The organism is Streptomyces sp. NBC_00005 (genome assembly GCF_045160215.1).
In the GTDB taxonomy this organism is placed as follows: domain Bacteria; phylum Actinomycetota; class Actinomycetes; order Streptomycetales; family Streptomycetaceae; genus Streptomyces.
Window position 1 is genome coordinate 1130018 of the sequence record NZ_CP108316.1, and the last position, 55523, is coordinate 1185540.

General features: G+C 71.1%; 53 protein-coding genes and 2 pseudogenes (2 of these 55 running past the window's edge). 25 read left to right on the top strand and 30 right to left on the bottom strand.

Features of this window, described 5'->3' with window-relative positions; translation table 11 throughout:
• On the bottom strand, nucleotides 1–804 hold the start of the coding sequence (locus OG303_RS05600) for a glycoside hydrolase family 2 TIM barrel-domain containing protein (RefSeq protein WP_405865336.1). The gene continues 2292 nt to the left of window position 1, outside the view; 804 of the gene's 3096 nt are visible here — the first part of the coding sequence; it begins with the start codon at nucleotides 802–804; its stop codon lies beyond the left edge, outside the window.
• Between the two features lie 256 nt (nucleotides 805–1060).
• Between OG303_RS05600 and OG303_RS05605 the strand changes: the two genes are divergently transcribed.
• A complete protein-coding gene (locus tag OG303_RS05605) occupies nucleotides 1061–3448 on the top strand; it encodes a SpoIIE family protein phosphatase (RefSeq protein ID WP_405865338.1) in 2388 nt (795 codons plus the stop codon).
• Between the two features lie 12 nt (nucleotides 3449–3460).
• Here OG303_RS05605 and OG303_RS05610 read toward each other — a convergent pair whose 3' ends face one another.
• A complete protein-coding gene (locus OG303_RS05610; protein ID WP_405865339.1) occupies nucleotides 3461–4030 on the bottom strand; it encodes an RNA polymerase sigma factor in 570 nt (189 codons plus the stop codon).
• Nucleotides 4031–4049: 19 nt separating this feature from the next.
• On the opposite strand from OG303_RS05610, the gene OG303_RS05615 reads away from it, so the two are divergent.
• From OG303_RS05615 to OG303_RS05625, 3 genes are all read left to right on the top strand, one after another.
• A complete protein-coding gene (locus OG303_RS05615; protein WP_405865341.1) occupies nucleotides 4050–5411 on the top strand; it encodes a serine/threonine-protein kinase in 1362 nt (453 codons plus the stop codon).
• Between the two features lie 127 nt (nucleotides 5412–5538).
• Entirely contained in the window at nucleotides 5539–6222 is a 684-nt protein-coding gene (locus OG303_RS05620; RefSeq protein WP_405865343.1) for a DUF4232 domain-containing protein, read from the top strand.
• Nucleotides 6223–6313: 91 nt separating this feature from the next.
• A complete protein-coding gene (locus tag OG303_RS05625) occupies nucleotides 6314–7567 on the top strand; it encodes an arsenic transporter (protein ID WP_405877101.1) in 1254 nt (417 codons plus the stop codon).
• A gap of 36 nt (nucleotides 7568–7603) precedes the next feature.
• Here the strand turns inward: OG303_RS05625 and OG303_RS05630 are convergent, their stop codons facing one another.
• Both OG303_RS05630 and OG303_RS05635 read right to left on the bottom strand, forming a co-directional pair.
• Nucleotides 7604–9415, bottom strand: coding sequence for an RICIN domain-containing protein (locus OG303_RS05630; protein ID WP_405865345.1), 1812 nt, complete (start codon nucleotides 9413–9415; stop codon nucleotides 7604–7606).
• 432 nt (nucleotides 9416–9847) lie between these two features.
• A complete protein-coding gene (locus tag OG303_RS05635; protein ID WP_405865347.1) occupies nucleotides 9848–10750 on the bottom strand; it encodes a helix-turn-helix domain-containing protein in 903 nt (300 codons plus the stop codon).
• Between the two features lie 63 nt (nucleotides 10751–10813).
• On the opposite strand from OG303_RS05635, the gene OG303_RS05640 reads away from it, so the two are divergent.
• Nucleotides 10814–11632, top strand: a complete 819-nt coding sequence (locus OG303_RS05640; protein WP_405865349.1) for a phytanoyl-CoA dioxygenase family protein — start codon at nucleotides 10814–10816, stop codon at nucleotides 11630–11632.
• A gap of 81 nt (nucleotides 11633–11713) precedes the next feature.
• Here the strand turns inward: OG303_RS05640 and OG303_RS05645 are convergent, their stop codons facing one another.
• The gene (locus OG303_RS05645) at nucleotides 11714–12682 is read right to left on the bottom strand and encodes an aldo/keto reductase (RefSeq protein WP_405865351.1); all 969 of its coding nucleotides are present in this window, start codon (nucleotides 12680–12682) and stop codon (nucleotides 11714–11716) included.
• A gap of 76 nt (nucleotides 12683–12758) precedes the next feature.
• Between OG303_RS05645 and OG303_RS05650 the strand changes: the two genes are divergently transcribed.
• Entirely contained in the window at nucleotides 12759–13055 is a 297-nt protein-coding gene (locus OG303_RS05650) for a hypothetical protein (RefSeq protein ID WP_405865353.1), read from the top strand.
• A 97-nt stretch (nucleotides 13056–13152) separates the two neighbouring features.
• On the opposite strand, the gene OG303_RS05655 is transcribed toward OG303_RS05650, so the two are convergent.
• On the bottom strand, nucleotides 13153–13686 hold the full coding sequence (locus tag OG303_RS05655) for a flavoprotein (protein ID WP_405865355.1): 534 nt from the start codon (nucleotides 13684–13686) through the stop codon (nucleotides 13153–13155).
• Nucleotides 13687–13695: 9 nt separating this feature from the next.
• Nucleotides 13696–14154: a nuclear transport factor 2 family protein gene (locus OG303_RS05660; protein WP_405877103.1), complete on the bottom strand. Its 459-nt coding sequence runs from the start codon at nucleotides 14152–14154 to the stop codon at nucleotides 13696–13698.
• 121 nt (nucleotides 14155–14275) lie between these two features.
• Here OG303_RS05660 and OG303_RS05665 point away from each other — a divergent pair, with 121 nt between their 5' ends.
• Nucleotides 14276–14827 (top strand): TetR/AcrR family transcriptional regulator, encoded by a 552-nt coding sequence (locus OG303_RS05665; protein ID WP_405865357.1) that lies wholly within the window; start codon nucleotides 14276–14278, stop codon nucleotides 14825–14827.
• Nucleotides 14828–14844: 17 nt separating this feature from the next.
• On the opposite strand, the gene OG303_RS05670 is transcribed toward OG303_RS05665, so the two are convergent.
• Nucleotides 14845–15039 carry a ferredoxin gene (locus OG303_RS05670; protein ID WP_405865358.1) on the bottom strand — a complete coding sequence of 65 codons (195 nt, stop codon included), beginning with the start codon at nucleotides 15037–15039 and terminating at the stop codon, nucleotides 14845–14847.
• Between the two features lie 13 nt (nucleotides 15040–15052).
• Complete coding sequence (locus tag OG303_RS05675) at nucleotides 15053–16252, bottom strand: cytochrome P450 (RefSeq protein WP_405865360.1); 1200 nt, start codon at nucleotides 16250–16252, stop codon at nucleotides 15053–15055.
• A gap of 550 nt (nucleotides 16253–16802) precedes the next feature.
• Between OG303_RS05675 and OG303_RS05680 the strand changes: the two genes are divergently transcribed.
• Nucleotides 16803–17255, top strand: coding sequence for a nitroreductase family deazaflavin-dependent oxidoreductase (locus tag OG303_RS05680; protein WP_405865362.1), 453 nt, complete (start codon nucleotides 16803–16805; stop codon nucleotides 17253–17255).
• 124 nt (nucleotides 17256–17379) lie between these two features.
• Here the strand turns inward: OG303_RS05680 and OG303_RS05685 are convergent.
• Nucleotides 17380–17949, bottom strand: a pseudogene (locus tag OG303_RS05685) (cation diffusion facilitator family transporter); the annotation flags it as partial.
• Between the two features lie 86 nt (nucleotides 17950–18035).
• Between OG303_RS05685 and OG303_RS05690 the strand changes: the two are divergent.
• Nucleotides 18036–19049, top strand: a complete 1014-nt coding sequence (locus OG303_RS05690) for a glutathione S-transferase family protein (RefSeq protein ID WP_405865364.1) — start codon at nucleotides 18036–18038, stop codon at nucleotides 19047–19049.
• An 18-nt stretch (nucleotides 19050–19067) separates the two neighbouring features.
• On the top strand, nucleotides 19068–19376 hold the full coding sequence (locus tag OG303_RS05695; RefSeq protein WP_405865366.1) for a DUF4235 domain-containing protein: 309 nt from the start codon (nucleotides 19068–19070) through the stop codon (nucleotides 19374–19376).
• 93 nt (nucleotides 19377–19469) lie between these two features.
• Here OG303_RS05695 and OG303_RS05700 read toward each other — a convergent pair whose 3' ends face one another.
• From OG303_RS05700 to OG303_RS05710, 3 genes are all read right to left on the bottom strand, one after another.
• The gene (locus OG303_RS05700) at nucleotides 19470–19862 is read right to left on the bottom strand and encodes a VOC family protein (protein WP_405865367.1); all 393 of its coding nucleotides are present in this window, start codon (nucleotides 19860–19862) and stop codon (nucleotides 19470–19472) included.
• 78 nt (nucleotides 19863–19940) lie between these two features.
• Nucleotides 19941–20405 carry a pyridoxamine 5'-phosphate oxidase family protein gene (locus tag OG303_RS05705; protein ID WP_405865369.1) on the bottom strand — a complete coding sequence of 155 codons (465 nt, stop codon included), beginning with the start codon at nucleotides 20403–20405 and terminating at the stop codon, nucleotides 19941–19943.
• 53 nt (nucleotides 20406–20458) lie between these two features.
• Nucleotides 20459–21178, bottom strand: coding sequence for a TetR/AcrR family transcriptional regulator (locus OG303_RS05710; RefSeq protein ID WP_405865371.1), 720 nt, complete (start codon nucleotides 21176–21178; stop codon nucleotides 20459–20461).
• A 125-nt stretch (nucleotides 21179–21303) separates the two neighbouring features.
• Here OG303_RS05710 and OG303_RS05715 point away from each other — a divergent pair, with 125 nt between their 5' ends.
• From OG303_RS05715 to OG303_RS05725, 3 genes are all read left to right on the top strand, one after another.
• On the top strand, nucleotides 21304–22806 hold the full coding sequence (locus tag OG303_RS05715; RefSeq protein WP_405865373.1) for an APC family permease: 1503 nt from the start codon (nucleotides 21304–21306) through the stop codon (nucleotides 22804–22806).
• A gap of 10 nt (nucleotides 22807–22816) precedes the next feature.
• Nucleotides 22817–24451 (top strand): amidohydrolase, encoded by a 1635-nt coding sequence (locus tag OG303_RS05720; RefSeq protein WP_405865375.1) that lies wholly within the window; start codon nucleotides 22817–22819, stop codon nucleotides 24449–24451.
• An 824-nt stretch (nucleotides 24452–25275) separates the two neighbouring features.
• Entirely contained in the window at nucleotides 25276–27006 is a 1731-nt protein-coding gene (locus OG303_RS05725) for a hypothetical protein (RefSeq protein ID WP_405865377.1), read from the top strand.
• Nucleotides 27007–27130: 124 nt separating this feature from the next.
• Here OG303_RS05725 and OG303_RS05730 read toward each other — a convergent pair whose 3' ends face one another.
• Genes OG303_RS05730 through OG303_RS05750 form a run of 5 tightly spaced genes read right to left on the bottom strand, consistent with a single transcriptional unit; the run spans nucleotide 27131 to nucleotide 31478 of the window.
• Nucleotides 27131–28378 carry a cytochrome P450 gene (locus tag OG303_RS05730; RefSeq protein ID WP_405865379.1) on the bottom strand — a complete coding sequence of 416 codons (1248 nt, stop codon included), beginning with the start codon at nucleotides 28376–28378 and terminating at the stop codon, nucleotides 27131–27133.
• Nucleotides 28375–28980, bottom strand: a complete 606-nt coding sequence (locus tag OG303_RS05735; protein WP_405865381.1) for a GTP-binding protein — start codon at nucleotides 28978–28980, stop codon at nucleotides 28375–28377. The genes OG303_RS05730 and OG303_RS05735 overlap by 4 nt, the downstream gene beginning before the upstream one ends.
• Nucleotides 28961–29332 (bottom strand): DUF742 domain-containing protein, encoded by a 372-nt coding sequence (locus tag OG303_RS05740; protein WP_405865383.1) that lies wholly within the window; start codon nucleotides 29330–29332, stop codon nucleotides 28961–28963. Before OG303_RS05740 ends, OG303_RS05735 begins: the two co-directional genes overlap by 20 nt.
• A complete protein-coding gene (locus OG303_RS05745) occupies nucleotides 29329–29739 on the bottom strand; it encodes a roadblock/LC7 domain-containing protein (protein ID WP_030043913.1) in 411 nt (136 codons plus the stop codon). The genes OG303_RS05740 and OG303_RS05745 overlap by 4 nt, the downstream gene beginning before the upstream one ends.
• A 5-nt stretch (nucleotides 29740–29744) precedes the next feature.
• The gene (locus OG303_RS05750; protein ID WP_405865385.1) at nucleotides 29745–31478 is read right to left on the bottom strand and encodes an ATP-binding protein; all 1734 of its coding nucleotides are present in this window, start codon (nucleotides 31476–31478) and stop codon (nucleotides 29745–29747) included.
• Nucleotides 31479–31879: 401 nt separating this feature from the next.
• Here OG303_RS05750 and OG303_RS05755 point away from each other — a divergent pair, with 401 nt between their 5' ends.
• The 3 genes from OG303_RS05755 (at nucleotide 31880) to OG303_RS05765 (ending at nucleotide 33025) form a co-directional block, all read left to right on the top strand.
• Entirely contained in the window at nucleotides 31880–32002 is a 123-nt protein-coding gene (locus tag OG303_RS05755; RefSeq protein ID WP_405865387.1) for a hypothetical protein, read from the top strand.
• A 100-nt stretch (nucleotides 32003–32102) separates the two neighbouring features.
• Nucleotides 32103–32465 carry a DUF1304 domain-containing protein gene (locus OG303_RS05760; protein ID WP_405865389.1) on the top strand — a complete coding sequence of 121 codons (363 nt, stop codon included), beginning with the start codon at nucleotides 32103–32105 and terminating at the stop codon, nucleotides 32463–32465.
• Complete coding sequence (locus tag OG303_RS05765; protein ID WP_405865391.1) at nucleotides 32462–33025, top strand: TetR/AcrR family transcriptional regulator; 564 nt, start codon at nucleotides 32462–32464, stop codon at nucleotides 33023–33025. Before OG303_RS05760 ends, OG303_RS05765 begins: the two co-directional genes overlap by 4 nt.
• A gap of 4 nt (nucleotides 33026–33029) precedes the next feature.
• Here OG303_RS05765 and OG303_RS05770 read toward each other — a convergent pair whose 3' ends face one another.
• Entirely contained in the window at nucleotides 33030–33884 is an 855-nt protein-coding gene (locus tag OG303_RS05770) for a hypothetical protein (protein ID WP_405865392.1), read from the bottom strand.
• Nucleotides 33885–33952: 68 nt separating this feature from the next.
• Complete coding sequence (locus OG303_RS05775; RefSeq protein WP_405865394.1) at nucleotides 33953–34912, bottom strand: GlxA family transcriptional regulator; 960 nt, start codon at nucleotides 34910–34912, stop codon at nucleotides 33953–33955.
• 71 nt (nucleotides 34913–34983) lie between these two features.
• Here OG303_RS05775 and OG303_RS05780 point away from each other — a divergent pair, with 71 nt between their 5' ends.
• Complete coding sequence (locus OG303_RS05780; protein ID WP_405865396.1) at nucleotides 34984–35934, top strand: NADP-dependent oxidoreductase; 951 nt, start codon at nucleotides 34984–34986, stop codon at nucleotides 35932–35934.
• 7 nt (nucleotides 35935–35941) lie between these two features.
• Here the strand turns inward: OG303_RS05780 and OG303_RS05785 are convergent, their stop codons facing one another.
• Together OG303_RS05785 and OG303_RS05790 are read right to left on the bottom strand one after the other, a co-directional pair.
• Complete coding sequence (locus OG303_RS05785) at nucleotides 35942–37048, bottom strand: NAD(P)-dependent alcohol dehydrogenase (protein WP_405865398.1); 1107 nt, start codon at nucleotides 37046–37048, stop codon at nucleotides 35942–35944.
• A gap of 78 nt (nucleotides 37049–37126) precedes the next feature.
• Nucleotides 37127–38581, bottom strand: coding sequence for an aldehyde dehydrogenase family protein (locus tag OG303_RS05790; RefSeq protein WP_405865400.1), 1455 nt, complete (start codon nucleotides 38579–38581; stop codon nucleotides 37127–37129).
• Nucleotides 38582–38684: 103 nt separating this feature from the next.
• Between OG303_RS05790 and OG303_RS05795 the strand changes: the two genes are divergently transcribed.
• Both OG303_RS05795 and OG303_RS05800 read left to right on the top strand, forming a co-directional pair.
• Nucleotides 38685–39122, top strand: a complete 438-nt coding sequence (locus OG303_RS05795) for a MarR family winged helix-turn-helix transcriptional regulator (protein WP_405865402.1) — start codon at nucleotides 38685–38687, stop codon at nucleotides 39120–39122.
• Nucleotides 39123–39364: 242 nt separating this feature from the next.
• A complete protein-coding gene (locus OG303_RS05800; protein ID WP_405865404.1) occupies nucleotides 39365–39745 on the top strand; it encodes an anti-sigma factor antagonist in 381 nt (126 codons plus the stop codon).
• Between the two features lie 50 nt (nucleotides 39746–39795).
• Here OG303_RS05800 and tuf read toward each other — a convergent pair whose 3' ends face one another.
• Both tuf and OG303_RS05810 read right to left on the bottom strand, forming a co-directional pair.
• Nucleotides 39796–40989: an elongation factor Tu gene (gene tuf, locus OG303_RS05805; protein WP_405865406.1), complete on the bottom strand. Its 1194-nt coding sequence runs from the start codon at nucleotides 40987–40989 to the stop codon at nucleotides 39796–39798.
• 69 nt (nucleotides 40990–41058) lie between these two features.
• Nucleotides 41059–42012: a ribose-phosphate diphosphokinase gene (locus OG303_RS05810; protein ID WP_405865408.1), complete on the bottom strand. Its 954-nt coding sequence runs from the start codon at nucleotides 42010–42012 to the stop codon at nucleotides 41059–41061.
• 196 nt (nucleotides 42013–42208) lie between these two features.
• Between OG303_RS05810 and otr(A) the strand changes: the two genes are divergently transcribed.
• Nucleotides 42209–44074, top strand: coding sequence for a tetracycline resistance ribosomal protection protein Otr(A) (otr(A), locus tag OG303_RS05815; protein ID WP_405865409.1), 1866 nt, complete (start codon nucleotides 42209–42211; stop codon nucleotides 44072–44074).
• Between the two features lie 266 nt (nucleotides 44075–44340).
• Here the strand turns inward: otr(A) and OG303_RS05820 are convergent, their stop codons facing one another.
• Nucleotides 44341–45531, bottom strand: a complete 1191-nt coding sequence (locus OG303_RS05820) for a cytochrome P450 (protein WP_405865411.1) — start codon at nucleotides 45529–45531, stop codon at nucleotides 44341–44343.
• A gap of 143 nt (nucleotides 45532–45674) precedes the next feature.
• Here OG303_RS05820 and OG303_RS05825 point away from each other — a divergent pair, with 143 nt between their 5' ends.
• The 3 genes from OG303_RS05825 to OG303_RS05835 all read left to right on the top strand — a co-directional run bounded on the left by OG303_RS05825 (nucleotide 45675) and on the right by OG303_RS05835 (nucleotide 48527).
• A complete protein-coding gene (locus OG303_RS05825; RefSeq protein ID WP_405865413.1) occupies nucleotides 45675–46337 on the top strand; it encodes a DUF4230 domain-containing protein in 663 nt (220 codons plus the stop codon).
• A 152-nt stretch (nucleotides 46338–46489) separates the two neighbouring features.
• The gene (locus OG303_RS05830) at nucleotides 46490–47158 is read left to right on the top strand and encodes a VanZ family protein (protein WP_405865415.1); all 669 of its coding nucleotides are present in this window, start codon (nucleotides 46490–46492) and stop codon (nucleotides 47156–47158) included.
• A gap of 139 nt (nucleotides 47159–47297) precedes the next feature.
• Nucleotides 47298–48527 carry a ricin-type beta-trefoil lectin domain protein gene (locus OG303_RS05835; RefSeq protein WP_405865416.1) on the top strand — a complete coding sequence of 410 codons (1230 nt, stop codon included), beginning with the start codon at nucleotides 47298–47300 and terminating at the stop codon, nucleotides 48525–48527.
• Between the two features lie 12 nt (nucleotides 48528–48539).
• Here the strand turns inward: OG303_RS05835 and OG303_RS05840 are convergent, their stop codons facing one another.
• Nucleotides 48540–48782 carry a hypothetical protein gene (locus OG303_RS05840; protein ID WP_405865418.1) on the bottom strand — a complete coding sequence of 81 codons (243 nt, stop codon included), beginning with the start codon at nucleotides 48780–48782 and terminating at the stop codon, nucleotides 48540–48542.
• Between the two features lie 110 nt (nucleotides 48783–48892).
• Here OG303_RS05840 and OG303_RS05845 point away from each other — a divergent pair, with 110 nt between their 5' ends.
• Together OG303_RS05845 and OG303_RS05850 are read left to right on the top strand one after the other, a co-directional pair.
• Nucleotides 48893–49930 carry a PHP domain-containing protein gene (locus tag OG303_RS05845; RefSeq protein ID WP_405865420.1) on the top strand — a complete coding sequence of 346 codons (1038 nt, stop codon included), beginning with the start codon at nucleotides 48893–48895 and terminating at the stop codon, nucleotides 49928–49930.
• Between the two features lie 399 nt (nucleotides 49931–50329).
• Entirely contained in the window at nucleotides 50330–51289 is a 960-nt protein-coding gene (locus OG303_RS05850; RefSeq protein ID WP_405865422.1) for an SDR family NAD(P)-dependent oxidoreductase, read from the top strand.
• A 25-nt stretch (nucleotides 51290–51314) separates the two neighbouring features.
• On the opposite strand, the pseudogene OG303_RS05855 reads toward OG303_RS05850, so the two are convergent.
• The 4 genes and pseudogenes from OG303_RS05855 to OG303_RS05870 form a co-directional block, all read right to left on the bottom strand.
• Nucleotides 51315–51401, bottom strand: a pseudogene (locus tag OG303_RS05855) (dipeptidase); the annotation flags it as partial.
• An 18-nt stretch (nucleotides 51402–51419) separates the two neighbouring features.
• The gene (locus OG303_RS05860) at nucleotides 51420–52712 is read right to left on the bottom strand and encodes an ROK family protein (protein WP_405865424.1); all 1293 of its coding nucleotides are present in this window, start codon (nucleotides 52710–52712) and stop codon (nucleotides 51420–51422) included.
• 91 nt (nucleotides 52713–52803) lie between these two features.
• Nucleotides 52804–53778 (bottom strand): phosphotransferase family protein, encoded by a 975-nt coding sequence (locus OG303_RS05865; RefSeq protein WP_405865425.1) that lies wholly within the window; start codon nucleotides 53776–53778, stop codon nucleotides 52804–52806.
• A gap of 24 nt (nucleotides 53779–53802) precedes the next feature.
• Nucleotides 53803–55523, bottom strand: the 3' portion of a protein-coding gene (locus tag OG303_RS05870) for a cytochrome P450 (RefSeq protein WP_405865427.1). 1474 nt of this gene lie beyond the right edge of the window; only the last 1721 of its 3195 coding nucleotides appear in the window; its start codon lies off the right edge, out of view; it ends in the stop codon at nucleotides 53803–53805.

Here is a 55523-nt window from a genome sequence, read left to right on the forward strand (position 1 = left end):
CGTGACGTCGACCGTGGTGGCCTTGCGGGTTACCGTCCGGCCGTCGGGGTCCTTGACCGTCGAGCGGATCTCTACCTGGCTCGCGGCGCCGGACTCGTTCACCACCGAGGTGCGCACCCGTACGACGGCCCGCTCCCCGGTGATGTCCGGCGTGGTGACGTAGGTGCCCCAGCGCTCCACGTGCACCGGCTCGGTGACGACGAGGCGGGCCTCGCGGTAGATGCCGCTGCCCGAGTACCAGCGGCTGCTGGGCAGTTGGTTCTGCACCTTGACGGCGATCACGTTCTCGGTGGCGCCGTCGGTGTGCAGCAGGTCGGTGAGGTCGAGGGCGAAGCCGGTGTAGCCGTAGGGGTGCCGGCCGGCCTGCGTTCCGTTGCAGTAGACGTACGAGTCCATGTAGACGCCGTCGAACTCCACCGCGATCCGCCGGCCGGCGAAGCCGGGCGGCAGGGTGAAGGCCAGGCGGTACCAGCCGAGGCCGCCGGGGAAGAAGCCGGTGCCGCTGGTCGTGCCGTGTTCGGTGGTGGGGGTCTGCTCGATGCTCCAGTCGTGCGGAACGGCGACCTCCCGCCAGGCCGAGTCGTCGTAGCCGGGGTCGGCGGCCTGTGCGTACGCGCCGGTCGGATCGGTGATCCCACCCGGATTGACCAGCGCGAAGCGCCAGCCGTCGCGCAGGGCGACCGTGCGGCGGCCGGATCCGGCCGCGGCCGCCTCGGCGGCCCGTGCCACCGGGGTGCCGAGAAGCGCTCCTGCCGCCGGGGCGGCTGCGGAAGCGATCAGGACCGATCTTCGAGTCACTGTCATGGCGGCTCCCCCTCATCAGGGCCCAGAAGTACTCACAATTGATCGTGAACAAACAGATTCTGACGAGGTGCCACTCAGGTCCGTCAAGAGTGCGGAGGTCCGCTTCTGGCTCGGGCGTCACATCGGCCGGATCTGGACCTTGACCGCCCGGGACCCGGGCAACCGGACCAGCCGTCCGCCGACGGGCGCGACGCACTAGGCTGGAACACAAGTGACGCGCCTGCTCACTGAGAGTGTGCACAAGGAAGTGGCGACGATGAACCCGGAGTATCCGCTCGACGAGGCCGCCACGGCGCGGGCCGTCGTCGCCGAGGACGGGACTCTGGTCGAGTGGAACGAGGGCGCCCGCCGGCTGCTGGGCTATGCGCCGCACGAGATCGTCGGCCGCCCGGCCGCGGATTTCCTGGTCGATGGCGGTGAGGTCGTCTCGGTCCCGCCGGAGGGACTCCGTCGCAGCGGCACTCTCGCGCTGCGCCACCGCGACGGCCACGCCGTGTCCGTCTGGCTGCTCGCCCACTACCATCCGTCGCTGGACTCCCGGCCCGCGCACTGGCTCCTGGTCACCCCGCTGGAGGACCGGGAACCACCCGGGCCGGACGATCCGCTGGCGCAGGTGGGTCTGATGCAGTCCCCGTGCGCGATCGCCGTCTACGACACCCGGCTGCGGCTGCGCAGGACGAATCAAGCCATGGCCGAGGTGCTCGGCCTGCCCGAGGAGCGGGTTCGCGGCCTGAGACACTCCGAGATCGGCGGCAGACCGCAGAGCGAGGACGTCGAGCGGCACATGCACGAGGTTCTCACCAGCGGTCACGGACAGGACGTGCGGGCGTATGTGCCGGTCGGCAGCGAGGGCCGGATGAACGCCTGGCTGGCGCGAGTGGCACCGATCACCGATGACAAGGATCAGGTGCACGGCGTCTGCGTGGCCGTCCACGACTTCACCGAGCAGTACCTGGCGCGGGAGCGGCTGCAGATCGTCAACGAGGCGAGCGTCCGCATCGGCACCACCCTCGACGTGACCCGTACGGCACAGGAGCTGGCGGACGTCTGCGTCCCGGCGCTCGCCGACCTGGTCAGTATCGACCTGCTGGATCCGCCGGCCCACGGGGCCGAGCCCGTTCCCGGCAGGCTGACCGCACCGGTGAGCCTGCGCCGCTTCGCCCACCGCTCGGTGCACACGGGCACCCCCGAGGCCGTCCTGAAGCCGGGGCAGGTGGACGTGTATCCCGACACGTCGCCCCAGGGCGCCTGCCTGGTCGCGGGCCGGACGGTCGTCGCCTCACGCTCGTCCGGCGACCTCGAGCAGTGGCTCACCTGGGACGAGAAGCGCGCCGAACGGGTCAGGCAGTACGGCATCCACTCGACGATGTCGGTACCGATCCAGGCCCGCGGCGCGACCCTCGGTGTGGCGGTCCTCACCCGCTTCAAGCACCCCCAGCCGTTCACGTCCGACGATGTGCTGCTGGCCGAGGAGATCACCGCCCGGGCCGGCATCTGCATCGACAACGCCCGCCGCTTCTCCCGCGAGCGGGAGACCGCCCTCGCCCTGCAGCGCAGCCTGCTGCCCCGCTCGCTGCCGCGCACGGCCGCCGTGGACGCGGCCTCCCGCTATCTTCCGGCGGCGCGGGCCGGGGTGGGCGGCGACTGGTTCGACGTGATCCCGCTGTCCGGGATGCGGGTCGCCATGGTCGTCGGGGACGTCGTCGGCCACGGCATCCAGGCCTCGGCCACCATGGGCCGGCTGCGCACCGCGGTGCGCACCCTCGCCGACATCGACCTGGCCCCCGACGAGCTCCTCACCCACCTCGACGACCTGGTCGTACGGCTGTCCGCCGAGGCCGGCAACGACGGCAGCCCCGGCGAGGTCGGCGCCACCTGCCTCTACGCGGTGTACGACCCGGTGTCGCGGAGCTGCACGATGGCCCGGGCCGGGCATCCGCCGCCGGTCGTGGTCCCGCCGGGCGGTGCGCCCGAGCCGGTCGAGCTGCCGGCCGGGCCGCCGCTGGGCCTGGGCGGGCTGCCGTTCGAGTCCGCCGAGCTCGAACTGCGCGAAGGCAGTGTGCTGTCGTTCTTCACGGACGGGCTGATCGAGTCCCGGGAGCGGGACGTGGACGCCAGTCACCAGCTGCTGTGCGAGGCCCTGGCGACGTACTCGGACTCGCTGGACGAGGCCTGCGACCGGGTCCTGCACACCCTGCTGCCGCCCGGCGGCGCCTCCGACGACGTGGCCCTGCTGCTGGCCCGCACCCGGGGGCTGCCCGCCTCCCAGGTCTCCACCTGGCACATTCCCGCGGACCCGGCGCTCGTCGCCCCGATCCGCAAGCAGGTCGTGGAGCAGCTGGACACGTGGGGTCTGCAGGACGCCGCGTTCACGGCCGAGCTGGTGGTGAGCGAGCTCGTCACCAACGCGATCCGGTACGGCGCGCACCCCATCCGGCTGCGTCTGATCCACGACGAGGCCACGCTGATCTGCGAGGTGTCCGACACCAACCACACGGCTCCGCACCTGCGCCGCGCGAAGACGTGGGACGAGGGCGGCCGCGGTCTGCTCCTGGTCGCGCAGCTCACCGAGCGCTGGGGCACCCGGCACACGCCGGAGGGCAAGACGATCTGGTCGGAGATCGGGCTGCTCGACGAGGTGTAGGAGCCCGGGTTCTCAGGGCCCTTCGGCCAGCCAGGGCCTGACCTGTCTGCGTGCCTCGTGCAGCCGTGACTTGAACGTGCCGAGCGGGATGCCGGCGCGCTCGGCCGCCTCGGCGTACTCGAGCTGGCAGATGTCGCGGTACACCAGCGGCTCGACCAACCGGGGATGCTCGCGCTCCAGCCGGTCCAGTGCCTCCAGCAGGTCGAGGCGGGATCCGGCGATGACGCTCGTCGTGCGCGGGTCGGCGTGCCGGTCCGCGTCGATCGGGGCCGGCTGTTCGGCCGAGCGCCGCTTGAGCTCGCGGTACTTCTGGCGGCAGCAGTTGGCGACGACCGTGTAGAGCCAGGTGCTGAAGCGGCTGCGGCCCTCGAAGGTGCCGATCTTGCGGGCGACCTGGAGCAGGACGTCCTGCGCGGCCTCCTCCGCGTCCTCGCGGCAGGGCAGGAACCGGCCGCAGCGCCGGACGACTTCGGGCCTGATCACCTGGAGCAACTCCTCCAGTGCCGCCGGGTCGCCCGCCGCGGCGCCGCGGGCCAGCTCCTCGGTCGGCGCGACCAGGGGTTCTCCTCGGGATCGATCCACGGCCAGGCATGATAGTCGTATGCACTCCGTCGAGCGGATCGGGCGCTACCGCCTCGAACGGCGCCTGGGCACGGGCGCGTTCGGCACGGTGTGGCTCGCGCACGACGACGAGCTGGAAGCGCCGGTGGCGGTCAAGGTCCTCGCCGACAACTGGTCCCACCGGCTCGATGTCCGCGAGCGGTTCCTGGCCGAGGCGCGGATGCTGCGCCGGGCGGGTTCGGACCGGGTGGTGCAGGTCTACGACATCGGTGAACTTCCGGACGGCAGGCCGTACTTCGTGATGGAGTACGCCGACGGCGGCACCCTCGACGACCTGCTGACCGCGGGTCCGCTGCCCGTGTCCGAGGCGCTGCGCCTGACGGCGCTGGCCGCCCGCGGAGCGGCCGCACTGCACGCGGCGGGGATCGTGCACCGGGACATCAAGCCGACCAATGTGCTGCTGTGCTCCTCCCCCGACGGCGTGTCGCGGGTACTGCTCGCCGACCTGGGGCTGGCCAAGAGCCTGGCGCAGGCGTCCGGTCTCACGCAGGCCGCCGGTTCGGCGGGATACCGGCCGCCCGAGCAGGCCGTGCCCGGCGCGGGCATCGACGCCCGGGCCGACGTCTACAGCCTGGGCGCGGTGGGCTACCACCTGGTCACCGGCACGGTTCCGGGCGAGCCCGGCAGGGTCGTACGGCCCGACCGGCTGCGTCCGGATCTGGCCCCCGCGGTCCGGCGGGCCCTGATGCGGGCGCTGGCACCGGACCGCAGGCGCCGCTGGCCCGACGCCCAGGCCTTCGCGGACGAACTGGAGCGGCTCGCCTCGTCCGGCCACCGGCCCCGAAGGCCCCGCACGGCCCTCGCCCTGACCGGCGCCGTGGCCGTGGTCGCGGCCCTCGGCGTGACCGCGGCGCTGGTGAACCGGGAGTCCCCGGCCGCGGAGGTGCGGGTCACGGACACGACCGGCCGGGTCGTCGCCGAGGTCCCCGCCGACTGGGGCCGCCAGCTGCGCGACTCCGGCTGGGACCCGCAGGCTCTGGGCCTGCCGTCCGGTCACGAACCGGGGTTCGCCGTCGCGGACCGCCTGACCACGTGGCAGGACCTGAAGGCCGACGTCAACGGGGTGCTCGTGGGCCTGAGCGCGCACGGCGATCTCACTGCCGCGGTGAACGCCCTCACTCACCCCGGCTGCCACGACGACGGCAGTCGCGCCTACTCCGGCACCGCCATGCACGGCAGGGTCCGCACCTGGAGCGACTGTCCGGGCGGCGGGTCGGTCACGGAGGCCGCGCTCGCACCGGTGGGCGGCAGCGCGCAGACTCGGATCTATGTGCAGATCCGGCAGAGTGGCCGAGCCTCGGCGACCGACCGCATCCTCGGCTCCGTACGCCTCGCGAGCTGACGCGGAACACTCGGGCCGCGCGCGAACTTTTCCGTCCCGGCGGGCATCGGACATGTATGACGGGGCACAGAGCGCCGTACGCACACGCCAGGACGGGTGCGTGGAATCTCCGGGAGTGTTGAGGAACATGGCGAAGAAGTCCCCCTCCGTTCACCGGGCGGCCCTGCTCACGAGCGCGGTCGCGGTGCTGGGTCTGCTGACGGCCTGCGGCGGCAGCGGCGACGGTGCAGCGGCCGGCTCTCCGAAGACGCTGCCCGGTACGGCCGCGCCCGCCACCGGCGGCCGCAGCACCGACGCGGCGAGTGCGTCCGCCTCCGCGTCGGACGGCGCTCCCGGCAAGGCCACCGCCACCGCGTCCCAGGCGGAGTCCACGACCGCCGCGGACACCACCGGTGGCCGTTGTCACACCTCCGAGCTGCGGGCGAGCGTCGGGCGGAACGACCCCGGTGCCGGGCAGGAGAACTTCCCGGTCGTCCTGACCAACAAGTCCTCCCGCACCTGCACGGTGCGCGGCTACCCGGGCGCCGCGTTCGTCGACGCGTCGGGCAGGCAGCTGGGCCCGGACCCGAAGCGCTCCTCGGGCTCGCCCACGACGGTGACGCTGGCGCCGGGCAAGAGCGCCTGGGCGGGGATGACCTTCTCCAACCCCGAGGTCAGCGGTGCCCACCCGGCCACCCCGGCCTCACTGCTCGTGACTCCGCCGGACGAGCGTGACCACCTCACGGTGACGTGGAAGGGCGGTCCGGTGCCCGTGTCCGGCAACGCCTCCTCGGTGTTTCTGACCGTGTTCAGCCCCGGCACCGGCCCCTGAGCGACAGGGCCCCGGCGGACCTCTTACTTCGACCTGTTTTCATGGAGGGTCCCGCCCTGAACCGCTCTGCTCCGCCCTGAAGGACCCCGCTCTGAACACCCCGCTCGCCGAAACACTGTCCGTCGCCCTGCTCGTCGCCGTCCTCGCATCGGCCGTACTGCGCCCGAAAGGCCTGCCGGAGGCCGTGCTCGCCGTCCCGGCCGCGGGGATCGTGATCGCCACCGGCGCGATCTCCCTGGACCACACCAGGGAGGAGGTCGCCAGCCTCGGACCGGTCGTCGGCTTCCTCGCCGCGGTGCTGGTGCTGGCCCACTTCTGTGACGTCGAGGGGCTCTTCCATGCGTGCGGGGCGTGGATGGCCCGGCGGGCGGCGGGCTCTCCCGGGCGGCTGCTGGCGGCGGTCTTCGTGCTGGCCTCGGCGATCACGGCCGTGCTCAGCCTGGATGCCACCGTGGTGCTGCTGACGCCGGTGGTGCTCGCCACCGCCACCCGGGCGGGCGTTCGGGCCAGGCCGCACCTTTATGCGTGCGCGCACCTGTCCAACACCGCCTCGCTGCTCCTGCCCGTCTCCAACCTGACCAACCTGCTGGCGTTCGAGGCGAGCGGGCTGAGCTTCACCCGGTTCGCGGCACTGATGACGCTGCCGTGGCTGGTCGCGATCGGCGCCGAGTACCTGGTCTTCCGGCGCTTCTTCGCCGACGACCTGACCGTGTCCGACCACTCCCCCGAACCCGGCAAGGCGCCCGAGCTGCCCGTGTTCGCCCTGGTCACCGTGGGGTGCACGCTGGCCGGATTCGTCGTGGCCTCGGCGGTCGGCATCGATCCGGCCTGGGTGGCCGCGGCAGGTGCGCTGGTGCTGGCCGGCCGTGCACTCGTACGGCGGCAGGCGACGCCCCTGTCCGTGGTGCGGGCCTCGTCACCGGCGTTCCTGGCGTTCGTCCTCGCGCTCGGCATCGTGGTGCGGGCGGTGGTCGACAACGGGCTCGCCGACGCCCTCGACCACGTGCTGCCCGGCGGCTCCGGGCTGCTCGCACTGCTGGGCATCGCCGCGCTGGCCGCCGTACTGGCGAACCTGATCAACAACCTGCCCGCGGTGCTGGTCCTGCTGCCGCTGACCGCGGCGGCCGGGCCCGGTGCGGTGCTGGCGGTGCTGCTCGGAGTGAACATCGGACCGAACCTGACGTACGCGGGATCGCTGGCGACGCTGCTGTGGCGGCGCATTCTGCACCGGCACGGCCAGGAGGTGGAGCTCGGGGAGTTCACCCGGCTCGGGCTGCTCGCCACCCCGGCCGCGCTCGTCCCGGCCGTGGTGGCGCTGTGGCTGTCGCTGCAGGTCGTCGGCTGAGAGCCTGCGTTCGGACACGGGCTCCGATCCGGTCGGTCAGTGGTGGCCGCCGCCGTATCCGGAGCCGTTGCCATAACCGGAACCCGAGCCGTATCCGCCCCAGCCGCAGTAGTACGGGTTGTAGTAGCAGTAGGAGCTCGTGGGGTACGAACTCGTCGGAGTCGGCTTCGCGGTCGTCGGAGTCGCGGACGGCTTCGGGGTGGGGCTCGGTGTCTTCGAGGCCTTGGGGGTGGCCGAGGGCGTCGGGACGGGGCTGCTGTCGGCGTCCCAGTTGACCACCTCCATCTGGAGGTCGGCCTTCGACGTGTCGAACACCCAGCGCTGGGCGGCGCTGTCGTCACGCGTCTTGACGACCAGCGCGCCCGACCCGTCGGTGGCGGCGGGCGTCAGCGCCAGGTCCTGGTCCCAGCGCGGCACCAGAGTGCCCTGCAGGGTGAAGTCGTAACGGATCTTCTTGGCACCCGACTCGGAGGTGCCGGTGCACGGGGTGAGTTGTACCGAGAAGCCGAGGTGGGAGTCGAGGCACAGGTCGGGGTCGGCGACGCTGCGCAGGCGGCCGTCGGTCTCGTACGACCACTGCTGGACCGTTGTCGTGGAGCAGTCGGCGAGTTCGGTCTCGGCTCCCTTGACCGCCTTCTTGCCGACGATGGCGACGCACAGCCCGGAGCCGACGTTGTGCAGCCTGCCGCGCAGGGTGCCCTGGGCGCCCGTGCTGGTACCGACCCAGGACGGATCGGCGGCCGGCGAGCCCTTGCCGCTGCCGGGTGTCTCGGACGGGTGGCCGCCGTCGGCCGTGGTGGATCCGTCGCCGGAGCCGATGACGGACCAAAGGACCAGCGGGAGGACGATCAGGCCGCTCACCGTCAGCACGGCCGCCGCGAGATTGCGGCGACGGGCGGCGGCGCGCCGGGCCGCCTTGTGGGCCGAGCGGCGGGAGGCGGCGCGGCCACCGGGGCGGGGGCCCGGGCCGGCAGCGGCGTGCGCGGGGGCGAAGGGCTCGCCCGCCATCAACGGGGTCGGGACCTCCTCGGGAAGGGCGCCTGGGTCGTCGGCCCGGGCCGCCCGGGCTTCCACGTAGGCCCGCGCACCCCAGCCGAGCACCGCCTCGGCCAGAGCGAGCCCGATCCCCTGGTTGAACTGCGCCAGTTGGTCGGCGGTGTGGCGGCAGTGCCGGCAGCGGGCCAGGTGGGCGTTCAGGTCGGGGTCGATGTCGACCGCGCCGCGCCGGTAGGTCACGTCGAGCATGCGCAGATAGCGCCGGCACTCCTGCTCGGGGGCGAGTTCGCGGTGGACCTGGAGGCACTCCTCGCGCAGTCGTTCGCGGGCCCGCTCCAGTTCGACGCGCGCGTCCTCCGCCTCCAGGCCCAGCAGGCCGCCGGGTATGTCCAGCGGTTCGGCCTCGACCTCCACGTGCCACAGCAGGCAGCGGGCCGACTGGGGCAGCCGCTGGAAGGCTCCGGACAGCAGGCGCCGGTCGGGCGGCGGGAGCAGACGGGCCGCGATGCGGTCCCCGCCCTCGGAGCACAGTTCGGGGTGGAGGTGTTCCCGTCGGTGGTCGTTGTCCCACTCGGCCGCGATGCGCCGTACGGTGACGAGGAGTTGGGGCCGCCAGGCGGAGGTCGGCCCGGTCTGCCGCAGGGTTTCGCCGAAGAGCCGCGTGAATGCGGCGGTGGTGAGCATTCCCGCGGAGGGAGTGCCGTCGGTGCACAGTCGGGCATAGGCGAACGCCGCTTCCCAGTGCCGGTCGAGGAGTTCACCTACGGGCTGCAGCGCGGGCGTCGTCCCCGTCCACTTCTTCAGTTCGGCGCTCAGTTGCTCGTCCGTCACGTCGAACCGGTGGTCGGACATGGGGGAATTCGACAGGCCGGCGTCATTCACGGCTGCATTCCTCTCGGCGGCATGCGCATAAAGTCCATACCAAGGGGTATGGGGACCCGCCGACGACGCGGCAGGGTCCGCCCGTACAGGATTCGGCTGCTCTGACGTCCGCCTGGGGAAGCTCTTTTGAAGCGTAGGACGAACGGGAGCGGCCTCGCGCACACAGCGGAAATATGGATTGTCTGTGCGCCGACAGGGCACACCTTTACACAGGTCAGCGAGACGTAACAAGGGATCTCGCGGTTTTGTGCATTGCGCACCCACCGACGGGAATTGACGAATCGTCAATCCTGTCCGGGCGTAATCGGGAACGGTATTCAGTAGGATCGCCGCGGCCTGGCTTCCCAACCATTGAACGGCCGTCCCTCCGCACATCCGAGGGGTCGGACGGCGCACTTCGGGTTACGTTTCAACCATTGGGCCGCCCGCCCGATAGGCGCCGGGCGGCACCCCGTAACGCTCGCGGAAGACCCGGTTGAAGTGGAACGGGCTGACGAACCCCGAGGCCGCGGCCACCCGGTCCACGGACAGATCGGTGCTCTCCAGGAGCCGGGCGGCATGCCGCAGCCGTGCCTCGCGCAGAGCCCGCATCGGGGACTGGCCGTATTGCCCGGTGAACAGGTGGGCGAACCGTGACGGCGACAGGGAGACGCTTTCGGCGAGCGAGCGCACGCTGTGCGGGGCGCCCGGATCGGCGGTGATCAGTGCCTCGGCGCGGCGCATCCGGGCGTCGACGCCGGGCGGGGGCGACGGGGCTCGCGCGGTGGCGGCCGTCAGCAGGACGATCTCCTCCAGCGAGGACAGGGCGAGTTCGCGCGCCGCGGTGCCGTGCGCCACGGCCACGCGGTCGTCCGGTGCGGTGGCGGGCGGTGACTCGGTGCCCGTCCAGCGGGCGTCGGCGAGCATCCGGCGGAAGGCCGCCCCGATCCGGTCGTGCAGGGCGGCCGGGGTGGGTGCGACGACGAACAGTCCGTCGCCGGTGTCGTACGGGCGCAGCCACGGCGACCAGGACGGGCGTGCCTGGCAGTGCACCCACCAGAACTGCCAGCCGCGGGCGCCCGGTTCGACCGCGTACTCGTGCCGGACGCCCGGGGCGAGCACCACCAGGTCCCCCGCGCCGGCCCGCGCCTCGGCCGTTCCCTGGCGCAGTCGGCCGTGCCCGCCCGTCGTCCAGGTGAAGAGCCAACTGCCCGCGCCGCGCGGCCGGTTGACGCCGTACCCCTGAAGCTGGTCGTAGCGGCCGACCACGACCAGGCCGGGCGGCGGCGCAGCAGCCTCGGGCAATCCGTCAGCGTTCACGGGCATCCTCCTGAAGTGCACGGTGACCTAGCGTGATGAGCCGAGGACACCTGACCGAGGAGTGGAAGCATGACAGGCACGGACATGGGCGCCACCGGCGCTCCCATCCTGACCCAGGACGGGCTGAGGGGGTTCCGGGACGACGGCTTCACCGTCGTACGCGGGCTGTTCGGCCACGACGAGATCGACCGGCTCTGCGCGGAGTTCGCGACGCTGCACGCGGCCGGGCCGGTGCCGGGGCACTTCGAGCCGCGCGCGTCCGAGGATCCGCTGGCGGCATACCCGAGGGTGATGCACCCGCACGAGATCAGCGAGCGAGCGCTGCACGTCCTGCTCGACGCCCGGCTGCGCACGGCGCTGGAGGCGCTGCTCGGTGAGCAAGTCCTCGCCGCCCAGAGCATGTTCTACTTCAAGCCGCCGGGTGCCCGGGGGCAGGCGTTGCACCAGGACAACTTCTATCTGCGGGTGGAGCCGGGCACGTGTGTGGCCGCGTGGGTGGCCTGCGATGTGATCGACCGGGACAACGGCGGTCTCGAGGTCGTCCCCGGTACACACCGGATGGATCTGTTCTGTCCCGAGGAGGCGGACGCGGAGGTGTCGTTCGCGCGGGAGTACGTCGCCCCGCCGCCGGGCCTTGCGGCTGTGCCGGTCGACATGGCGCCGGGGGACGTCCTGTTCTTCAATGGCAGCCTGGTGCACGGCTCGCAGCCCAACACCACGGCGGATCGTTTTCGCCGGTCCTTCATCGGTCACTACGTGGGGCGCTCCGCCGAACGCATCGGCGCCCACTACCCCACGCTGACGATGGACGGCGACCGCGTCCCGCTGCCGGTGAGCGAGGGCGCGGGCCCGTGCGGCACGGAGTTCGCACCGCGCGGGCCGCACTAGGCGCTCCGCCGAGAGGGCCGTATGGCGACTGGGGGTGGTTTTGCGGCTGGTGGCGCATTCCCCGCGCCGGTTCGGGGCGCTTCAGTGGCCGACGATGGGATGCGGCGCGTACGGCTGCTCCAGCTCCTCGATCTCCTTGTCGCTGAGCTCGAGTTCGACGGCGGCCACGGCGTCCTCGATGTGGTGCGGCTTGGCGGCGCCGACGATCGGTGCGGCCACCGTGTCCTGGTGCAGCAGCCAGGCCAGGGCGACCTGGGCGCGCGGGATGCCGCGGTCGCCGGCGATGCGGGTGACGGCCTCGACGATGGTGCGGTCGCTGTCCGGGTAGAGGCGGCTGCCGAAGTTGTCGTTCGAGCTGCGCTCCGTCACGGTGCCCCAGTCCCGGGTGAGCCGGCCGCGGGCGAGCGGGCTCCAGGGCAGGGCGCCGACGCCCTGGTCGGCGCAGAGGGGCAGCATCTCGCGCTCCTCCTCGCGGTAGAGGAGGTTGTAGTGGTTCTGCATGGAGATGAACTTCGTCCAGCCGTTTTGCTCGGCGGTGTACTGCATCTTGGAGAACTGCCAGGCGTACATCGAACTGGCCCCGATGTAGCGCACCTTGCCCGCCTTCACCAGGTCGTGCAGGGCCTCCATCGTCTCCTCGACGGGGGTGTGCGGGTCGAAGCGGTGGATCTGGTAGAGGTCGACGTAGTCGGTGCCGAGACGGCTCAGGCTGTGGTCGATCTCGGACAGGATCACCTTGCGGGACAGACCGCCGCCGTTGGGCCCGGGCCGCATCCGGCCGTGCACCTTCGTCGCGAGGACGACCTCGTCACGGTTCGCGAAGTCGCGCAGCGCCTTGCCGACGATCTCCTCGCTGGTGCCGTCGGAGTAGACGTTCGCCGTGTCGAAGAAGTTGATGCCGGCCTCCAGCGCCTGCCGGATCAGCGGACGCGAGGCCTCCTCGTCGAGGGTCCACTCGTGCACGCCGCGGTCGGGCAGGCCGTAGGTCATACAGCCGAGACAGACCCGCGACACGTCCAGGCCCGTCGAACCGAGCTTCACGTACTGCATCGTTGCTGCTCCTGCCTTCGGGTTGGGTACGAAGTGGAGCGTACGACTTCGACCGCACTTCACGTACCACGCCCTCTTGACGGCGGGCCCCGCCTCGGCGCTTTCATCCTCCGCGTGCCGCACGATCTACGGCAACGCCCCCGACCACGGCCTGATCGACAACCTGCCGCCCGACTCGGTCGTGGAAGTCCCTTGCCTCACCGACGCGTTGGGCGTCCAGCCGCCCCGCGTCGGCGCCCTGCCCCGCAGTGCGCGGTCCTCGACCGCGCCCACGACCCCGAAGCCGTCCGCGCGACGGTACGACGCGCGGGCCACGACCTCCTCGGCCTGCCGCACTGACCTCGCCAACCCGCTTGGGTGCGGCGGCTGTTGAGGCGCGGAGGCGAAAGCGCCTGACGCTTACCCTCGTCGGCCCTGCTCCGCGAGAGTGTCCGGCGCACCGTCGCCAACGAGTGGGGAGACCCCGCCCGTCAGCGTCGCTCGACCAGGTCCAATGCCCGCTCCCAGCCGAACTCCGGTCGCGAGCCGTCCTCTTGAGGCTCACCGGAGTACGGCTCACCGAACCTGACGCCCATCCCGCGCAGCCGTATGAGGCTGTCCTGGTAGGCGGGGTGGATGGCCAACGCGTCGGCCACACAAGGGAGTACGGCGACCGGGACGCCCAGACCGGACGCCTCGCACAGGGTGGCCACGGCCAGGGTGTCGGCCAGACCCGCCGCCCACTTGTTGATCGTGTTGAAGGTGGCGGGCGCGACCACGACCGCGTCCGGCGGCGGGAAGGGGCGCGGATCGCCGGGCGTGCGCCAGGCCGAGCGGATCGCGCGGCCGGTCTGGGCCTCCACCGCCGCGGTGTCGAAGAAGCCGTTCATGGCGACCGGCGTCGCGATGACACCGACCTCCCAGTCCCGCTCCTGCGCGGCGGTGATCAGCTTGCTCACGTCCGCCGCGATCCCGGCGGCGCACACGACGACGTAGAGGAAGGACTTCTCGGCCTGTTCGGTCACCCGGGAACACTACTGAAGGGGGAAAGAGCGCCCCCGCTCGGCTTCAGGTCGCGGTCCGTGGATGCGGCGCTCCTTCTCCTCGATCGGTACGTCGTTGATGCTTGCCTCTCGCCGGGTCATCAGGCCGTGCTCGTCGAACTCCCACAGTTCGTTGCCGTAGGAGCGCCACCACTGGCCGTCGGCGTCCCGGGACTCGTACTGGAAGCGGACGGCGATGCGGTTGCCGTCGTATGCCCACAGGTCCTTGCGCAGGACGTACTCCTGCTCGCGCTCCCACTTGCGGGTCAGCAGTTCGACGATCTCGGCGCGGCCGGTGACGAAGGTGTCGCGGTTGCGCCACACCGAGTCCTCCGAGTAGGCGAGCGACACCTTGTGCGGGTCGCGGGTGTTCCAGGCGTCCTCGGCGGCCTGGACCTTCTGCGCGGCGGTCTCGCGGGTGAAGGGCGGCAGGGGCGGGCGGGCGGCCATGGGTTCCTCCTCGGCAGCGGCGGACGGACAGACGGGGAGAACGTACGTTCTCCGCATGGCTGCTACCGTAGGAGAACGCTCGTTCTCACGTCAAGGAGAGGCAGTTCGTCGCATGGCCGTCATGGACAGCGCAGTCGCCCGGGAACAGGCGCTGGACGCCGCGGAGGAGCTGTTCTACGGGCGGGGCATACAGTCCGTCGGCATGGACGACATCCGCGGCGCCTCGGGGGTCTCGCTCAAGCGGCTCTACCGACTGTTCCCGGCGAAGGAGCAGTTGGTGGAGGCGTATCTGGAGCGGCGCGACGTGCGCTGGCGCGGACGGCTCGCCGACTTCGTGGAGCGGCGGGAGGACCCCGAGGAGCGGATCCTGGCGGTCTTCGACTGGCTGGAGCAGTGGTTCGGCGAGGACGGCTTCCGCGGGTGCGCGTGGATCAATTCCTACGGCGAGCTGGGGGCCACCTCGTCCCGTGTGGTGGCCCAAGTGCGGGCGCACAAGCGGGCGTTCCGCGCGTATCTGGCCGGGCTCGTGGCGGAGGCGGGGCTGCCCGGCTCCCTGGCCGGGCAGCTGTTCCTGCTGGCCGAGGGTGCCATGGTCACCGCCGGGATCACGCAGAGCGCGGAGCCCGCCCGGGAGGCGCGCGACGCGGCGCGGCTCCTGGTGCGGGCCCGCTGAATACTGGAACCGGCCGCTCAGCCCTCGGACACGGTGATGGCAGTGACAGGGCAGGCTCGGGCCGCCTCTCGCACCATCGCGTCCCCGCCGCCGTCCTCGCGGCCCGGCAGCAGCGTGCTGAATCCGTCGTCGTCCTGGGTGAAGACGGCCGGGGCGGCCAGGGCGCACTGGCCCGCCCCGATACAGACGTCCTTGTCGATGTCGATGTGCATGACCCTCAGCCTCTTACCAGGTCACGGGGAGTTCCAGCATCCCCTGGATCGTGTCGCCGGGTTTGAAGGGGATCTCGTCCGCCGGGACCGCCAGGCGCAAAGTCGGCAGCCTGTGGAAGAGGGTGTGCAGGGCGATCTCCAGCTCGGCGCGGGCCAGGTTCTGGCCGAGGCACTGGTGGATGCCGAAGCCGAACGCGACGTGGTGGCGGGCAGAGCGGTGCCAGTCGAGGGTGTCGGGCGCGGGGTAGACGTCCTCGTCTCGGTTGATGACCGAGGTCGCGAAGACCACGCCGTCGCCCGCCCGGATCGTCGTCCCGCCCGCCTCGATGTCCTGGGTGGCCCGGCGCAGCAGCCCGTCCGCGATCGACAGCATGCGCATCAGCTCCTCCACCGCGTCGGGCAGCAGCTTCGGATCGCCACGCAACTCGGCCAGCCGCTCGGGGTGTTGGAGGAGGGTGAAGGTGCCCAGCGAGATCATGTTGGCGGTCGTCTCGTGACCGGCGACCAGCAGGATGGTCGCGAACGCGATGACCTCCTGGCGGTCCAACTCCCCCTCGCGCAGCTGCCGGTGGACGAGTTCGTCCAGCACGCCGTCGCCCGGCTCCGCCTGCTTCTGCTTGTGGTCGATCAACTTCTCGAAGTACGCGTCGAGTTGATTGCGGGCGTCCTCCACGTCGGCGACCGCGGGGCCGCGCAGCAGCCGGCGGGACTGGCCCTCGAAGAATTCGTGGTCGGTGTAGGGGACGCCGAGCAGCGCGCAGATCACCATGGATGGCACGGGCAGCGCGAAGGCGCTCACCAGCTCGGCGGGCGGCCCCTGCGCGACCATCGCGTCGAGCCGCTCATCCACGATCCGCTGGATCTGCGGGCGCAGTTCGACGGCACGCCTGAGCGTGAAACTGGGGACCATCATCCGCCGCTGCGTGCGGTGTTTCGGGTCGTCCACGCCAAGCAGCGCAACCCTCCGGTTCTTCACCGCGCTGAACCGCTCGGTGGGCGCCGGGAAGTCGGGGTGGGTGCGGTCGGTCGACAGGCGCTGGTCGGCGAGCAGGTCGCGGGCGAGGGCGTGACCGGTGACCAGCCAGGCCGGACGGCCGTCGTAGAGCGTGATCCGGCTCAGCGGGCGGGCGGCGCGCAGGGGCTCGTAGCCGGTGGGCGGGTGGTAGGGACAGGTCCGGTCCTGGGGGAACGCGACGGGTTCCGTTTCCGTCATGGAAGACCTCGCAGACGAAGAGTGCGTCGTGCAGATCTTCATTAGATGCCCGGGGCATCTATGGGACGACATGAAGTTCGGCCAGATCGGTGGTCGGGGCAATCTGGCCGGGGATGCTCGCTCGTGCATCGCAATGCGGTGGCGGGCGGGGGAGCGGCCGTCTCCGGAATCCGGTCATGCCTCTCCCCCAGTGCCGTGCGGGCGTCTCTCGGCCTGTCCGGGATCACCCTCTTGGCGGCGCCCTCGCCGAGTTCGCGAGCCGGCAGTGGCTGCTCGCCGGGGGCGGGGCGGCGATGGGCTGAGGTCCGGCCGGTCGGCGGGGGTCGGCCGGTGACGGCGCTGCCGTCGAGTGGCTCGATCATGGCGCCGGAGGTGCGGACGGTGGTCCGGTAGGAGCCACCGGCCACCGGGTCGGCCGCCGGATCTCGCCGCGCCTGCGGCTGGATCACGTACGGGGCCGGAGCGCGGTGCGGTATGGATGAATCCTGCGCGCACCGGTGTTGTACAACGGTGCCAGTCAGCCGTAGGACTCGACGATGGGACGGATGTCATGCCTCTTGAGGGCGAGTACGAACCCAGCCCGACACAATGGGTGCGCGAGCAGGTGGAGCTGTACGAGAGCTCCGGCGGCACGAAGGGCACGACCCTGATGGACACCGGGATGCCCGTCATCGTGCTCACGACCGTGGGTGCCAAGAGCGGCAAGATCCGCAAGACGCCGCTCATGCGCGTCGAGCACGAGGGACGGTACGCCCTGGTCGCCTCGCTGGGCGGCGCGCCCAAGCACCCGGTCTGGTACCACAACGTCAAGGGAGATCCCCGCGTGGAGCTCCAGGACGGGCCGGTGAAGCAGGACATGACGGCCCGTGAGGTCACCGGCGCGGAGAAGGACGAGTGGTGGGAGCGTGCCGTGGCGGCGTATCCGCCGTATACCGACTACCAGAAGAAGACGGACCGGCAGATCCCCGTCTTCGTGCTCGAAGCGGCCACCGGAGAGAAGTGATCCGGGCCCGGGTCGGCGGCCGTCGGATCAGGCTCCCAAGCGGGCCTCAACGCGCCTTCGAACCGGTCCGAACAAAATCTTCGGCCGAGGACGCATGAACCGGATGCCCCCGGGCACCCGTGCGTCAGGCCCCGCCGCGTTCCCCCGTCGCGGCGGGGCTCTCCCGTGCCTCCTGCGCGGGCCGGTCGGTGATGTCGAGGAAGATCTGGTCGGCCTCGGACACGACGTTCGCGAGGGACCGCTTGATCCGCACGGCGACCTCCTCGACCCGCTCGCCGTCCAGGCCGGGCACCAGGTCGACACGGGCGGCCACCAGGGCCATGTCGAGGCCGGTCTTCATCGTGAACAGCGCCTCCACGCTGTCGATCTCCGGTTGCGCCTGGAGCAGCGCGCGAATCCGGGCCGCCGTCTCCGGATCGGCGGACTCCCCGATCAGCTGGTCGCGGGCCTCGCGGCCCAGGCGGTAGGCGACGAAGACGAGCAGGGCGCCGATCGCGAGCGAGGCCGACGCCTCCCACACCACCTGGCCGGTGACCATGTGCAGAGCCATGCCGGCGGCGGCCGGCGTCACGCCGAGCACCGCCGTGCCGTCCTCGGCGACGACCGTGCGCAGCGCGGCGTCGCGCATGCCTTCCCTGCCGCCCTGGCGGCGCACCTGGTGCAGGCCCCGCAGCAGTGACGCGCCTTCGGCGACTGCCCCTGTCCTGCCGGCTCACACCGTGCGGCGGGCGCGATTCGGGGAACGCGTTCATCAGGGAACACGCATCTCAGGGAGGAATCATGGGTGGCGGGGGCAACAGCACGTACGGGCTGAAGTCGTTCAAGCGGTCCAAGAGCCACTTCGCGGAGCGGATCACGGCGGACGGCCGGGACGGGTGGCCGGTGGAGGCAGGGCGTTACCGGCTGGTGGTCAGCCGTGCCTGTCCGTGGGCGAGCCGGGCGCTGGTCTCCCGCCGCCTGCTCGGTCTCGAGCATGTCCTGTCCCTTGCCGTCGCCGACCCGATCCAGGACGACCGCAGCTGGCGCTTCAGCCTGGACCCGGACGGCCGCGACCCCGTCCTCGGCATCCGCTTCCTCAGCGAGGCCTACGACAGGCGGGAGACCGGCTACCCGGGCGGCGTGAGTGTGCCCGCGATCGTCGACGTACCCAGCGGGAAGCTGGTCACCAACGACTATCAGCAGCTCACCCTCGACCTCGCCACCGAGTGGACCGCCCTGCACCGCGACGGGGCGCCGGACCTGTACCCGCACGCCCTGCGCGACGAGATCGACTCGGTGATGGCGGACGTCTACCAGGACGTCAACAACGGGGTGTACCGGGCGGGTTTCGCCACCGACCAGGAGGAGTACGAGGCCGCGTGTGCCGGTGTCTTCCGGCGGCTGGAGTTGCTGACGCCGCGTCTCGCGCGGCAGCGGTATCTCGTCGGCGGGACGATCACCGAGGCGGACATCCGGCTGTTCACCACCCTGGTCCGTTTCGACGCCGTCTACCACGGCCACTTCAAGTGCAACCGCTGGAAGCTCACGGAGAACCCGGTCCTGTGGGCGTATGTCCGCGACCTCTACCAGACGCCCGGCTTCGGTGACACCGTCGACTTCGACCACATCAAACGGCACTACTACCAGGTCCACACCGGCATCAACCCGACCCGGATCGTGCCCCTCGGGCCGGACCTGTCCGGCTGGCTGACGCCCCATCACCGGGAGGAACTGGGCGGCCGGCCGTTCGGCGACGGGACACCGCCGGGGCCCGTGCCCGCGGGCGAGGAAGTCGCGGCACAGGGGCGACCCTGACCGACCAAGGAGACAGACGTGGCCAAGGCCAAGAAGAAGAAGCTGAAACTGCCCCTCGCCTACAAGCCCCTCGGGTTCGCCATGGCCTGGGCCAGCGGAGCCCTCGCCGGGCTCGCCTTCCGCAAGACCTGGATGGCGCTGCGGCACGAGGAGGACGCGCCCGATGCCCTGGACCGGGATCGCGGCTGGGGAGAGATCCTGCTCGCCGCCGCGGTCCAGGGCGCCCTCTTCGCCGTGGTGCGCAGCGCGGTGGACCGCACCGGCGCGAAGGCCATCGAACGCTCGACCGGCGTCTGGCCGGCCGCCGACAAGGGCGGCCGGGACTGACGGCGGCCAGGACCTCTCCGGCGGATCAGGTAGTCAGCCGGAGGAACTGCGCTTGGACGCCGAGCTGATCCGCCGGACGGGCCCCAGGGGGACTCAGCCCTGCTCGGATTCCGTCGGTGTGGCGCGGCGCAGGGTGAAGGAGTGGCCGGCCGGGTCGGCGTACCCGCGTTCCTCGAAGGGGCCGGACACGTCCTTCGTCTCCAGCGGGCGTCCACCGAGCTCCACCACCTTGCGCTCCGCCGCGTCCAGGTCCGCCACCGCGAAGTCCAGATGGACCTGGAGGGAGTTCTCGGCGCGCGGCCAGCTCGGCGGTGTCGCGTTCACGTCGAGGCGGAGGGCCAGCCGGGTGCCCTCGGCGCCCCTGATCTCCACGCGGTTGAGGGTCACGCCCGTCTCCTCGGCGTCCAGCAGTTCCTTGTAGAACACGGCGAGTTTCTCGGGCTCGGCGCAGTCGAGGACCACGTAACCCGCTTCCACCAGTGGCATGTCTCCTCCGAACGGTCAGGGGCGCGGGGCTTCGTGCCTGGCCGCCCTGTACCCCACGGATATCCCGGTCCGGCCGATTCAGTCGGCGAGCAGCCACTCCCCGTCCCGCATCAGCTCGCGCCCGTCCAGCTCGTCGGCCTCGCGCCAGGCCTGAATCCGGCGCGGACGGAGGCGGAAGTACCGGTAGGGCGTGGTGAGTTGGCGCGGGTCGAAGCCCGTCTTCGCAGCGAAGAGGTCGCCCTCCTCCGTGGGCAGCTCGGCGGGGGTCAGCGAGGCGACGGTCCCCTCGACGATCACGACGTCACGGGTGAGGCCTATACCGAGGCGCGCCCTGCCGGTCGTTCTCAGGTTCCGGCCCGTGGGGCTCGAGGCCGGGGTGGCCAGCAGCAGGGTCTCGCCGTCCCAGCGGAAGGACAGCGGCACGAGATACGGCGGTCCCCCGGCACCGTCGGCGGTGGCGACCCAGGCGTCGACGTCCTGCTCGAGACGGTGCAGGGTGTCCTGCTTGCGCTGCTTCGGGGTGCGTGCGGCGGGTTCGGTCATCGTCGGTCGGGCCTCCTGGCGGACATGGTCAACTGACATGTCCAGTGTGGTCGTCAGGCCTCTTTCCGCGCCCGGATTTCCGTCAGCCGGGCCGCGGCCGCGCTCAGCAGCAGGTCCAGGGCGGCCGGGTAGGAGCTGCGGGGCATGTCGGCCACGAGGTGGCGGGCCGTCGCGGCGATGTGCGGGTGCGTGTCGGCGGGCAGCCGGGCGTAGGTCGCCCGCCACACCCCCGTCTCCGCCTCCCGGGCGGCCTTCGGCAGCGCCACGCTCGCCGAGTCGAGGGCGCCGAAGGCGAGGGCCTGGTCGACGTAGGCGTGGTAGATCCGCACCGCCTCGGCGTCGGGGAAGCCGGCATCGCGCAGCACACCGAGGATGCTCTCGACCGCCTGGATCTCGTGGGCGCGTCCGGTCACTCGGGAGGAGCTGAGGGCGGCCGCCCGGGGATGGGCGAGGGCGCCCGCGTGCATGCGCAGACCGAGGTCGCGCAGGTCGGCACGCCAGTCGCCGGTGGGGCGCCAGGTGCGCAGGGTACGGCCGATGAGCTCGTCGGCGATGGCAAGCAGCAGGTCGTCGGTGTGCCGGAAGTAGCGGTACAGCGAGCTGGGGTCGGCGCCCAGCGCGCGGCCGAGGCGGCGTACGGAGAGCGCGTCGGCGCCGTGTTCCTCGATCAGCCGGAGGGCGGTCTCGACGATGAGGGCCTCGGACAGGACGACGCCGTGTTTGGTGGGGCGTCTGCGCTGCCGGGCGGCGGGCGGGACGACGCGCTCACTCATGGACTGCCTCCTCGGGCCGGTGCCCGCACCTTATGACAACACCGTTGACCTGTTAAGCCCCCAGGCAGTTTCATGTGCGGTCACCGGGGCCTGCCAGGCCCCCAGGTGCGAGCGGAGACCCGGCCATGTCCGACCAGCCCTTCGGTGCAGATCCACCAGCGCGGCCCGCGCTGCGCAAGTCCCTCGGCGTCCTGGACGGCATCGCCATCGCGGCGTCCAGCACGGCCGCGACCACCAGCATCGGCATCGGTCTGGGTGTCACGGCCGGCGTGGTGGGCCTCCATCTCCCGGCGATCATGCTGCTCGCGTTCCTGCCGGTCCTCGGCATCGCGGGCGCCTTCTCCCGGCTGAACAAGGTGGAGCCCAACGCGGGCAACGGCTATGTCTGGGTGGGCCGTTCGCTCAGTCCGTGGCTCGGTTTCATGGTCGGCTGGGTGAACATCGTGGCGACGCTGGCGTTCCTCGCGTACACGACCGCGGTCACCGGGTCGGCGCTGATCCAGCTCGCCGGGGACGCCGGGCTGCACCGGGTGGCCGGGCTCACCCTGGACCCGGGCTCGACGGCGCAGACGACCGCGATCGGCATCGTCGTCCTCATCGCGGTCACGCTCACCGCCGTGACGGGCATCCGGACCGCGGCGCGGCTGCAGACCGGGCTGCTGGTCTTCGAGTACGTCGTCCTGATCGGGTTCTGCGGATACGGCATCGTGCACGGCCCGCACGCCTTCAGCCTGAGCTGGTTCGACCCGTTCGCCATCCCGTCGGCGTCGGCGCTCGCTCAGGGGCTGCTGCTGTCGGTGTTCTGCTTCTGGGGCTTCGAGGCCGCGTTCAGTGTCAACGAGGAGGTACGCGACCCGCGGGACGCCTCCCGTGCCGGGCTCACCACCCTCGTCACGATGCTCGCGCTGTTCCTGCTCGGCTCGGTCGCCTTCCAACGGGTCCTGTCCGAGCCGGAGTTGGCCGGGCACGGCGCTCAGGGGCTGGCGTACTTCGGGGACCGGCTGGCCTCCCAGCCGCTGGCGGCGCTCCCTCTCGTGGCGCTGATGTTCTCGGCGGTCGCCTCGCTGCAGGCCGGCGTGATTCCCACGGCCCGCGCGATGTTCGCGATGAGCCGGGACCGTACGCTCGGGCCGGTGTGGTCCAAGGTCAGCCCCCGCTACGGGACTCCCGCCGCCGGGACGCTGCTGATCGGCGCGCTGGCGACGGCGGTCGCGGCACTCGCCCTGGTCATTCCGCGGCTTGCGGACATGATCATGGCGACGGTGAGCGCCGTGGGCATCGTGGTCGCCCTGTCGTACGCACTCACGGCGCTCGCGGCGGCCGTGCGGTTCCGCTCCCTGCTGCGCGAGAACTGGCGGGAGGGTGTGCGTGCGGTGGTGCTGCCCGCTCTGAGTGCCGTGGCACTGCTCGGCCTCGGCGGGTATCTCGGCTGGTCCTTCTACACCTCGGCCGACCATCTCGAACTCCGCGCGGACAACGGCTGGTTCCTGCTGCTCACTCCCCTGGTGATGATCGTGTCGGGCTTCGTGGCCGCCGCGTGGGCCAAGTGGGTGCGCAGGTCGCCGTACTTCCGCACGGGCGAGGCCACGGACGCCGACGCCCCCCAACTGCTCCCGACCCCCCACTAGGAAAAGGACCATGCACGCAGATCTCCTCTTCACCGGCGGCCCCGTCCTCACCCCCGAGGGCCGCACCGCGACCGCCGTGGCCGTCACCGGCGACCGCATCACCGCCGTCGGGCACGACGAGGTGCGCGACCTCGCCGGGCCGCGGACCCAAGTGGTCGACCTGGCCGGGCGGTTGCTGCTGCCGGGCTTCCAGGACGCGCATGTCCATCCGGTGCCGGCGGGCCTGGAACTCACCCAGTGCGACCTGACCGGGATCAGGACGGCCCAGGAGACGGTCGCCGCCGTCCGCGCGTACGCCGCCGCGCACCCGGAGCGGGAGTGGATCACCGGCGGCGGCTGGTCCATGGAGGCCTTCGAGGGCGGCACGCCGACGAAGGAGCTGCTGGACGCGGTCGTCCCCGACCGGCCGGTCTATCTGCCCAACCGCGACCACCACGGCGCCTGGGTCAACAGCCGTGCCCTGGAGCTGGCGGGCATCGACCGGGACACGCCGGATCCGGCCGACGGGCGGATCGAGCGCGACGCGGCGGGTGAGCCGAGCGGCACGCTGCAGGAGGGGGCCATGCAACTCGTCGGGCGCCTGACGCCCCCGGCCACCGCGGCCGACCGGCTGGCGGCGCTGCTGCACGCGCAGCGCCATCTGCACGCGCTCGGCATCACGGCCTGGCAGGACGCGCTCGTCGGGGACTTCCTCGGAATGGAGGACCCTGCGCAGGCCTATCTGGCGGCCGCCCGCGACGGTTCGCTGACCGCGCGGGTCCGCGGCGCGCTGTGGTGGGACCGCGAGCGCGGGGCCGAGCAGATTCCCGAACTCGTCGAGAAGCGGGCCGCGTTGAGCCACGGCCGATTCCGGGCGGGCACCGTCAAGCTGATGCTGGACGGGGTCGCCGAGAACGGCACCGCCGCACTGCTCGACCCGTATCTGGACCGGTGCGGCTGTGCCACCGCCAACCGCGGCAAGAGCTTCATCGACTCGGACCAACTCCCCAAGTACGTCACCGAGTTGGACGCGCTCGGCTTCCAGTGCCACTTCCATGCGCTGGGCGACCGGGCCGTACGCGACGCCCTGGACGCAATCGAGGCCGCACGGGCGGCGAACGGGCCGAGCGACACCCGGCCGCATCTGGCGCACCTTCAGGTCGTGCACCCCGAGGACGTGCCGCGCTTCGCCCGGCTCGGCGCCACGGCGAACATCCAGCCGTTGTGGGCCGCGCACGAACCGCAGATGGACGAGCTGACGATTCCCTTCCTGGGATCCCAACGGGCCTCGTGGCAGTACCCGTTCGGGGGCCTGCTGCGCTCCGGCGCCATGCTGGCGGCCGGCAGCGACTGGCCGGTCAGCAGCCCGGACCCGCTCCAGGGCATCCATGTCGCGGTCAACCGCGTCGAGCCCGGCGCCGACGGCGCCCCGGTCTTCCTGCCCGCCGAACGCATCGGTCTCACCGAGGCGTTGACCGCCTACACGGCCGGATCGGCGTACGTGAACCACCTCGACGACACCGGACGGATCCAGGTGGGTGCGCTGGCGGATCTCGTGATGCTGGACCGCGATCCGTTCGACGGGCCGACCGAGGCGATCGCGGAGACGGGTGTGGCCCTGACGTACGTGGGAGGGGAGGCAGTGTACGCAGCTCAAGAGGCGTAGGCAGTAACGGACATCACGGTGAGGTCACGCGTAGATCATTTACGCTCTGGGCAGTCTCCTACCGCTTCTCGGTTCAACTTTCGGCCACAGAAGCTGAGTTCGAGTGCTCGGGTGGTCATTTCGGCCACCCGTTCGCAGGGCCGGGGGGGGCTCTGTCTGGCCGTCTCCCGGAAGGAAGCGCATGCCTCACGACGTCACGTTCGACCTCCCCATCGACATCCCCGTCAGCAGACATCACCTACCCACCGGCCTCGGCCGACGACATGGTCGTCCTGATGAGCCGGTTCTCCCACCCATGCAGCAGATGGTCCGGACGTCCCCGGGCAGGCTCCCGCTGATCGGGCATACGGGGCGGCCGGCGGTGGATCCTCCGGCCTTGCCGGAGCAGCAGCGCACCTCGGATCAGGTCGTCGCGCGACGCCTGACGGGCCGCGAGTGCCTCCTGATCAACACGGCTGAGGCGGCGACGCAGGTACTCGTCTTGTAGCAGGAGTGCTTCGACAAGGGCGGGCCGTTCATGGAAGGCCGGCGGTGTCGAGGATGAACCTGCCGTGGCCGAGCGGCTCTCCGCGTTCGAGAACCGAGCGGGCACGGGGCAGTTCGACCTCTCCAGGGCAGGTGGGCGATCCGCTCCACTTCGTCGGCCGTCAACGCAGCAGTCGTGACCCTCGCGGTCGTTCGCGGCAGGAGCCCGAGCCGGTCGCGTGCGTCCGGCTGTTCGGCGAGGCCGTCGCCCAAGGTGCAGAAGTTTCTCGGACACGACCGGCCCACCACCGCGGTCGATCGATTCCGTTGCCAGAACCACAGCTTGATGGGAGACCCGTGTGAAATCTCGAATCGTAGGTGCTGTTCCGAAGGCGTCCGCCGACAGCCTGCTCCCGGCGCAGCCTGGCGCCCAGCTCCAGCCCACGGAGGCGGGGAACGCCCTGGCCCGCCTCTTGTTGGAACGCATCAACGGGAGCACGGAGCAGTACCGAAAAAGCCAGAACGCCGCTCGGCAGCGGCTGGACGCACTCGGATCCCCCCACTCCGGCACCACGGTGCCTGTCGAGGGAGCCCTCCATCTGGCGCGGCCCGCATTCCTCCCGCCCGACGAGGATGGCTACGCCAGGTTGAGGCACCTCGACACCAGCCTGCGCATGATCGAAGCGGCCTTCCCCCAAGTCAGCACCGACATCGAGGTCTGCCGGCTGACCTGCATGATGCTGGAAGGGGCCTGGAGGAGCCGGGCACATACCCCGCCGCGCGAGGAGGCGCAGACAACCGTCTGCGCCTGCCCTCTGTGCCGTCGGCTGCCCACACCCCCCGCACGCACGCTGGGTGACTACCGTTGGCGGCAGAGCGCCGGTCGTCCCCTCACCGTCAAGACCTGGCCGGGCCGCCGGGAACTCGACAGCGTCCTGACCGGTGGATGGTCCTGGACCCGGCAGATGAACGACCTCGAACGAGATCTTGGCCACCGTCACCGCTTCGAGGACGACATCCTCGTCTTCCACGAATACAAACGCGTGGTCGACACCATCGATACAACGCGCCTCACCCAACACGTCGAAAGCCGCTTGGCCGAGAATTTCAGTACCAACAGCGCACGGGCCCTGGTCAGCGGACTCTTCGCAGCCCACAAGCGATCCGTCGACGAGTACTGGCTCCAACAGCACGACGCGGGCAACGTCGTGCTCCCCCAGACCAACCCACTCGACCAGAGCACCTACTCAATCCTGCAGATGCTGGACTGCCTGTTCTGGCACGTCTCACCCGACACCGAACTCTGGCAGGAGGAACACCTCGCCTCCCTGCTGCTGTGCCGCGTCATCGACGACATGGCAGACGTACGAGCCGACGCCCTCACCGGCGAGATCAGCAACTTCTGGCTCGCCGAAATGCCCACCCACACCAAGGCCCTCTACTCCGCCTGCGCCATAGCCCTCGTCAAGTGGGGCTGTATGCCCGAGGCGCACACGGCGATGTGGAACACCTGGCTGATGACCACCACCATCGTCTGGATGGGGCTCACGGGCCGCCACGCCCTGTGGTTCGACGGCATCACCCAAGGCCTCCCCCCGGCCGAAGGGTGCCCGCTCTGCGACCTGCAGCCCAACGCGTGCGCCGGCATCCTCACCCACGGCACCACCCTCACCATCGCCCCGCGGCCCACCACACCGGCACTGAGCCCCCGGAGCGCCGAGCTGTCCGCACGCTGCCGAGCCCAATACCCCCGCACATGGCCCCTCTTCGACGCCGAGCTCCATGCCTTCGAAGCACTGCACGGCCCCTGGTACGGCAACATCGACAGCGCATGGGAGATCTTGCGCCGCACCTACATCGCCGGCGTGGAGGCATCCAGCGCCGCACCGTCTGCGGACCGCGCTCGTCAGGTCCAACAGGACGCCGGCGTAGTCGGATCCGAAAGGTTCTACGCCCTGCACGACCCTCAAACCGGGAGGGAGGACACCGCACTGCTCGCCTACATGTTCGCCTGCGCCCACCCGCATTTCCTCTGGAACGCGACGGGATACCGTCCCACGAGCGTCGCAGGCGACTGGCTCGACGGCTGACGCCTCAATCCTGTTCCCGGTCTCGCCTCGGCCGCGCTGACCGGGCGGGGCTCGGTGGACGACCTGCCGGCCGGGTGAGGAGACGGCGCTGCCCGGCCGGGTGTCCGGCCGGGCAGCGGTGGTGTCAGACGGAGAACTCGACCGGCAGGCTGTCGAGCCGGGACTCCCAGGTGGAGGCGGTCGAGGAGAGCTCCTCCGACGGCACGGCCAGGCGCAGGCCCGGCAGCCGGTGCAGCAGGACGTCCACGCCGATCTCGATGATGGACTGGCCGATGTTCTGCCCCGGGCACTCGTGCGGTCCTGCGCTGAACGCCAGGTGCGACTGGTTGCCCTGCACGGCGACGGCCGAGTCGGGCCGTACCTCCGGGTCGAGATTGCCGGCGGCCAGGCCCAGGACGAGCAGTTCTCCCTCCTGGATGTGATGGCCTCCGAGCTCCAGGTCGGCGGCCGCGAACCGGCCCGGCAGCACGGCCAGCGGCGGGGTGTCCCACATGATCTCCTCCACCACCGAGGAGATGTTCAGCTGCCCGCTGACCAGACCGGACAGCCGGGCAGGGTCGGTGAGTACCAGTTGCAGGACCCGGGCCAGCAGGTTGCTGGTGGTGGTGTGCGCGGCGATCAGCACCAGGCGCAGATGGCTGACGACCTCGTCGTGGTCGAGGCCGGCCGGGTGCTCCAGCAGGGCCGTGGCGAAGTCGGAGCCCGGCTCGGCCCGCTTGCGCTCGGCGAGTTCCGCGAGGATCTGGATGATCCGGTCGTTGTGCTCGAGGGCGTCCTCGCCGCCCTTGAAGACCTGGGCGCACGACTCGGCCAGCCGTCGCCCGTCCGCCGCGGGAAGGCCCAGGATCCGGGTGAGCACGAGCATCGGCAGGTGCTCGGCGTAGTCGGCCACCAGGTCGGCACGCCCGGCGTCGGCGAACACGTCGATCTGCTTGTTCGCGAAGTACGTGGCGTGTCGCCGCACGCCACGGCTGGACGCCGCGAGCAGACCGTCGGTGACCGCGCCGCGCAGCCGGCGGTGCGGTTCGCCGTCCTGGGAGACGCAGTCGGGCCGCCAGCCGACCATCGGGATCAACGGGTGCGTCTCGGAAACACGCCCCTCCCGCCAGTCCCGCCAGATCCGCGCGTCCCGGCTGAACTGGCGCGGGTTGTCCAGCACCCGCCGGTTGTCGCGGTAGCCGAGGACCAGCCAGGCGGGGACGTCGCCCTCGAGCAGCACCGGCGCCACGGACCCGTGCTCCTTGCGCAGCCGTTCGTAGATGCCGAGCGGGTCGGTCGACGCCTCCGGCCCGAACAGCCGGGTGAGGTCGGCCCCGTGGGCGACCGGGCAGCCGCTCGGGACGTCGGGACCGTTTAAGGGCTGGTCGTTCATCGAGACTCCAGAGCGACGGCGGAGCGGTCCTTCAGGTGGTGGATCAGCGCGACGAGCACGTCACGGCTGGCGGCCCGGTCGCGGGCGTCGCAGGCCACGACCGGGATGTGTTCGGGGATGTCGAGGGCGTCGCGGATCTCCTCGACCGGATAGTCCTTGGAGTCGGGGAAGACGTTCAGCGCGACGACGAACGGGACGTTCTGCCGCTCCATCTCCTCGATCGCCCGGAAGCTGGAGGCCAGTCGCCGGGTGTCGACGAGGACCACCGCGCCGAGCGCTCCCTTGAACAGGCCGTTCCACAGGAACCAGAAGCGCTCCTGTCCGGGTGTGCCGAACAGGTACAGCATGAGGCTGTCGTTGAGGCTGATCTTGCCGAAGTCCAGGCTGACGGTGGTCTCCGTCTTGTCGGCGACGCCGATGAGGTGGTCGACGTCCGCACTTGCCTGGGTGAGCGTCTCCTCGGTGGTGAGCGGCTTGATGTCGCTGACCGAGCGGACCATGGTGGTCTTCCCGGTGCCGAAACCGCCCGCGATCATCACCTTCACCGAGCGGGTGCCGCCGGCCGCCGGGCGGCCGGGATGGTCAAAGCCGTTCAAGTCCACTGAGTACCTCCTCAAGGAGCGCGAGGTCGGGCCCGCGGCCGGCGCCGTGCGCCGGGATGGGGTCACGGGCTTCGACGCGGCCTGCCTCGAGCAGATCCGCCAGCAGCACCGCGAGAATGTTGAAGGGCAGTCCGAGGTGGGCGCCGAGTTCGGCCACCGACAGCGGATCGCGGCAGCGCCGGACGATGTCCTCGTGCTCGTGCTGCATGCCCGGAACGGGGGCGGTCACGGAGACGATGAGGGTCGCCACGTCGAGACTCGACGCCGAACCGCCCGGTCCGCTGCGTCCCCCCGTGAGGACGTAGTAGCGCTCGAGACCGGACGGGTCCGTGGGCGGGCGGGGAGCACTCATCCAGAGTGCTCCTCCAGGCGAGGAGTGGTGCCGAGGAGCTCACCCATCCTGCGGGCCAGATCCCTCATCTGGTGTCCGAGCAGCCCCTGGTCGAGGCCTTCGCGGGCAAGGACGCCGAGATACGTCTCCACACCGGCGCGTACGACGAAGAGATGGCCGCCGTCGACCTCGATCATCGCCAGCCGCAGCTGCCCCGCGTACTTGGGGAACTGCTCGGCGACCGGCTGGGCCAGGGCCTGCAGACCCGCGACGACGGCGGCGAACCGGTCCACGTCGTCGGGGTCTTCGGCGCCAAAGGAGGTGATGGCCTTGCCGTCGCTTGAGGCCACGAGGGCGAAGCGGATCTCCGGGATGGACTCCACCAGATCACGGAGCGCCCAGCTCACGTCGGTTCCCTGTTGCGTCATGTGGACTAGTCGCTCTCTTCAGTGCGGTGCTCGGTGGACTCGTGCCCGGCAGGGGCCGTGTCCTCCGTGGTGGACTCCTCGCCGAACGCGCGGCCTGCGGTGGCGAAGGCTGCCAGGCCGGTGAACGAGGCGTCCGGCGGGACGGCGGAGACCACGGTCTCCTCGCTCCGCTCGGCGCGCTCGACCGGCTGGTGGCGCACCGCGCCCTCGCCCTCGCTCCGTTTGCTGCGGCGCCGGGGCAGTCCGCCGGGCGTCGTGTCCACCGTCTCGTCGGGCACGTCCACCGGCTCGGCCGAGACCTGCGTACGCGCCGGGGCGGGCGCGGCCGGCTGCGTCACCGGAGTCGCCGCGGTGGCCGAGGCGGCCGCGGGCAACGGGCTGAAGTACTTGTGCGGGACAACGATCACCACCGAGGTACCGAGCCAGGGCGAGTCCGCGAAGGTGACGCGGATGCCGTAGCGGCGGGCGAGGGCGCCGACGACGCGCAGACCGATGTTGGCGTCCTCCGAGATGCCGCCGATGCCCGGTCCGGCCACGGTGCCGGTGAGGGCCTCCTCGGCCTCGCGCTTCTTCTCCTCGCTCAGGCCCTTGCCGGAGTCCTGGATCTCGATGCCGACGCCGTTGGGCACCTCCTTGCCGGAGACGAGCACGGGCTCGCTGGGCGGCGAGTAGCGGGCCGCGTTGTCCAGCAGCTGCGAGAAGATCAGCGTGAGGTGGTCCACCAGACCGCCGTCGACGCCGAGTTCGGGCAACTGACGGACCTCGATGCGAGGGAAGTCCTTGATCCGGCCGATACCGCCACGCACCACGCTGAGCAGCCGCTGCGGCTCCTGCCACTGCCGGCCGGGCCGGTCCGAGCCGCCGAGCACACCGATGCTCGCGGCGAGCGAGTCGGCGGGGCCGAGCTCCTGGTCCAGCTCCATCAGACCGCGGGCGACGGCCGGCAGCCGGCCGTGCTCGCCCTGCATCTCGTGCAGCCGGCCACGGAGCTTGCTGGTCAGCACGTGAATACGGTTGCCGATGCTGATGACGGCCTGTTCGGCGGAGGTCGAGCGGTTGAACTCCTCCTCGACACCGATCAGGGCGGTGCGCAGCACCTTGCGCAGTTCGGCCTGCAGGTCGGCGCTGACCTTGGCGCACTGGTTCGCCTCGGGCAGCAGGTCGTCGATGGCGTCACCGGCGCGCAACTGCTTGAGCGCGTCGGGCAGCTGCTCGTTCGCGAGCCGGGCCACCGCGGCGTGCTGGTGGGTGAGCTGCTCCTGCCAGACCTCGGCCCGGTCGGTCAGCTGAGCCTCGTACGACGTGGCCTGGTCGGAGAGCCGAGCCTCGAAGGCACGCGCCTGTTCCGTGATCTGGGCCTCGAACGTCGAGGTCTGCTCCGCCAGTTGGGCCTCGTACGCACCGGACTGCTCGGTGAGCTGTGCCTCGAGGGAGCCGCGCTCGGCGGTGAACTTCCGCTCCAGGCCCGCGACATGCTGCTGCCACTGCTGCGAGTGCTCGGCCTGCGTGGTGCGGAAGGAGCCCTCGGAGCGGCTCAACTGCGAGCGGGTGCGGATCAGCAGCCGTACGCAGACGGCGCTTGCGGCCGTGGCCGCGACGCCCGCGACACCGGCGGCTATTCGCTCGGAGCTCATGAACGTGGCGGCAACCGTCCCGCCTCCTAAAGCCAGTGGCATCAACCACCAGCTGTACCAGGCGACAGGGGCCCGCGCCGCCGGCGGCGGAGTGGCGAGTTCCATCTGCATCCTTAACAAGCAACACGTTCGAACAGGGGAGTGTGCAAGGGGGGAGCACATCGATGCATGACGCACCACGAGACGACCGATCGCGATCGAGTCAACTCGCAGCGCCGAACGGGAGCTTATCGGGTTTGAACCCCAAAGGATCAACCGTGACCACGGTCGGAAGTGAGGATTCCGTCACGCTCAGCCAACAGCCCACACATCGACAAATACCTTTGCGGACCTGCGAACTTGTCATGTGGTGACAATTGGTACGCCCATGGCTGTCCGCCGTTGATAAGCCCCGGCGGATTACCCACGGGTATCGTCGCGGCCGTGCCGAAGAGAGCCGCTGTTCCGGTCGACGAGCCGCGCGGTCCGTTCAACGCGTTGCCGACTGGCCTGCACTGCGCTACCGCATGCGCCGGCTGGACGACCTGTTCGGCGGCCAACTGCACGATCCGGCAGTGCAGTTCGAGATGCAGCTCGCCCTGCGCGCACAGGAGCTGCGCCGGGACGCCACGGATGCTGCTGCGGGGTGAGCAGCATCGGCGCCCGGCACCGATGGTATTTCCTGGACACCTGTCCAGCTATAGTGGACACCTGTCCAGGAAATTGTCCTCAACGAATTCGGAGCTCGACATGGAGACGGTCGCGAATGTGCTGGTCGGTCTGGTGGCCGCCCTGCACGCCTACATCCTGGTGATGGAGATGTTCCTGTGGCAGAAGAAGCCCGGGCGGGCGCTGCACGGGTTCGACCGGGAGATGGCGCGGGCGACCGCCCCGATGGCCGCCAACCAGGGGCTCTACAACGGCTTTCTCGCGGCCGGTCTGATCTGGGGTCTGATCGCGGCGGACCCGACCGGGTTCCGCGCCCAGGTGTTCTTCCTGTGCTGCGTCGTGATCGCGGGTGTCTACGGCGCCGTGACGGCCAACCGCCGCATTCTGTTCGCGCAGGCACTGCCCGGCGCGCTCGCCCTGGCCGCGGTCCTGATCGCGCAGTGACCCGCCCCGCGCCGGAGGACCCGCGGGCCGCACGCACCCGGGCGCGACTGCGGGAGGCCCTGCTCGCCGAGTGTGCGGAGCGGCCGCTCGCGGAGGTGGGCGTGGCCGCGCTGGTGCGCCGCGCCCGGGTCGGGCGGGCCACTTTCTACGTCCACTACGCCGATCTGGAGGCGGTGGCGGTCGACGCCTGCGCGGACGTCGTACGGGAGGCCGTGGAGGCGCTGCACTCCTGGACCGGCCGGCCCGACCCGGTGCACGCGCCGCCCGCGCTCGCCGCGTTCTTCGCCTCGCTCGCCCCACACGCAGGCCTGTACCGCGAACTGCTGACCCCGGGCGGCGGCGGCCCGCTCGGCCGGGTGCTGCACCGGGATCTGCGGGCCTACAGCCTCCGCGAGCGCGAACGTGCGGGCGCGGCGGACGCACCACTGGTCGCGTCGGCCGTGGCCGCGACCTTCGCCGGTGTGCTGGCCGACTGGCTGCACGGGCTCCTCGATGGCGATGCCGCTCAAATCGCCGACGAGGTATGGCAGTTGCTGGTCGCCCTGCACGCGAGCCGGTGACGGTTCACGCGCAGCCCATGCCCTCGCTCACCAGCGGCCAGGCCTCGACGCCGTGGGATGTGCGGACGTAGGCCTTGCCCGGATCGTCCGTCAGCCACAACCGCCGGTCCTGGTAGCGATATCCGGTGTCGTGGGCGCTCGCCGGCATCCGGACGTCGCCGTCGTACGGGGAGGTGAGCATGCCCTCCGGGAGCACTCCGTCCGGATCGCGGGCGTACAGCTTGCCCTTCTTGCCCTCCCCCAGCGACAGGAAGTGCGCCTTCTGCCAGTCGCAGTGTTCCGGGCCGACGCTGCTGTTCACCTTGGTGATCGGCACCCGCTCGCCGTGCCGGTCGGTCCAGATCTCGTACCACTGCTTGTCGGTGAAGCTCGCCGGCAGTTCGGACGGGTCGCAGGACGCGCTGGACTCCGGGCCCCAACCGGGCCTGTTCTTCCGGTCCTTGGCGACGATGACGGCGACCTTGGTCCTGCCGCCCACGTCGAAGGAGTACAGGACGCGATCGGCCTCCTCGCGCTCCACGCGGTAGCCGTAACGGGGGACGTCGGGCTGCTCGATGTCGAAGTACGCCTTGAGCCCCTCCTTCGGCGTCGCGCCTCCGTCGCCCTGGCTCCACGGGTCGCTCCCACCGCCCGAGTAGATCTCCCCGTCGCACTCCAGCGCCCGGCCGGCGGCGCCCGACTCGATGCGTGTGGCCCGCGCGCTGTCCTCGTCGAGGTTCTTCGCGGGCACGTGCAGCGGTCCGCTGTACGGCGCGGCCGGAGCCGTTCCCGCGACGACGAGGTCCTGGCCCTTCTCCGTGCCGCACGCCACCGCCGCCGCCGCGACCAGCACTGTCGTCCCCACGAGTCTCCCGCGCATGCCCCCACCCCTGTTCCGCTCGCTGCCTTCCGGTCCTTCGACGCGGCGGCGGCACGGAACGTTCGCGCCTAGTCGGCGGCCGTCTGGAACGTACGGCGGTAGGCCTGCGGCGAGACCCCGATCGCGGCGTGCAGATGCTGTCGGAGCGAGGCTCCGGTGGCGAAGCCGACATGGCCGGCGATCCGGTCGACGGACAGGTCGCTGGACTCCAGCAGGTGCCGGGCACGGGCCACGCGCTGCTGGATCAGCCAGCGGCCGGGACTGAGACCGACCTCCTCGTTGAAGCGGCGGGCGAAGGTGCGCAGGCTCATCCGGGCATGGCCGGCGAGGTCGGCCAGTGTGAGCGGCTCGTCGAGGTGTTCCAGGGCCCACGCGCGCGTGGCGGCCGTGCCCGCGGCGCCGCTCTCGGGGACGGGCTGCTCGATGTACTGCGCCTGGCCGCCGTCCCGGAACGGGGGTACGACGCAGCGGCGGGCCACCGTGTTGGCCAGTTCGCTGCCGTGGTCGGTGCGGACGATGTGCAGGCAGACGTCGACACCGGAGGCGGCGCCGGCCGAGGTGAGGATCCGGCCGTCGTGGACGAAGAGCACGTCGGGATCGAGGTCGACCTGCGGGTACACGCGCCGGAACGCGTTGGCCACCTGCCAGTGCGTGGTGGCCTTCCGGCCGTCGAGGAGGCCCGCCGCGGCGAGGACGAAGGCGGCGGTGCAGATGGAGACGATCCGGGCGTCCGGGCGGATCTGGGCAAGCGCGGCGACGACCTCCGCGGACAGTTCGGTGGGGATGTGCGAGGGCGTCATGGACGCGACCACCACGGTGTCGGCCGTCGTCAGGATCTCGGGACCGTGCTCGACGCCGACCGTGAAGTCGGTGCTGGTGCGCACCGGTTGGCCGTCGACGGTGCAGGTCAGCACCTCGTACCGGCCGTCGGCCGCGCCGAAGATTCGGCTGGGGATGCCCAGCTCGAAGGGGTACACGCCGTCCAGGGCCAGCACCACGACCCGTTCCACATGCCGTTCCTCGCTCATGGCACGATCCTATCGAAGGTTGACCATCGTGCCATTTTCTTGCGCGGCGACCCCCGGCAGGCTGGTTCACCATGAGCACTGTGAACACGATGCGAGCCATCAGCCAGGACGTCCTCGGCGGTCCCGAGGTCCTGCAGGAAGTGGAACTGGCGCGCCCCGAGCCGCGCACCAACGAGGTACTGGTCAGGGTCCGCGCCGCCGGCGTCAACCCGACCGACTGGAAGCACCGTGCGACCGGCGGTTTCCTGGGCAGGCCGCCCTTCGTCCTGGGCTGGGACGTCTCCGGCGTGGTCGAGGCGGTCGGGATCGGCGTGGCCCGCTTCCGGCCCGGCGACGAGGTCTTCGGCATGCTGGCCTACCCGTTCGGTCACGGCTCGCACGCCGAGTACGTCACGGCCCCGGCGCGCTGGTTCGCCCACAAGCCGGCCTCGATCGACCACACGCAGGCGGGCGCGCTGCCGCTGGTGTCGCTGACCGCCTGGCAGGCCCTGGTCGAGTACGCCGACCTGCAGCCGGGGCAGCGGGTGCTGATCCACGCGGCGGCCGGCGGGGTCGGGCACGTGGCGGTGCAGATCGCCAAGGCGCGGGGCGCGTACGTGATCGGCACGGCGAGCGCGGGCAAGCACGAGTTCCTGCGCGGGATCGGCGTGGACGAGGCGATCGACTACCAGGAGACGGACTTCGCGGAGGCCGTGAAGGACGTGGACGTCGTCCTGGACACGATCGGTGGCGACACCTCGACGCGTTCGCTGCGCGTGCTGCGCCCGGGCGGGATCGCCGTCTCGATCCTGCCGGTGGGTTCGGACGAGTTCCAGGAGGAGGCCGAGCGGCTCGGTGTCCGGGCGCTGCGGATGCTCGTCGACGCCTCGCACAGCGGCATGAAGGCGATCGCGGAGCTGGTGGAGGCGGGGAAGCTGCGCCCCGCGATCGCCGGCACCTTCCCGCTGGCCGATGCCGCCGAGGCACATGCGCTCGGCGACACCGGCCGCACCGTGGGGAAGCTGGTCCTGACGGTCGACTGACGGACCGTCAGAAGGTGAGCACGGGCTTGATCGCCTTGCCCGCGCCCATGTCCCGCACCGCCTGGTCGATCTCCGCGAACGGATAGGTGCTGATCAGGCGGTGCAGCGGGAGTCGTCCTTCCTTGACCAGTTGGACCAGCGCCGGGATGAAGGTCTGCGTCTCGGCGTCACCGAGGGTGAGGCCGACGACCTGCTTGCCGCCCAGCAACCCGTTGACGTCCAGGGCGACTTCGGAGCCGAACGGCGGGGCGCCGACGACGACCAGGGTGCCGCGCGCGGCGAGCGAGTCGACGCCCTGGCGCAGCACGGCGACGCTGCCGGTCGTCTCCACGACGCCGTCCGCGCCCTGGCCACCGGTGATCTCCGCGAGCGCCTCGGCGAGGTCGGCCTCGCCCACGTTGACGGTGTGGGTGGCGCCCAACTCCTTGGCCAGGGAAAGGCGTTCGCCGACCTTGTCGACGGCCACGATCCGGGTGGCGGGGGTGAGGGCGGCGGCCATCACGGCGGACAGGCCGACGGCACCGGCGCCCAGGACGACGATCGTGCTGCCCGTCACCGGCTTCAGCACGTTCCAGACCGCACCCACTCCGGTCTGGACACCGCAGCCCAGCGGTGCGATCGACTCCAGCGGTACGTCCGCGTCGACCTTGACGAGGCTGCGCTCGTCCACCAACGCCCGCTCGGCGAAGGAGGACTGACCGAAGAAGTGCCCGCCGAGCGGGGTGCCGTCGCGGCTGATGGTGCTGGTGCCGTCGGCACGGACACCGCCGATGAGGTTCAGCGGCAGCCAGGTCGCGCAGTACGCGGGGTGGCCGCCGTGGCAGTTGCGGCACTCGCCGCAGGAGCTGAAGGACAGCACGACGTGGTCGCCGGGCACGATGCCGGTGACGGCCGACCCGACGGCCTCGACGACGCCCGCTCCCTCATGACCCAGAACTCCGGGCAGAGGAAAGGGCAGTCCGCCGCTCGCGACGCCGAGGTCGGTGTGGCACAGGCCGGTGGCCACCATGCGGACCAGTGCCTCGTGCGGTCCCGGCTCGTCGAGCTCGACATCGCTCAGGGTGAAGGGTGCTCCGCCGGACTCGACCACAGCGGCGCGGGTGGTGATGGACATCGTACGAACTCCCATTGTCTTCGGGCGTGTTCAGCGTTTTCGGGTGTGTTCGGCGTCTGCGGGTGTGTTCGGCCGAGCTCAGTCGAGCGAGACGACGACGGACTTGACCTTGGTGTAGGCGGCAAGGGCCTCGGGCCCGTACTCGCGGCCGTAGCCGGAGTCCTTGACGCCGCCGAAGGGCACCGCCGGGTCGAGCATGGCCCAGTCGTTGATCCAGACGATGCCCGCCTGGAGTCGGTCGGCGACGCGGTGGGCGCGGGCGAGGTTCTGGGTCTGGACGCCCGAAGCCAGGCCGTACGGCGTGGAGTTGGCGAGCTCGACGGCCTCCTCCTCGGTGTCGAAGGGCTGAACCGTGAGGACCGGTCCGAAGATCTCCTCCTGGACGACACGGGAGTCGTTCGACAGGTCGGCGATCACCGTGGGCTTGTAGTAGTAGCCGCCGTCGAGGTCGAGCCGCTCGCCGCCGCAGACGATGCGGCCACCCTCCTTGCGGGCCAGGTCGACGTACTCCTCGACCTTCTTCAGGTGCTTCTCCCCCGCCATCGGTCCGACGACGGTCTCGGGGTTGCGCGGGTCGCCGAGCGGTACGCCGGGGACCGCCTCGGAGAGGATGCCGAGCAGGGTGCTGTAGACCGGGCGCGCCACCAGCAGGCGCGGGCCGCCCATGCAGAACTGGCCGGTGTTGAAGACGAAGCCCTTGATGATCGCGCCGACGGCCTTCTCCAGGTCGGCGTCCTCGAAGACGATGTGGGCGGCGTTGCCGCCGAGCTCCATGGTGACGGGCTTGAGGGCCTCGCCGGCGGTGCTCGCCACGTGGCGGCCGATCGCGGTGGAGCCGGTGAAGGCGACCTTGTCGATCCCGCGATGGCGCAGCAGCGCCTCACCGGCCACCGGGCCGGTGCCGGTGACCACGTTGACGACGCCGTCCGGGACGCCCGCCTCCTTGAGCAGCCGGGCCATGTATAGGGCGCTCAGCGGTGTCTCGTCGGCCGGCTTGTGCACCACGGTGTTGCCGGCGGCGAGCGCGGGACCGATCTTCGAGCCGGCCAGGATCAGCGGGAAGTTGAAGGGTGTGATCGCGGCGACCACACCGAGCGGCTCGCGCTTGGTGTACGCGAGCGCGTTCATGGGGGTGTCGCGGATCGAGCCGTCCAGGGAGTGGGCGAGGGCGGCGAAGTGCTCGTAGTCGTTGGCCGCGTTCGTCACGTCGACGGCGTGGCACAGCGAGATGGGCTTGCCGACGTCCAGGCTCTCGAGGCGGGCGAGTTCGTCCGCGTTCTGCCGGATCAGCTCGGCGACCCGGTGCAGCACCCGGCCGCGCTCGCGGCCGGACAGCCCGGACCAGGCGCCGCCGTCGAAGGCCTCCCGTGCGGCACGCACGGCCGCGTCCACGTCGGCGGCGCCCGCCTCCGCGACGGTGGTGACGACCGTGCCCCGGGACGGGTCGACCACCTCGGTGCGCGCTCCGTCCGCGGCCTCGCGCCACTGGCCCCCGACAAACAGCTGTCCGGGTTCGATCTCGAAGGTGGTCATCACCACTCCTCAGCCTCATCGCCAAGATTTCAACCAACAGGATTCCTGTTGGTCCGCAGTTTCATTACAGACAGGTTTCCTGTCAATGGTCTACGCTGAACTCATGCTCGACACCCAGGCGACCAAGACCTCTCCGTCCCTGCTCTACATGGTGAAGCAGGTGGAGCTCGTTGTCCGCTCACACCTCGACGAGCTGGTCAAGCCGTCCGGGATCACCGCGCTGCAGTACACCGCGCTCACCGTCCTGGAGCGGCACGACGGACTGTCGGCGGCGCAGCTGGCCCGCGACTCGTTCGTCACCGCGCAGTCCATCGCGGATCTCGTGCGATCCCTGGAGAACCGCGGCCTGGTGCGGCGGGAGCGCAATCCGCAGAGCCGCCGGGAGCTGCTGATCCTGCTGACCGACGCCGGGCGCGAGCTCCTCGCGCAGCACGGGGGTCCCGTCCGGGAGCTGGAGGAGCGGATGGTCCGCGATCTCACGGCGCACCAGACCGAGCAGTTCCGCCAGGCGCTCTCCAAGGCCTGGCACGCGCTGTCGTAGCCGCGTCACGCCCCTCACGGGACGATTTGACGCAAGCGCTCTGACGCAATTCAAAGACATATGTCAATCGAACATGCTCAAATTCACTCCATCGAGGGTAACTTGCAGGGCGGAGAACAGATTTGCGCTCACTCGGGACCCGGGGGCTCGGCTTCGCTCGTACGCTCGCTGCACGCTGTCACCCCGGCCCCCGGTGACCTGCAACCCCGCAGCGGACGGAGCAGGTTGGAGGCGTTGTCGTCGTGGACCGGGAACCTGCGCCGCTCACCCGGCATCTGCGTGTCCACCAGGACCGGGGGCACACGGTGCTGGAGTTCCGCGGCGAGATCGACATCGCCGCGGCCCTGGAGATCGCGCCCTACCTGGACCGGGTGACGGCGCACCCCGATGTCCGCCTGGTGATCGACCTGCGGCACGTCGACTTCTTCGACTGCTCCGGGCTGCGACTGCTCTACCGGGCCCGTGGCCGGGTGCTCGACCAGGACGGGGAGCTGCGGCTCGTCTGCACCCACCCGCTCACGCTGCGCATCCTTCGGGTCACCGGGCTGGCCCGGATGCTGCCCGCGCATGCGACCCTGGACGCGGCCCTGGGCCAGCCGGAGGCCACGTCCGAGTCGTTATGACGGCCGCTGTGACAACGGCTGCCGAGACGACGGTCTCTCCTTGAGGAACGTCACTTGAGGATCTTCGTCACCTGTCCGGCGCCCACCGTCCGGCCGCCCTCGCGGATGGCGAACTTCAGGCCCTCCTCCATGGCGATGGGCTGGATCAGCACGACGTGCATGCCGGTGTTGTCTCCCGGCATGACCATCTCGGTGCCCTTGGGCAGGGTCACCACACCGGTCACGTCCGTCGTGCGGAAGTAGAACTGCGGGCGGTAGTTCTCGAAGAACGGCGTGTGCCGGCCGCCCTCGTCCTTCGACAGGATGTACGCCTGCCCCTCGAACTCCGTGTGCGGGGTGACCGTCCCGGGCTTGATGACGACCTGCCCGCGCTCCACGTCCTCCCGCTTCACGCCGCGCAGCAGGAGCCCGACGTTCTCGCCGGCCCGGCCCTCGTCGAGCAGCTTGCGGAACATCTCGATGCCGGTGACGGTCGTCTTTGTCTTCTGCTCGTGGATGCCGATGATCTCGACCTCGTGGTTCACGTGCAGCACACCGCGCTCGATCCGGCCGGTGACGACGGTGCCGCGGCCGGTGATGGTGAAGACGTCCTCGATCGGCATGAGGAAGGGCCGGTCCACGTCCCGCACCGGCTCGGGCACGAACTCGTCGACGGCGGCGAGGAGTTCGAGCACCGACTGCGTCCACTGCGCGTCGCCTTCGAGGGCCTTGAGCGCGGAGACCTTGACGACCGGGACGTCGTCGCCGGGGAACTCGTACTCGGTCAGCAGCTCACGCACTTCCAGCTCGACGAGTTCCAGGATCTCCTCGTCGTCCACCATGTCGGTCTTGTTGAGTGCTACGACGATGTACGGCACGCCCACCTGCCGGGCCAGCAGCACATGTTCCTTGGTCTGCGGCATGGGCCCGTCCGTGGCCGCGACGACCAGGATCGCGCCGTCCATCTGGGCGGCGCCCGTGATCATGTTCTTGATGTAGTCCGCGTGCCCGGGGCAGTCGACGTGCGCGTAGTGCCGGCGCTCGGTCTGGTACTCGACGTGGGCGATCGAGATCGTGATGCCGCGCTGCCGCTCCTCGGGCGCCTTGTCGATCTGGTCGAACGGCGTGAACGGGTTCAGGTCGGGAAACCTGTCGTGCAACACCTTCGTGATGGCCGCCGTGAGCGTCGTCTTGCCGTGGTCGATGTGACCGATCGTGCCGATGTTCACGTGCGGCTTGGTCCGCTCGAACTTCGCCTTCGCCACTGCAAGCCCTCCTGGTCACCTGAGTGATGCGTCACCTGGGACGCCGAGCCTTGCTCCACTCCCTCATGTCTATTCGCTTCGCGGCGCGTCGAACAGGGCGCTGACGGACTCGCCGTTGTGAATGCGGCGCACGGCCTCGGCGAGGGCGGGGGCGATCGACAGGATCCGCAGCTTCTCGGTGCGCTCCTCCTCCGGGACCGGCACCGTGTTGGTGCACACGATCTCCTGCACGTCCGGCTGCTCGCCGATCCGCTTGAGCGCCCCGGCCGCGAACAGGCCGTGCGTGCAGGCGACCCGGATCGAACGGGGCCCCAACTCCCGCAGCCGTTCGAGGAGTTCGAGCACCGTGCTGCCCTTGGCGATCTCGTCGTCCAGCACGATGACATCGCGTCCCGTGACCTCGCCGATGACCGAGCTGATGGCGACCTGGTCGTCCGCGAACCGCTGCTTGGCACCGGCGGCCACCTGGGCGCCGATCATCCGCGCGAACGCGGCCGCCTCCTTGGCGTTGCCGAGGTCCGGCGAGACCACGGTGGTGCGGGACAGGTCGTACTGCCGGAAGTGCGCGGCCAGTTCCCGCAGGGCGTGCAGGTGGTCGACCGGTACCGAGAAGAAGCCGTGCACCTGCGGCGAGTGCAGCGTCATGGCCAGGACCCGGCTCGCCCCCGCCGCCACCAGCAGGTCCGCGACCAGCCGACCGCCGAGGGAGATCCGGGGCGCGTCCTTCTTGTCGGAGCGGGCGTAGGAGTAGTGCGGCATGACGACGGCGATCCGCGCCGCCGACGCCCCGCGGGCCGCGTCGCACATCAGCAGCAGCTCGACGAGGTTCTCCTGGACCGGCTTGACCAGCGGCTGGATCAGGAAGACGTCCCGCTCGCGACAGTTGGCCTGGAGCTGCACCTCCAGACAGTCGTTGGCGAAACGGCTGACCCGGGTGGGGCTGAGCGGCACACCGAGATGCGCACAGACCTCCGCCGCCAGGTCGGGGTGGGCACTGCCGCTGAACACGGAGATGTCTCGCACGATCCGCTCCTAGCATGATCATTCCGGGTGACGGGCTCATGCTACTGACCTCGGAAATTCGGTTGCGATGCGCCACCTGCCGCGCGCCATCATGGCGGCGTACGAATTCCCTCACTTTCAGGAGATCCCATGCGCCGACTCCTCGGAATCAACCAGCGCCCCCATCGGCCCACGGTTCCCGAGGACTCGACCCCGCATGCACACCCTGAACATCGGAATTCTCGCCCACGTCGACGCCGGTAAGACCAGCCTCACCGAGCGGCTGCTGTTCGACCACGGAGCGATCGACCGGCTCGGCAGCGTCGACGGCGGTGACACCCGTACGGACGACGGTGCGATCGAGCGGCAGCGCGGCATCACGATCCGCTCTGCCGTCGCCGCGTTCACCGTCGGCGGCACCCAGATCAACCTGATCGACACCCCCGGCCACTCCGACTTCATCGCCGAGGTCGAACGCGCCCTGGAGGTCCTGGACGGCGCGGTGCTGCTGCTGTCCGCCGTGGAAGGCGTACAGGCGCAGACGAGGGTGCTGATGAGGACGCTGCGGCGGTTGCGGCTGCCCACGCTCGTCTTCGTCAACAAGATCGACCGGGCGGGCGCCCGGTCCGAGGGCCTGCTCGCCGACATCCGGCGCAGGCTGACGCCGTACGTCGCACCGCTTACGGACGTGACGGGCATCGGGACCGCCGACGCCCGCGTGACGGCCCGCCCGCCCGGGGATCCACAGCTGGCCGAAGCCCTGGCGGAGGTCGACCCGGTCGTCCTCACGGCGGTCGTGGACGGCCCCGAGCCCACGCCGGACGACCTGCGCAAGGCGCTTGCCGCGCGCACCGCCGACGGCTCGTTCCACCCTGTCTTCTTCGGCTCGGCCCTCGGTGGACAGGGTGTCTCGGAGCTGGTCGAGGGTGTGATCGGGCTGATCCCGCCCGCACAGGCAACGGAAGGTGCGGGTCCGCGCGGCACGGTGTTCGCCGTACGGCCCGGACCGGGCGGCGAGCGGACGGCGTATCTGCGGCTGTACGACGGTGAGGTGACACCACGTCAGCGCCTCGCCCTCCTACGACGGGAGGCCGACGGCCGGACGACGGAAGTCGCCGGACAGGTGAACCGCCTCGACGTGATCGGACGGGCCGGGCCGTCACTCACCGCCGGGAACATCGCGGCACTCACCGGTCTGGGCGGCGTCCGTGTGGGCGACCGGCTGGGCCAACTGGCCGACCGTGCGGCGCAGTTCGCGCCGCCCACGCTGGAGACCCTGGTCCGGGCCCGGCACCCCGAACAGGCCGCCCCGCTCCGCTCGGCCCTGCTTGCCCTCGCCGACCAGGACCCGCTGATGCACGCCCGGCCCGCGGCCGCCGGCACCACCGCGTTGCTCCTGTACGGCGAGGTGCAGATGGAGGTGCTCGCGGCCACGCTCGCCCAGGACTTCGGCATCGAGGCCGACTTCGAACCGGGCCGCGTACGGTTCCTGGAGCGCCCGCGGGGCGTCGGTGAGGCCTCGGAGGAGATGCCGTGGCACCTCGGCACGCGCTACTGGGCGACGGTCGGAGTGCGGGTCGAGCCGGGGCCCCGCGGCTCGGGCGGAGTGTTCACGTACACGACGGAACTCGGCGCACTCCCCCGCGCCTTCCACCAGGCCATCGAGGACACGGTGCACGCGACCATGGCGACCGGGCTCAACGGAGCGCCCGTGACCGACTACCGGGTCACGCTGATCCGCTCCGGCTACTGCTCGCCGATCAGCACGGCCGCCGACTTCCGGGGGCTCACCCCGATCGTGCTGCACAGCGCGCTGCAGCGGGCGCGAACCCGGCTGTACGAGCCCTACCACGCCTTCGAAGCGGAGGTCCCCCTCGACGCACTGTCCCCGGTGACGGCCCAACTAGCCTCGTACGGAGCGGAGTTCACGGGCACCACGGGCGGTACGACGGCCTGGCTGATCACCGGCGAACTACCGGCCCGGCGGGTACGCGACATCGAACTGCGCCTGCCCGGGCTGACGCATGGCGAGGGGGTGTGGTGGTCGCGGGTGTCGGGTGACCGGGAACTGCGGTCGCACTAAGCGCTCCGCTGGAAGTGCGGTGGTCATCCTGCGGGCCGTTGGGGGCTGGTCGCGCCCACGCGGCGGAGCCGCATATGGATACAGGCCCGCGCCCCATACGGGGCGTGGTGCCGCACCGAACTTCGCCAAGGCCGCTTAGACCGTTGCCGGTGGCCAAGGACCGCGGCGGCGAGGCAGGCGCGCGCGAGCAGCGGTGCGGGCGCCCCGCGGAGCGACACCGCGCTCACGTCAGCACGCGCGCGAACCGCCGCCCCACCAGGGCATGTTCACCACGACACCGGCAACCGCTTCGGGCTTCGTGTCAGTTGGCCCTCGCGCCACTCGATCGTCTCGGGTGCGAACTCGGCGCGCAGGGTGGGGAAGTGGGCCGCGAGGCGGTGCAGGGCCAGGCCCAGTTCCAGGCGGGCGAGCCAGGCGCCGAGGCAGTGGTGGGGGCCGGCGCCGAAGATCACGCTGGGTGAGGTCAGCGGTGTGAAGAGGTCGGGCGGGCCGGGCGGGAAGACGTCGGGGTCGCGGCTCGCGGAGTTGGTCTGGACGGCGACCACGCTGCCCGCCGGGATGGTCACTCCGCCGACCTCGGTGTCCTCGACAGCGCGGCGGAGCAGGCCGGGCAGTACCCGTCCCTCGCTGAGCGGGACGGCGCGCAGCAGTTGCTCGGCCGCGACCGATGCCGCCTCCTCGTCCTCGGCGAGGCCGGGCCAGGCCTCCTGCCGGTCGGTGAGGAGGTAGACGACGATGTTGCCGAGCGCCGTCATGGTGGTCTCGTGACCGGCGACGACCAGCCCGCACACCAGGGTCACCAGCTGCCGTTCCTCGATCCCCAGGCTGTCGCCCGCCGTCACCAGCCCGCTCACCAGGTCGTCACCGGGAGCCTTGCGCCGCTGGGCAACGAGATCGGCGGCGAAGGACCCGAACTCGAGCATGGCGGCCACGACTTGTTCCCGCGTGTGCGCGCCGCCCGAGAGCGCGTGGTCGGCCCAGTGGCGGATGCGTTCGCGGTCCACGTGGTCGAGTCCCATGAGCCGGGAGATGACGGAGACGGGCAGGGGGCGCGTGAAGCCCTCGACGATGTCCGCGGGGCGGTCCTGCCGTGCGAAGTCGTCGAGGAGCGACTCGACCACCGAGGCCACCCAGGGCCGCCAGAGGGCGATAGCCCGCGGCGTGAACGCCCGCTGCACGGTGCCGCGCAGCCGCTGGTGCGCTTCGCCGTCCTGGTTGACGAGCCCGTTCGGGTTGTCCAGCAGGTTCGGTACGACGAGCAGCGGCGGGGCGTCCTCGGCGTGCAGGGAACTCCTGTTGAAGCGGGGGTCCATGAGCACCTGACGCACCTCGGCGTACCGGGTCACGAGCCACACCGGGGTGCCCGTGGCGAGCATCCCCGGCCGGGGTGGCCCGGGCTCGGGGAGGTCGATGCGGTGCATGGGGCACAGGGGCCGGGACGTGCTGTCTGTACTCATCCGGGACTCCAGACGCGCTGGTACGGAGAGTTCTCCACGCTAGTGCGCCCTCCGTGCCCCCGTCAGGGGGGCCATTCGGCCAACCGCGCGGTCTGACAAGGGTTTTGAGGGGCATTCGGTCAGTAGGAAGGAGGGCCGTCGCCATGACGACTCCCATCAGGCGCATGTCCAGGCGCATGCCCGGCTGGGCGAAGGCGGTGAGCGCCGTCGTGCTGGTGCTCGTGGTGTTCTTCGCCGGGATCAGGCTGAGTGTGCTCCCGGGCCTCAAGGACCTGTTCGGCACGGAAACGCACGACCGCTCCGGACCCGCACTGCTCCAGTCCATCCAGGACATGAGCCGTTACGACGCCGCCTCCGGCAACTTCCAGGTCGTCGTCGACCTGGAAAAGGACACCAAGTACCTGCCCGACGCCGTCCGCGGCTCCCGCACCCTGTACATCGGTGCGGGCACCGTCGACGCCTATGTCGACCTCGGCAAGGTCGGCAAGGACGACGTGACGGTCAACGACGACCGCACGTCCGCCACACTCCGGCTGCCGCACGCGGCGCTCGGCAAGCCGGCCCTGAACCCCGACCGCTCCTACGCCGTGTCCAAGCAGCGCGGTCTCCTCGACCGCCTCGGCGACCTCTTCTCGGACAACCCCAACAGCGAACAGGCCGTACAGAAGCTCGCCGTCAGGCACATCGGTGACGCGGCGAAGGACAGCGGGCTGACCAAGCGGGCCGAGACCAACACCACCGACATGCTCGACGGCCTGCTGCGTTCCCTCGGGTTCAAGGAGGTGCAAGTCAGCTACGGCAGCTGATCCGCGTGGTCCCCGACGTGCCCGGACCGGGCGCCGCAGCGGCAGCGCCCGGTCCGGGGCGGCGGGCTCCGCTCGCACGACGGCGCGGCATTCTCAACCGTCGAGCGGGTAACCGCCCTGGAACGCAGGGAAGTTGAAGACTGGAGGACCGGATGGCCCGTGCAGCCCTAGGACCACGTTCAGCGTTGCGCCTGCGTACCACCAAGTCCGACAAGAACGCCAAGAACGCCAAGCCAGGCGCGCCCGCCAAGCCCGAAAGCAAGGCGCGCAAGCCCGAGAGCAAGCCGCGCAAGCCTGAGAGCAAACCGCGGCCGGCCCGTCGCGAGCGGCATGTGATGCCCTTTCCGATCCGGCTGCTGGCGATGCTGTGCGCCTTCGGGTTCATGGTGGCGTTCGCCGTGGTGCTGGCCCGGCTGACGCTGGAGCCCTCCCCCGCATCGGTGTCGCTGGCCCACACCAATCTGCATCCGGGCCGCTCGCTGAAGGCCTATCTGGACCAGCCGGCACTGCGGGACGCCGTGAAGCAGATCGGCGGAAACCTGCTGCTGGGCGTCCCGTTCGGCATCCTCGTCCCGGTCGTCGCCCCACGGGCCCGCGGACTGCTGCGGGTGCTGCTGCTGACCGCCGTGGTCATGCTGCTGGTGGAGTTCGCCCAGGGTGCGCTGATCACCGGGCGGGCCTTCGACATCGACGACGTCATCCTCAACACCAGCGGCGCACTGATCGGTTACGTACTGCTCGGCCGGCGACTGGGCCGGGCGGTGCACGCGCGGGAACGGCTGCCCCGCCGGTCTGCGAAGAAGAAGGCAGGAGACGCCTAGCCGAACTTCTTCAACTCCTGGTCCGTACCAACCTATTGACGGCACCCTTATCTCACTTCTTAAATCAAGAGGCGACGCCTTCACCCCCCACCTCGGCCGGCCCACCCGTGTGTCCGGCCGCCGTACGGAAGGAAGTGCCGTGGCCTCCCCACGCCTGCTGCGCAGATGTCTGTTCGCCGCCCTGTCCGCCGTACTGGTCGCGTCCGTCGCGACCGGTGCGGCGCAGGCCGATCCGCCGGAGGCGAGTGCCGCCGCGGCGACGTTCTCCGACACCTTCGACGGGCCCGCCGGTGCCGCGGTCGACTCCTCGAAGTGGCAGGTCGAGACCGGCGACAACGTCAACAACCACGAGCGGCAGTACTACACCTCGGGCAACAAGAACGCGGCCCTGGACGGCCAGGGGCACCTGGTGATCACGGCCCGGCGCGAGAACCCGGCCAACTACCAGTGCTGGTACGGCACCTGCCAGTACACCTCGGCCCGGCTGAACACCTCCGGGAAGTTCAACGCGCAGTACGGGCACGTCGAGGCCCGGATGAAGATCCCGCGCGGGCAGGGCATGTGGCCCGCGTTCTGGATGCTCGGCACACCGGTCAACTGGCCGGACTCGGGCGAGATCGACGTCATGGAGAACGTGGGCTTCGAGCCCTCGACCGTCCACGGCACCATCCACGGCCCCGGCTACTCGGGCTCGGGCGGCATAGGCGCGGCCTACTCACTGCCGAACGGCCAGGCCTTCGCCGACGCCTTCCACACCTTCGCCGTCGACTGGGCGCCCGACTCGATCACCTGGTCGGTGGACGGCACCGTCTACCAGCGGCGTACGCCCGCCGACCTGGGCGGCAGGACCTGGGTGTTCAACAAGCCGTTCTTCCTCATCCTGAACCTGGCGGTGGGCGGCTACTGGCCCGGCGACCCGGACGGCTCCACCGCCTTCCCACAGCAGCTGGTGGTGGACTCGGTGTCGGTGACGACCGGCGACACCGCCACGGGCGCGGCGATCAGGGGCCTCGCCGGCAAGTGCGTGGACGTCGCCGGGGCGAACCCCGCCAACGGCACACCGGTGCAGCTCTACGACTGCAACGGCAGCGCCGCGCAGCAGTGGACCGTCGGCTCCGACGGCACGCTGCGGGCGCTCGGCAAGTGCCTGGACGTCACGGGCAACGGCACCGCGGACGGGTCGACCGTCCAGCTGTGGGACTGCACCGGCGGCCCCAACCAGAAGTGGACGGTCACCGGGGCGCAGGACATCGTCAACCCGCAGGCCGACAAGTGCCTGGACGTCACCGGCAACGTCCCGGACAACGGAACCCGGCTGCAACTGTGGACCTGCTCGGGCGGAGCCAACCAGAAGTGGACGGTCGGCTGAGCCGCACTGCTCTCAGCGCAAGCGCGGCCGCCAGGTGAACTTGTCGCCGCCCACCCAGCGCACCACGTCGGGATCGTCCAGGTCGTGGATCGTGATGCCGAACGCGGCGGCGGCCTCGAGGACGTCGGTGATGGACTTCGCCTCGCCGACCACTTCTCCGTCGATCTCCACGATCCGGAACGGCGGCGTGGTCGGATGCACACCGAGCACAATGATCCGCGGACGGGAGACACGCGGGCTGTCGATTTCCGTCATGCAATAGAGCGTAGGACGCATTCCGGGCGGAAGGCTCGTCACGGACTCCATGGATCGAGCACGCGGTGCGGCCCGGGCGCGGCTGGGCAACCCTGGAGGTGGAGGTCACCATGGATCCCCTCGATGCACTGGACCGGATCGCCTTCCTGCTGGAGCGCTCCCTCGCGCCGGCCTACCGCGTCCGCGCCTTCCGCACGGCGTCCCGCGTCCTGGCTTCGCTGCCCGGGGAAGAAATGCGCGAGCGGGCGGCCGACGGGTCTCTGGAGTCGCTCAAGGGCATCGGCCCGAAGACGGCGCAGGTGGTGCGGGAGGCGCTGGCCGGGCAGGTGCCGGACTATCTGCGGAAGCTGGAGGGCGAGGCCGCGGCGCCGCTCCCCCAGGGCGGCCAGGAGCTGCGAGCGCGACTGCGCGGGGACTGCCACCTGCACTCCGACTGGTCGGACGGGGGCAGCCCGATCGAGGAGATGGGCAGGGCCGCGGCGGCGCTCGGGCATGACTGGGCGGTGCTGACCGACCACTCGCCGCGGCTGACCGTCGCGCGCGGTCTGTCGCCCGAGCGGCTGCGGGAGCAGCTGGAGGTGGTGGCGGAGCTGAATGCGACCTGGGCGCCGTTCCGGCTGCTCACCGGCATCGAGTGCGACATCCTCGACGACGGTTCGCTGGACCAGGAGCCGGAGCTGCTGGAGCATCTCGACCTCGTGGTGGTGTCCGTCCATTCCAAGCTGCGTATGGACGCCCGCTCGATGACCCGTCGGATGGTGGCCGCCGTACGCGATCCGCACTCGGACGTGCTCGGGCACTGCACCGGGCGCCTGCTGACCGGGCGGGGGCGGCCCGAGTCGGAGTTCGACGCGGACGAGGTGTTCGCCGCGTGCGCCGAGAACGGCACGGCCCTGGAGATCAACAGCCGGCCGGAGCGGCTCGACCCGCCACGGCGGCTGCTGCGCCGGGCGGTGGACGCGGGCGTCCTCTTCTCGATCGACACGGACGCCCACGCGCCCGGCCAGCTGGACTGGCAGATCCATGGCTGCGCCCGGGCGGAGGAGTGCGGGGTGCCCGCCGAGCGGGTGGTGACCACCTGGCCCCTGGACAACCTGCTCGCCTGGACCCGGGAGCGGCGCACGCCCGCGGGAGTCGCGAGCCCCTGACTCGACCCGGCGCCGCCCGCACGCCGTTGTGCGTCACCGCCGCTTCGACCGGTTGCCCGCACTGCCGGACGCCCCCTGAAGCGGCGGTGACGCACATCACCCCGAAACACGGCGGGGAGAGGAACACCAACGAGAGGTTGCCCGTTGAACAACGCGTGGGTGCGGATGGGACAGTGTCCCCGGGCCTCACCTTTTGCCCACAGGGACGATCGTTCGGCTGAAGCCCTGTGGAGCCTTTCGCCGAGAGGCGACCGCCATTCGTGCCCACCACTTGGCGAGCCCCGACCGTGATCCCCCGTCCGGTCGGGGCTCTTTCATGCCACGGCGCAGACGACCGGCCTCGCCCGGCCGCCGGGTCGCGCTTGACTTCGAGAGCACTCCAATTCGTAGCGTTCCGGCATGAGCACTGCACAGCACAAGATCGGATCCGGTTTCGGCGCCACCAGCACCGCCGACGACGTCCTCCAGGGCATCGACCTGACCGGCAAGCTCGCGATCGTCACCGGCGGCTACTCGGGTATCGGCCTGGAGGCCACCCGGGCCCTCACCGAGGCGGGCGCCCATGTCGTCGTCCCGGCCCGCCGCCGGGCGACCGCCGAGGAGGCGCTGACCGGCCTCGGCGGCGTCGAGGTGGACGAGCTGGACCTCGGCGACCTGGAGAGTGTGCGCGGCTTCGCCGAGCGGTTCCTCGCCTCCGGGCGGAACATCGACATCGTGATCGACAGCGCCGGGATCATGGCGTGCCCGGAGACCCGGGTGGGGCCCGGCTGGGAGGCCCAGTTCGCGACGAACCACCTCGGCCACTTCGCCCTGGTCAACCGTCTGTGGCCGGCGATCGCACCGGGCGGCGCCCGGGTCGTCTCCGTCTCCTCGCGCGCCCACCACTTCTCGGGCATGCGCTGGGACGACGTCCACTGGAGTCAGGGCTACGACAAGTGGGAGGCCTACGGGCAGGCCAAGACCGCCAACGTCCTGTTCGCCGTCCACCTCGACAAGCTCGGCCGCGACGCCGGTGTGCGCGCCTTCTCGCTCCACCCCGGCGGCATCATCACGCCGCTCCAACGGCACATCCCCAAGGAGGAGATGGTCGAGCGCGGCTGGATCGACGAGGCCGGCAACGTGCTCAACCCCGCGGGCTTCAAGACCCCGCCGCAGGGCGCGGCCACCCAGGTGTGGGCGGCGACCTCCCCGCAGCTGGACGGCCTCGGCGGCGTCTACCTGGAGGACTGCGACATCGCCGAACCCGCCCCGGAGGACGCGGTCAACGGCGTCAAGGACTGGGCGATCGACCCCGAGCAGGCCGCCCGCCTGTGGGACCTGTCGGCGGAACTGACGGGCGTGAACGCGTTCGCCCGATAGCAGCCTCCGAGTTGGGCGGGGACCGTCAGCGGCCTTCGAGTTCCCTCGGGCCGTAAAGGGCCGCAGGCGCCCCCGTCATCAGTGCCCAGTACCGGTCTCCGTACGACCAATGAGCTCCCCAGCGGAGCGCCTAGTGCGGAGTGCGCTCCTCCAGCGCCGTACGCCACGCCGGTGCCGGCCCCTCGGGAGCCGGTTCGACGCGGCGACCGCCACGGGCGAAGAAGTCGGACAGAGGCAGGATCGCGGCGCCGACGGTGACCGCGTCCGGCCCCAGCCTGCCGAGCTCGACGGTGACCTTCTCCGCCGGATGCCGCAAGGCGTACGACGTCGCGTGGCGCCGTACGGCGGGCAGGAAGCGGGCACCGAGCTGAAGCCCTGCCCAACCCCCGATCAGGATGCGCTCGGGCTGGAAGAGATTGATCAGGTCGGACAGGCCGGCACCCAGATACTCGGCGGTCTCCTCCAGCACGGCGAGCGCCACCGGGTCGGCCTCGGTGCCCTCGGGCGGATACGCGGCGGACAGCATGGCGGTCAGCGCCGTCTCCTCGTCGACACCCTCGGGCGGGCGCCCGCCCTCCTCGCGCCACCGGTCGAGCAGGGACTCGGCGCCCGCGTACGCCTCGAGGCAGCCGAGGGCACCGCACCGGCAGCGGCGCCCCCTGACCCGGACGGTCAGATGCCCCCACTCGACCGCGCGGCCGTACTCCACCTCGGGGGTGACGAGGCAGGCGCCGACGCCGGAGCCGAACAGGACGACGACCGCGTTGCGCGCGCCGCGTCCGCCGCCGAACCACATCTCCGCCTGGCCGAGGGTCTTGGCGCCGTTGTCGATGAAGTACGGGACGGTGTCGGGGAGTTGGGAGGTGGAGCGGAGCAGGTTCTCCAGCGGGACCGCGTCCCAGCCGATGGTCTGCCCGTGGACGACGGCGCCGCGGTCCGGGGTGCGTTCCACGATGCCCGGGACGCCGATGCCGACGCCGAGGAGCTGGTCAGGGGCGATGCCTGCGCCCGCGAGGACCTCGGCGATGCCGTCGCGGATGTGGCCGACGATGACCTCCACCTCGTAGCGCTGCTGCTCCAAGGGGCGTTCGGCGCGGGCGAGTTCGGTGAGGGTCAGGTCGAACAGCTCGATCCGCACCCGGGTTTCGCCGACGTCGACGCCGATCATGTGGCCGCTGGCGGGTGCCACGCGCAGCAGGGTGCGGGGGCGGCCGCCGTCGGAGTCGACGCTGCCGGCCTCCTCTACCAGGCCGTCCGCGACCAGGTCCGCGACGACGTTGCTGACCGAGCCGGAGCTGAGCCCGGTCGCCGGGCCGAGTTCGAAGCGGCTGAGGGGTCCGTCGAAGTAGAGCCGCTGCAGCACGGCCGTGCGGTTGGCCCGCCTGAGATCGCGTACCGTGCGACCGTTCCGCCCCGCAGCCATATGGCCCCCTTCGCACCCTGTTCGACCTGCAACATACCTCCGAGTGCGGGCCCGGCGCGACATTCCTCCAACCCTTAGTTCACGATGTGAGCTAAGAGGTGGCCAGCTCCTCGATCTCGTCGAGGGCCGCGACGAGTTCCGGGGCGACGACGTCCTGGACCCAGCGGTTCTGGTCCTCACCGACCTCCCGCGGGATCGTCTCGGTGAGCATGATCAGGTAGAGGTAGGCGCGGTAGAGGGCCAGGCGGAGGGAGGCCGGGGTGTCGAACTCGGCCCGCCCGCCAGCCTCCCGGTAGCCCCCGAGGAAGGCCTCTTCCTTCCTGATGTCCCCCAGCAGCGCCAGGGAGACGAAGTCGGCCAGCGGGTCGCCCCAGAACATGCGCTCCCCGTCGATGAGCCCGCCGATGCGGGGCTCCCCCGTCGAGCGGTCGACCAGGATGTTGCCCCGCCACAGGTCGAAGTGGACCAGGCTCGGGACGGTGACCTCGTCGAGCGCGGGGTACGCGGTGCGGACGGTGCGGGCCACCTCGTCGGCCGAGCGGGGCAGCCGGGCACCGTACCGGCGGGCGTCGTCGAGGACCGCGTCGAGCATCGTGGTGAAGGCGGTCCGCCAGTCGGGGGCCAGCGGGCCGAGCGCACCCGACGGGTAGCCGAAGGCTGATCCGGTCACCCGGTGCAGACGGGCCACCTGGCGGCCCAACTCCGTACGCAGGGAGGCCTGTTCGCTCTCGGTGAGCGAGCCGTCCCATGCCTCGCCGGGACATGCCGTCATCAGCAGATGGCGTACGGCGGTGTCGTCGTCGACGGTCACGAGGCGGGGTGCCGGGACGTCGACCTCGGCGGCGCCCCGGTAGAACTCGGCTTCGGAGACGAGGAGTCGTCTCTCGTGGCTCAATCCCGGAACGTCCGGTGCGACCTTCAGCACGTAGCGGCTGCCGTCGGTGAGCCGGAGCTCCTCGACGGTGTTGTAGGTGCCGCCGGTCAGGGGGCGCAGGTGGGCGAGACGGTCCGGAGGGATCTGCGCGTCCGCCAGGATGCGTCGGGCCCGTTCCCAGGAGTCAACCACCGTGCGCCCACCTCTCCCCTACGGTCACCCGGCCGCGTACACGTCCTCGACGTAACGCCCGTCGGTGACCAGTCCGTCGAGCCACTGCTCCGCGGCCGTCGCGTCCGCGCCGGGCGTGCGGTCCCGGTACAGGGTACGGAACGCGTCCCGCACACCGGGCGCCATCCGCGAACCGTCGCCGCAGACGTACACCCGGGCCCCGCCGCCGAGCAGCTTCCACACCTCGTCGGCCTCGGCGGCGATGCGGTGCTGCACGAAGACCACGTCGCCCTCCGGTGCCGCGCTGAAGGCGGGGCGCAGTGAGACGGCTCCGGCGGCTTCGGCGGTGCGCAGCTCCTCGGCGTGCAGGAAGTCGGCGTCGGGTGCGTCGCAGCCGAAGTAGCAGAGGGCGGGGGCGAGTTCGGCGCCCGCGGCGAGGGCGGCCGTACGGTCGGCGACGGCTCCGCGGAAGGGGGCGAGGCCGGTGCCCGCCGCGATCATGATCACCGGGGTCGAGGCGTCGCGCGTGTCGATGCGGAAGGCCTCGCGGCACGGCTGGACGCGGGCGTGGACCGTGTCACCGGGTTCGACGGTGGTCAGGTAGCCGGATCCGGTGCCGCGGTAGAGCCCCTTGCCCGAACGTGCGGGGGCTTCCAGCAGGGAGACCATCAGGTCCGCGTGACCGGTGTCGACGGCGGGCGAGGAGGAGACGGAGTAGTGGCGGGGGCGCAGCGGGGTCAGGATGTCGAGGAGCTGCGGCCAGTCCAGGGCGCCGCGCAGGGCGGGGTGGTCCTCGATCACCTCGACGAGGGTGCGCGGGTCGTCGCCGGGGAGGGCCGCCAGGGCCATGCGCTCGGGCGGGCAGGGGTTGGCGGCGGCGAGGGCGGCCAGCTGGGCGAGGGTCGGGCGCTCCTGCAACTCGACGTGGTGCGCCAGGAGTTGACGCACCGTCAACGGGCGGTCCAGCGCGAGCCCGTCGCGGCGGGGGCGGGTGGCCCGGATGTCGAGGACGCTGTCGGGGTCGACGCCGAGTGCGGCGGCGGCACGGTCGACCAGGGCCGCCGCGTTGGTGGGCAGCACGGTCAGGTGGTCGGCCGTGCGGTAGGTCGTGCCGTCGGGGAGGGCGACGCGGACGAGGCGCTTGCGGCGCGGGTGTCCGGGGGCGGTGAGGTCGCGGGCCTCGGTGACCGTCATGGGGACGAGCCCGTGCCGCTCGGCGAGCGCGTCCAGGGGGCCGCCGGTCAGGATGCGGACCTCGTACGCCGTGGTGGGCTCGTCGTTGGTGGGGACGGTTGCGTCCGGGTCGCCGTACTGGTCGAGGAGGGCCGTACGCAGGCGGGCCGTGAAGTCCCTTACCGCGCCGGTGAGATCGCCCGAGGCGTCGGCGGCGGCGCGGTCGACGAGGCGGGTGGCGCCGAGTGCGGCGAGGCGGTCGTCGATGCGGGTCGGGAAGTGCTGGTAGGTGGCGGCCCAGTTGCGGTCGCCGACACCCAGGACGGCGAAGGTGACGTCCTTCAGGTCGTGGGTGTCCTCCAGCCAGGCGGCGAAGGCGGTGGCGTCGTCGGTGGGGCGGCCGTTGTAGGAGGCGGCGGTGATCACGACGGGACGGTCGGTGGGCAGGCCGTTCGCGTAGGCGTCGAGGGATGCGACCTGCGTCGCGCAGCCGATCGCGGCGGCCTCGTCGGCGAGCCCGGCGGCGAACTCGCGGCACGTGCCGTAGTTGCTGCCGTGCAGGAAGAGGACGCCGGTGCCGGGGCGGACCCGGG

Excerpts from the sequence above, each read along its gene's own strand:
- OG303_RS05605 (WP_405865338.1), top strand. The coding sequence starts at position 1,061 with ATGAACCCGGAGTATCCGCTCGACGAGGCCGCCACGGCGCGGGCCGTC.
- OG303_RS05615 (WP_405865341.1), top strand. The coding sequence starts at position 4,050 with ATGCACTCCGTCGAGCGGATCGGGCGCTACCGCCTCGAACGGCGCCTG.
- OG303_RS05620 (WP_405865343.1), top strand. The coding sequence starts at position 5,539 with ATGGCGAAGAAGTCCCCCTCCGTTCACCGGGCGGCCCTGCTCACGAGC.
- OG303_RS05630 (WP_405865345.1), bottom strand. The coding sequence starts at position 9,415 with ATGTCCGACCACCGGTTCGACGTGACGGACGAGCAACTGAGCGCCGAA.
- OG303_RS05635 (WP_405865347.1), bottom strand. The coding sequence starts at position 10,750 with ATGCCCGTGAACGCTGACGGATTGCCCGAGGCTGCTGCGCCGCCGCCC.
- OG303_RS05640 (WP_405865349.1), top strand. The coding sequence starts at position 10,814 with ATGACAGGCACGGACATGGGCGCCACCGGCGCTCCCATCCTGACCCAG.
- OG303_RS05645 (WP_405865351.1), bottom strand. The coding sequence starts at position 12,682 with ATGCAGTACGTGAAGCTCGGTTCGACGGGCCTGGACGTGTCGCGGGTC.
- OG303_RS05660 (WP_405877103.1), bottom strand. The coding sequence starts at position 14,154 with ATGGCCGCCCGCCCGCCCCTGCCGCCCTTCACCCGCGAGACCGCCGCG.
- OG303_RS05665 (WP_405865357.1), top strand. The coding sequence starts at position 14,276 with ATGGACAGCGCAGTCGCCCGGGAACAGGCGCTGGACGCCGCGGAGGAG.
- OG303_RS05670 (WP_405865358.1), bottom strand. The coding sequence starts at position 15,039 with ATGCACATCGACATCGACAAGGACGTCTGTATCGGGGCGGGCCAGTGC.
- OG303_RS05675 (WP_405865360.1), bottom strand. The coding sequence starts at position 16,252 with ATGACGGAAACGGAACCCGTCGCGTTCCCCCAGGACCGGACCTGTCCC.
- OG303_RS05680 (WP_405865362.1), top strand. The coding sequence starts at position 16,803 with ATGCCTCTTGAGGGCGAGTACGAACCCAGCCCGACACAATGGGTGCGC.
- OG303_RS05690 (WP_405865364.1), top strand. The coding sequence starts at position 18,036 with ATGGGTGGCGGGGGCAACAGCACGTACGGGCTGAAGTCGTTCAAGCGG.
- OG303_RS05700 (WP_405865367.1), bottom strand. The coding sequence starts at position 19,862 with ATGCCACTGGTGGAAGCGGGTTACGTGGTCCTCGACTGCGCCGAGCCC.
- OG303_RS05705 (WP_405865369.1), bottom strand. The coding sequence starts at position 20,405 with ATGACCGAACCCGCCGCACGCACCCCGAAGCAGCGCAAGCAGGACACC.
- OG303_RS05710 (WP_405865371.1), bottom strand. The coding sequence starts at position 21,178 with ATGAGTGAGCGCGTCGTCCCGCCCGCCGCCCGGCAGCGCAGACGCCCC.
- OG303_RS05715 (WP_405865373.1), top strand. The coding sequence starts at position 21,304 with ATGTCCGACCAGCCCTTCGGTGCAGATCCACCAGCGCGGCCCGCGCTG.
- OG303_RS05720 (WP_405865375.1), top strand. The coding sequence starts at position 22,817 with ATGCACGCAGATCTCCTCTTCACCGGCGGCCCCGTCCTCACCCCCGAG.
- OG303_RS05730 (WP_405865379.1), bottom strand. The coding sequence starts at position 28,378 with ATGAACGACCAGCCCTTAAACGGTCCCGACGTCCCGAGCGGCTGCCCG.
- OG303_RS05740 (WP_405865383.1), bottom strand. The coding sequence starts at position 29,332 with ATGAGTGCTCCCCGCCCGCCCACGGACCCGTCCGGTCTCGAGCGCTAC.
- OG303_RS05745 (WP_030043913.1), bottom strand. The coding sequence starts at position 29,739 with ATGACGCAACAGGGAACCGACGTGAGCTGGGCGCTCCGTGATCTGGTG.
- OG303_RS05750 (WP_405865385.1), bottom strand. The coding sequence starts at position 31,478 with ATGGAACTCGCCACTCCGCCGCCGGCGGCGCGGGCCCCTGTCGCCTGG.
- OG303_RS05755 (WP_405865387.1), top strand. The coding sequence starts at position 31,880 with ATGCGCCGGCTGGACGACCTGTTCGGCGGCCAACTGCACGATCCGGCA.
- OG303_RS05760 (WP_405865389.1), top strand. The coding sequence starts at position 32,103 with ATGGAGACGGTCGCGAATGTGCTGGTCGGTCTGGTGGCCGCCCTGCAC.
- OG303_RS05770 (WP_405865392.1), bottom strand. The coding sequence starts at position 33,884 with ATGCGCGGGAGACTCGTGGGGACGACAGTGCTGGTCGCGGCGGCGGCG.
- OG303_RS05775 (WP_405865394.1), bottom strand. The coding sequence starts at position 34,912 with ATGAGCGAGGAACGGCATGTGGAACGGGTCGTGGTGCTGGCCCTGGAC.
- OG303_RS05780 (WP_405865396.1), top strand. The coding sequence starts at position 34,984 with ATGAGCACTGTGAACACGATGCGAGCCATCAGCCAGGACGTCCTCGGC.
- OG303_RS05785 (WP_405865398.1), bottom strand. The coding sequence starts at position 37,048 with ATGTCCATCACCACCCGCGCCGCTGTGGTCGAGTCCGGCGGAGCACCC.
- OG303_RS05790 (WP_405865400.1), bottom strand. The coding sequence starts at position 38,581 with ATGACCACCTTCGAGATCGAACCCGGACAGCTGTTTGTCGGGGGCCAG.
- OG303_RS05795 (WP_405865402.1), top strand. The coding sequence starts at position 38,685 with ATGCTCGACACCCAGGCGACCAAGACCTCTCCGTCCCTGCTCTACATG.
- OG303_RS05820 (WP_405865411.1), bottom strand. The coding sequence starts at position 45,531 with ATGAGTACAGACAGCACGTCCCGGCCCCTGTGCCCCATGCACCGCATC.
- OG303_RS05825 (WP_405865413.1), top strand. The coding sequence starts at position 45,675 with ATGACGACTCCCATCAGGCGCATGTCCAGGCGCATGCCCGGCTGGGCG.
- OG303_RS05830 (WP_405865415.1), top strand. The coding sequence starts at position 46,490 with ATGGCCCGTGCAGCCCTAGGACCACGTTCAGCGTTGCGCCTGCGTACC.
- OG303_RS05840 (WP_405865418.1), bottom strand. The coding sequence starts at position 48,782 with ATGACGGAAATCGACAGCCCGCGTGTCTCCCGTCCGCGGATCATTGTG.
- OG303_RS05845 (WP_405865420.1), top strand. The coding sequence starts at position 48,893 with ATGGATCCCCTCGATGCACTGGACCGGATCGCCTTCCTGCTGGAGCGC.
- OG303_RS05850 (WP_405865422.1), top strand. The coding sequence starts at position 50,330 with ATGAGCACTGCACAGCACAAGATCGGATCCGGTTTCGGCGCCACCAGC.
- OG303_RS05860 (WP_405865424.1), bottom strand. The coding sequence starts at position 52,712 with ATGGCTGCGGGGCGGAACGGTCGCACGGTACGCGATCTCAGGCGGGCC.